This is a genomic window from Rhodanobacter sp. C06 (assembly GCF_002001105.1).
Taxonomy (GTDB): Bacteria; Pseudomonadota; Gammaproteobacteria; order Xanthomonadales; family Rhodanobacteraceae; genus Rhodanobacter_A.
The window spans coordinates 1-56,047 of sequence record NZ_MUNP01000050.1 but is presented as its reverse complement, the minus strand read 5'-3'; the positions used below and the strand labels follow the sequence as shown (position 1 = coordinate 56,047).

At 68.0% G+C, this 56,047-nt stretch carries 55 protein-coding genes (1 of these 55 cut by a window edge); 34 read left to right on the top strand and 21 right to left on the bottom strand.

Going from position 1 to position 56,047, the window contains the following annotated elements:
- From B0E52_RS10965 to B0E52_RS10955, 3 genes are all read left to right on the top strand, one after another.
- On the top strand, positions 1-934 hold the 3' portion of the coding sequence (locus B0E52_RS10965; protein ID WP_168174178.1) for a hypothetical protein. It extends 5 nt beyond the left edge of the window; only the last 934 of its 939 coding nucleotides appear in the window; its start codon lies off the left edge, out of view; it ends in the stop codon at positions 932-934.
- The gene (locus B0E52_RS10960; RefSeq protein ID WP_077483870.1) at positions 931-2,034 is read left to right on the top strand and encodes a hypothetical protein; all 1,104 of its coding nucleotides are present in this window, start codon (positions 931-933) and stop codon (positions 2,032-2,034) included. Before B0E52_RS10965 ends, B0E52_RS10960 begins: the two co-directional genes overlap by 4 nt.
- A 210-nt stretch (positions 2,035-2,244) precedes the next feature.
- Entirely contained in the window at positions 2,245-3,072 is an 828-nt protein-coding gene (locus tag B0E52_RS10955; protein ID WP_139351646.1) for a hypothetical protein, read from the top strand.
- Between the two features lie 250 nt (positions 3,073-3,322).
- On the opposite strand, the gene B0E52_RS10950 is transcribed toward B0E52_RS10955, so the two are convergent.
- Positions 3,323-3,715 (bottom strand): MAPEG family protein, encoded by a 393-nt coding sequence (locus tag B0E52_RS10950; RefSeq protein ID WP_077483868.1) that lies wholly within the window; start codon positions 3,713-3,715, stop codon positions 3,323-3,325.
- A 102-nt stretch (positions 3,716-3,817) separates the two neighbouring features.
- A complete protein-coding gene (locus tag B0E52_RS10945; protein WP_077483867.1) occupies positions 3,818-4,753 on the bottom strand; it encodes an alpha/beta hydrolase in 936 nt (311 codons plus the stop codon).
- Positions 4,754-5,058: 305 nt separating this feature from the next.
- Here B0E52_RS10945 and B0E52_RS10940 point away from each other — a divergent pair, with 305 nt between their 5' ends.
- The 16 genes from B0E52_RS10940 (at position 5,059) to B0E52_RS10865 (ending at position 21,695) form a co-directional block, all read left to right on the top strand.
- Positions 5,059-5,991 (top strand): fatty acid desaturase, encoded by a 933-nt coding sequence (locus B0E52_RS10940; RefSeq protein WP_139351649.1) that lies wholly within the window; start codon positions 5,059-5,061, stop codon positions 5,989-5,991.
- 1 nt (position 5,992) lies between these two features.
- Positions 5,993-7,282 (top strand): FAD-dependent oxidoreductase, encoded by a 1,290-nt coding sequence (locus tag B0E52_RS10935; protein WP_077483865.1) that lies wholly within the window; start codon positions 5,993-5,995, stop codon positions 7,280-7,282.
- Entirely contained in the window at positions 7,279-8,043 is a 765-nt protein-coding gene (locus tag B0E52_RS10930; protein ID WP_077483864.1) for a DUF1365 domain-containing protein, read from the top strand. The genes B0E52_RS10935 and B0E52_RS10930 overlap by 4 nt, the downstream gene beginning before the upstream one ends.
- Positions 8,044-8,051: 8 nt before the next feature.
- Positions 8,052-9,326, top strand: coding sequence for a cyclopropane-fatty-acyl-phospholipid synthase family protein (locus B0E52_RS10925; protein ID WP_077483863.1), 1,275 nt, complete (start codon positions 8,052-8,054; stop codon positions 9,324-9,326).
- Positions 9,323-9,856: a DUF2878 domain-containing protein gene (locus B0E52_RS10920; protein ID WP_077483862.1), complete on the top strand. Its 534-nt coding sequence runs from the start codon at positions 9,323-9,325 to the stop codon at positions 9,854-9,856. The genes B0E52_RS10925 and B0E52_RS10920 overlap by 4 nt, the downstream gene beginning before the upstream one ends.
- Positions 9,853-10,650, top strand: coding sequence for a DUF1295 domain-containing protein (locus B0E52_RS10915; protein WP_077483861.1), 798 nt, complete (start codon positions 9,853-9,855; stop codon positions 10,648-10,650). The genes B0E52_RS10920 and B0E52_RS10915 overlap by 4 nt, the downstream gene beginning before the upstream one ends.
- Positions 10,647-11,726, top strand: a complete 1,080-nt coding sequence (locus B0E52_RS10910) for a class I SAM-dependent methyltransferase (protein WP_077483860.1) — start codon at positions 10,647-10,649, stop codon at positions 11,724-11,726. Before B0E52_RS10915 ends, B0E52_RS10910 begins: the two co-directional genes overlap by 4 nt.
- A gap of 47 nt (positions 11,727-11,773) precedes the next feature.
- Complete coding sequence (locus tag B0E52_RS10905) at positions 11,774-12,292, top strand: lipocalin family protein (protein ID WP_077483922.1); 519 nt, start codon at positions 11,774-11,776, stop codon at positions 12,290-12,292.
- 205 nt (positions 12,293-12,497) lie between these two features.
- The gene (cycA, locus tag B0E52_RS10900; RefSeq protein ID WP_077483859.1) at positions 12,498-13,892 is read left to right on the top strand and encodes a D-serine/D-alanine/glycine transporter; all 1,395 of its coding nucleotides are present in this window, start codon (positions 12,498-12,500) and stop codon (positions 13,890-13,892) included.
- 66 nt (positions 13,893-13,958) lie between these two features.
- On the top strand, positions 13,959-14,885 hold the full coding sequence (locus B0E52_RS10895) for a 2OG-Fe(II) oxygenase (RefSeq protein ID WP_077483858.1): 927 nt from the start codon (positions 13,959-13,961) through the stop codon (positions 14,883-14,885).
- A gap of 60 nt (positions 14,886-14,945) precedes the next feature.
- Positions 14,946-15,878 carry a peptidylprolyl isomerase gene (locus B0E52_RS10890; protein ID WP_077483857.1) on the top strand — a complete coding sequence of 311 codons (933 nt, stop codon included), beginning with the start codon at positions 14,946-14,948 and terminating at the stop codon, positions 15,876-15,878.
- 183 nt (positions 15,879-16,061) lie between these two features.
- Positions 16,062-16,637 (top strand): phospholipid methyltransferase, encoded by a 576-nt coding sequence (locus B0E52_RS10885; protein WP_077483856.1) that lies wholly within the window; start codon positions 16,062-16,064, stop codon positions 16,635-16,637.
- Between the two features lie 253 nt (positions 16,638-16,890).
- A complete protein-coding gene (locus tag B0E52_RS10880) occupies positions 16,891-17,532 on the top strand; it encodes a PadR family transcriptional regulator (protein WP_077483855.1) in 642 nt (213 codons plus the stop codon).
- A gap of 102 nt (positions 17,533-17,634) precedes the next feature.
- Positions 17,635-18,420 (top strand): siderophore-interacting protein, encoded by a 786-nt coding sequence (locus tag B0E52_RS10875; RefSeq protein ID WP_077483854.1) that lies wholly within the window; start codon positions 17,635-17,637, stop codon positions 18,418-18,420.
- 118 nt (positions 18,421-18,538) lie between these two features.
- Positions 18,539-20,659, top strand: a complete 2,121-nt coding sequence (locus tag B0E52_RS10870) for an AsmA family protein (protein ID WP_077483853.1) — start codon at positions 18,539-18,541, stop codon at positions 20,657-20,659.
- 106 nt (positions 20,660-20,765) lie between these two features.
- Complete coding sequence (locus B0E52_RS10865; RefSeq protein ID WP_077483852.1) at positions 20,766-21,695, top strand: DMT family transporter; 930 nt, start codon at positions 20,766-20,768, stop codon at positions 21,693-21,695.
- Positions 21,696-21,840: 145 nt separating this feature from the next.
- Here B0E52_RS10865 and B0E52_RS18705 read toward each other — a convergent pair whose 3' ends face one another.
- The 5 genes from B0E52_RS18705 to B0E52_RS10835 form a co-directional block, all read right to left on the bottom strand.
- Complete coding sequence (locus B0E52_RS18705; RefSeq protein ID WP_077483851.1) at positions 21,841-22,056, bottom strand: GDCCVxC domain-containing (seleno)protein; 216 nt, start codon at positions 22,054-22,056, stop codon at positions 21,841-21,843.
- Complete coding sequence (locus B0E52_RS10855) at positions 22,046-22,645, bottom strand: cytochrome c (RefSeq protein ID WP_343124501.1); 600 nt, start codon at positions 22,643-22,645, stop codon at positions 22,046-22,048. The genes B0E52_RS18705 and B0E52_RS10855 overlap by 11 nt, the downstream gene beginning before the upstream one ends.
- Before the next feature lie 63 nt (positions 22,646-22,708).
- A complete protein-coding gene (locus B0E52_RS18600) occupies positions 22,709-23,905 on the bottom strand; it encodes a copper resistance protein B (protein ID WP_174575558.1) in 1,197 nt (398 codons plus the stop codon).
- Positions 23,902-25,713 (bottom strand): copper resistance system multicopper oxidase, encoded by a 1,812-nt coding sequence (locus tag B0E52_RS10840; RefSeq protein ID WP_077483848.1) that lies wholly within the window; start codon positions 25,711-25,713, stop codon positions 23,902-23,904. The genes B0E52_RS18600 and B0E52_RS10840 overlap by 4 nt, the downstream gene beginning before the upstream one ends.
- A gap of 104 nt (positions 25,714-25,817) precedes the next feature.
- Positions 25,818-26,201 (bottom strand): hypothetical protein, encoded by a 384-nt coding sequence (locus B0E52_RS10835; protein ID WP_139351645.1) that lies wholly within the window; start codon positions 26,199-26,201, stop codon positions 25,818-25,820.
- A 98-nt stretch (positions 26,202-26,299) separates the two neighbouring features.
- Here B0E52_RS10835 and rlmJ point away from each other — a divergent pair, with 98 nt between their 5' ends.
- Together rlmJ and B0E52_RS10825 are read left to right on the top strand one after the other, a co-directional pair.
- A complete protein-coding gene (gene rlmJ, locus B0E52_RS10830) occupies positions 26,300-27,235 on the top strand; it encodes a 23S rRNA (adenine(2030)-N(6))-methyltransferase RlmJ (RefSeq protein ID WP_077483846.1) in 936 nt (311 codons plus the stop codon).
- Positions 27,236-27,480: 245 nt separating this feature from the next.
- Positions 27,481-27,990 carry a Slp family lipoprotein gene (locus B0E52_RS10825; RefSeq protein ID WP_077483845.1) on the top strand — a complete coding sequence of 170 codons (510 nt, stop codon included), beginning with the start codon at positions 27,481-27,483 and terminating at the stop codon, positions 27,988-27,990.
- Between the two features lie 307 nt (positions 27,991-28,297).
- Here the strand turns inward: B0E52_RS10825 and B0E52_RS10820 are convergent, their stop codons facing one another.
- On the bottom strand, positions 28,298-28,963 hold the full coding sequence (locus tag B0E52_RS10820) for a hypothetical protein (protein ID WP_217316679.1): 666 nt from the start codon (positions 28,961-28,963) through the stop codon (positions 28,298-28,300).
- Between the two features lie 106 nt (positions 28,964-29,069).
- Between B0E52_RS10820 and B0E52_RS10815 the strand changes: the two genes are divergently transcribed.
- The 6 genes from B0E52_RS10815 to B0E52_RS10790 all read left to right on the top strand — a co-directional run bounded on the left by B0E52_RS10815 (position 29,070) and on the right by B0E52_RS10790 (position 36,411).
- Positions 29,070-29,498, top strand: a complete 429-nt coding sequence (locus B0E52_RS10815; protein WP_077483844.1) for a helix-turn-helix domain-containing protein — start codon at positions 29,070-29,072, stop codon at positions 29,496-29,498.
- 136 nt (positions 29,499-29,634) lie between these two features.
- Complete coding sequence (gene tsaA / locus B0E52_RS10810; RefSeq protein ID WP_077483843.1) at positions 29,635-30,180, top strand: tRNA (N6-threonylcarbamoyladenosine(37)-N6)-methyltransferase TrmO; 546 nt, start codon at positions 29,635-29,637, stop codon at positions 30,178-30,180.
- A gap of 99 nt (positions 30,181-30,279) precedes the next feature.
- Entirely contained in the window at positions 30,280-30,882 is a 603-nt protein-coding gene (locus B0E52_RS10805; protein ID WP_077483842.1) for a GNAT family N-acetyltransferase, read from the top strand.
- Between the two features lie 150 nt (positions 30,883-31,032).
- Positions 31,033-34,563 (top strand): transcription-repair coupling factor, encoded by a 3,531-nt coding sequence (gene mfd / locus B0E52_RS10800; RefSeq protein ID WP_077483919.1) that lies wholly within the window; start codon positions 31,033-31,035, stop codon positions 34,561-34,563.
- A gap of 297 nt (positions 34,564-34,860) precedes the next feature.
- Positions 34,861-35,466 (top strand): GPR1/FUN34/YaaH family transporter, encoded by a 606-nt coding sequence (locus B0E52_RS10795; protein ID WP_077483841.1) that lies wholly within the window; start codon positions 34,861-34,863, stop codon positions 35,464-35,466.
- Positions 35,467-35,634: 168 nt separating this feature from the next.
- On the top strand, positions 35,635-36,411 hold the full coding sequence (locus B0E52_RS10790; protein WP_077483840.1) for a class I SAM-dependent methyltransferase: 777 nt from the start codon (positions 35,635-35,637) through the stop codon (positions 36,409-36,411).
- 205 nt (positions 36,412-36,616) lie between these two features.
- Here B0E52_RS10790 and B0E52_RS10785 read toward each other — a convergent pair whose 3' ends face one another.
- From B0E52_RS10785 to B0E52_RS10755, 7 genes are all read right to left on the bottom strand, one after another.
- Positions 36,617-38,176, bottom strand: coding sequence for a YdiU family protein (locus B0E52_RS10785; protein WP_077483839.1), 1,560 nt, complete (start codon positions 38,174-38,176; stop codon positions 36,617-36,619).
- A gap of 210 nt (positions 38,177-38,386) precedes the next feature.
- Positions 38,387-39,160, bottom strand: a complete 774-nt coding sequence (locus B0E52_RS10780) for a class I SAM-dependent methyltransferase (protein ID WP_077483838.1) — start codon at positions 39,158-39,160, stop codon at positions 38,387-38,389.
- Positions 39,161-39,542: 382 nt separating this feature from the next.
- Positions 39,543-40,136 (bottom strand): 2'-5' RNA ligase family protein, encoded by a 594-nt coding sequence (locus tag B0E52_RS10775; RefSeq protein ID WP_077483837.1) that lies wholly within the window; start codon positions 40,134-40,136, stop codon positions 39,543-39,545.
- A 420-nt stretch (positions 40,137-40,556) separates the two neighbouring features.
- Complete coding sequence (locus tag B0E52_RS10770; RefSeq protein WP_254426769.1) at positions 40,557-41,405, bottom strand: DUF3014 domain-containing protein; 849 nt, start codon at positions 41,403-41,405, stop codon at positions 40,557-40,559.
- A gap of 68 nt (positions 41,406-41,473) precedes the next feature.
- Positions 41,474-42,235 carry an ABC transporter permease gene (locus B0E52_RS10765; RefSeq protein ID WP_077483835.1) on the bottom strand — a complete coding sequence of 254 codons (762 nt, stop codon included), beginning with the start codon at positions 42,233-42,235 and terminating at the stop codon, positions 41,474-41,476.
- Positions 42,232-43,182 carry an ABC transporter ATP-binding protein gene (locus B0E52_RS10760; protein ID WP_254426768.1) on the bottom strand — a complete coding sequence of 317 codons (951 nt, stop codon included), beginning with the start codon at positions 43,180-43,182 and terminating at the stop codon, positions 42,232-42,234. Before B0E52_RS10760 ends, B0E52_RS10765 begins: the two co-directional genes overlap by 4 nt.
- 77 nt (positions 43,183-43,259) lie before the next feature.
- Positions 43,260-44,477, bottom strand: a complete 1,218-nt coding sequence (locus tag B0E52_RS10755) for a multidrug effflux MFS transporter (RefSeq protein WP_077483833.1) — start codon at positions 44,475-44,477, stop codon at positions 43,260-43,262.
- A gap of 253 nt (positions 44,478-44,730) precedes the next feature.
- On the opposite strand from B0E52_RS10755, the gene B0E52_RS10750 reads away from it, so the two are divergent.
- Positions 44,731-45,195: an SRPBCC family protein gene (locus B0E52_RS10750; protein WP_077483832.1), complete on the top strand. Its 465-nt coding sequence runs from the start codon at positions 44,731-44,733 to the stop codon at positions 45,193-45,195.
- Positions 45,196-45,202: 7 nt separating this feature from the next.
- A complete protein-coding gene (locus tag B0E52_RS10745) occupies positions 45,203-45,532 on the top strand; it encodes a metalloregulator ArsR/SmtB family transcription factor (RefSeq protein WP_077483831.1) in 330 nt (109 codons plus the stop codon).
- Between the two features lie 16 nt (positions 45,533-45,548).
- On the opposite strand, the gene B0E52_RS10740 is transcribed toward B0E52_RS10745, so the two are convergent.
- Complete coding sequence (locus B0E52_RS10740; protein ID WP_077483830.1) at positions 45,549-45,911, bottom strand: YciI family protein; 363 nt, start codon at positions 45,909-45,911, stop codon at positions 45,549-45,551.
- 253 nt (positions 45,912-46,164) lie between these two features.
- Between B0E52_RS10740 and B0E52_RS10735 the strand changes: the two genes are divergently transcribed.
- The 3 genes from B0E52_RS10735 (at position 46,165) to B0E52_RS10725 (ending at position 47,609) form a co-directional block, all read left to right on the top strand.
- Positions 46,165-46,812, top strand: coding sequence for a dihydrofolate reductase family protein (locus B0E52_RS10735; protein ID WP_077483829.1), 648 nt, complete (start codon positions 46,165-46,167; stop codon positions 46,810-46,812).
- A 130-nt stretch (positions 46,813-46,942) separates the two neighbouring features.
- The gene (locus B0E52_RS10730) at positions 46,943-47,371 is read left to right on the top strand and encodes a hypothetical protein (protein WP_077483828.1); all 429 of its coding nucleotides are present in this window, start codon (positions 46,943-46,945) and stop codon (positions 47,369-47,371) included.
- Positions 47,372-47,387: 16 nt separating this feature from the next.
- Positions 47,388-47,609 (top strand): helix-turn-helix transcriptional regulator, encoded by a 222-nt coding sequence (locus tag B0E52_RS10725; RefSeq protein ID WP_343124503.1) that lies wholly within the window; start codon positions 47,388-47,390, stop codon positions 47,607-47,609.
- Between the two features lie 10 nt (positions 47,610-47,619).
- Here the strand turns inward: B0E52_RS10725 and B0E52_RS10720 are convergent, their stop codons facing one another.
- Positions 47,620-49,572 carry a M61 family metallopeptidase gene (locus tag B0E52_RS10720; RefSeq protein ID WP_077483826.1) on the bottom strand — a complete coding sequence of 651 codons (1,953 nt, stop codon included), beginning with the start codon at positions 49,570-49,572 and terminating at the stop codon, positions 47,620-47,622.
- A 129-nt stretch (positions 49,573-49,701) separates the two neighbouring features.
- On the opposite strand from B0E52_RS10720, the gene B0E52_RS10715 reads away from it, so the two are divergent.
- Positions 49,702-50,244 (top strand): DUF924 family protein, encoded by a 543-nt coding sequence (locus tag B0E52_RS10715; RefSeq protein ID WP_077483825.1) that lies wholly within the window; start codon positions 49,702-49,704, stop codon positions 50,242-50,244.
- Positions 50,245-50,340: 96 nt separating this feature from the next.
- Here B0E52_RS10715 and B0E52_RS10710 read toward each other — a convergent pair whose 3' ends face one another.
- The 4 genes from B0E52_RS10710 to B0E52_RS10695 all read right to left on the bottom strand — a co-directional run bounded on the left by B0E52_RS10710 (position 50,341) and on the right by B0E52_RS10695 (position 55,029).
- The gene (locus B0E52_RS10710; protein ID WP_077483824.1) at positions 50,341-52,602 is read right to left on the bottom strand and encodes a thiamine pyrophosphate-dependent enzyme; all 2,262 of its coding nucleotides are present in this window, start codon (positions 52,600-52,602) and stop codon (positions 50,341-50,343) included.
- 47 nt (positions 52,603-52,649) lie between these two features.
- Positions 52,650-53,126 carry a hypothetical protein gene (locus B0E52_RS10705; RefSeq protein ID WP_254426766.1) on the bottom strand — a complete coding sequence of 159 codons (477 nt, stop codon included), beginning with the start codon at positions 53,124-53,126 and terminating at the stop codon, positions 52,650-52,652.
- Complete coding sequence (locus B0E52_RS10700; RefSeq protein ID WP_077483822.1) at positions 53,123-53,665, bottom strand: GNAT family N-acetyltransferase; 543 nt, start codon at positions 53,663-53,665, stop codon at positions 53,123-53,125. The genes B0E52_RS10705 and B0E52_RS10700 overlap by 4 nt, the downstream gene beginning before the upstream one ends.
- 191 nt (positions 53,666-53,856) lie before the next feature.
- Positions 53,857-55,029, bottom strand: coding sequence for an acyl-CoA dehydrogenase family protein (locus tag B0E52_RS10695; RefSeq protein WP_077483821.1), 1,173 nt, complete (start codon positions 55,027-55,029; stop codon positions 53,857-53,859).
- Between the two features lie 125 nt (positions 55,030-55,154).
- Here B0E52_RS10695 and B0E52_RS10690 point away from each other — a divergent pair, with 125 nt between their 5' ends.
- Complete coding sequence (locus B0E52_RS10690; RefSeq protein WP_077483820.1) at positions 55,155-56,030, top strand: DMT family transporter; 876 nt, start codon at positions 55,155-55,157, stop codon at positions 56,028-56,030.
- Positions 56,031-56,047: the final 17 nt, after the last annotated feature.

Sequence of the window (56,047 nt, the reverse complement as noted above, 5' to 3'; positions counted from 1 at the left end):
CGATAAACGACTTGTTCTGTTGTCTGCACTCGGCTTGTGCGCGTGCAATCCGGCACCCAGGGCAAATACACCTTCCACCTCGGCGCCGACGGTGGCGCCTTCGTCCGCCGCATCCGTTGCCGGTACGGCGCCTGCGCCTGCCCAGAGCGAACCCGCGGCGCCAGCCGCATCGGCGCAGGTGCCAGCTGCACCGTCGGCGTCGCCGGAGGTCGCCGCGCTCGCACCGGCGACCGCGACCCCTCCGGCGACGCCATCCGCGCCGGTCGCCCCGGTGTCGCCGCTGCCGCGCATCGCCCGCGTGGCGCATGCCTCGCAACGCAGCGTCGCTGCGCGACCCGAAGCGGACTCGACCTCCGCCGAACTGAGCGGACGAATCGAACTGATCGGCAAGTCCGGGCAGCCCATATCGGCCGGCGACATGGCCAACACCCTGGTCTATTTCGTACCCGCCTCGGGCACTTCCAGGGTCCACGCCGGGACATACACGGTCTATACCGTCAATCGCGACTTCAAGCCGGAGGCCATGGCCATCCCGCTCGGCAGCACGGTCAAGTTCGTGAATCTGGACCAGATCCGCCACAACGTGTTCTCGGTGACGCCCGGGGGCGCCTTCGACCTCGGCTTTCAGACTGCGGGCCAGACCGCCACGCACAGCTTCGATCGTGCCGGCCTGATGCTGATCAGTTGCAACGTGCACCGTTCGATGGAACTGGACTTGCTGGTGGTGCCCAGCCCTTACCGCACTACCGCAAGCGCCGATGGCCATTTCAGCCTGCGCCATCTGCCACCGGGTCCGGGGGCGCTGTATGTGTGGAACCCGCGGGGCGAATTGCTGAGGCGATCAGTGACCGCGCCACTCGGCGACCTGCACGAACGCGTGATCATCAGCAAACCAGCGATCGTCGCGGACATCAATCCGGAGCCTGGCCCGTGAGCGCGGCCTATCGTTCCCTCGCGCTGGGCTTGCTGCTGGTGCTGGCCGGCACCGTGGCCGCGGCCGTCGGCACCATCCATCTGTCCCGCCGGCAAGCCTTGGCCAACGCCCGCCACAACGTCGCCACCGGCGGCAAGCTGCTGGCGACACTGGAGCGGATGGACATGGACAACCTCGCCCTGCGTGCGCAGGCCCTCGCCAACGATTCCGCCTTCGTCGATTACATGGCGCAATCGCTGATCCCCAACCCGCAGCTTGGCGGCGCCATCGACAGCGCATCCATCATCGACCAGCTGAACGAACGCCGCCACGGCTACGACGTGGCCTTGGTGCTCGATCCTGCCGGCAAACCGGCGGGCATTTCGGGCCTGCTTGCGCGCGCGCCCGCCACCATCGCCAGCGATCCGCTGGTACGCAAAGCCATCGCCACTGACCAACCGGTGCAGGGATACTGGCTGGATGACGATCGCCTGCTGCGCGTGGCGATAGCTCCGTTGTTGCGCGGTCGCAGCCTGCAAGGCCTGGTGGTGACTGCTCGGCGCGTCGAAGCCGCTTTTGCGAATGAAGTACACGACACGAGCGGCGTGGATCTCGCCTTGCTGAGCGCGTCCAACCCGACCATCCCACTCGTGTACAGCGGCGCGGTGCCGCCATCGCCGACGGAATTGACCCGCTTGCGTGGAGTCGCGCTGTCGGCCAGCGATGGCCCACGGTCGCTGCCCGGCGCAGGTTCGGCGGTGGCCGATGCGCTCGCCGTACCGGTCTCCAACGGCCGGGCCGTCTGGTTGCTGCTGCCCTCGACCGGTGGCGCGCAGCGCATGGTTCCGCGCGAAGCGATACCGTTGCTGGCGGGCGTGGCTTGCCTGGGCCTGCTGGCCGTGCTCGGCACCGTCTGGCTGTGGTGGCGCACCTGGTTGCCGCTGGAACGCATGTTGTACGCCATCGATCGTGCGGCGGCCGGCGACGATCACGTGACGCTGCGCACGGGTGGCAGCGCCGTGGTGCGCCAGTTGCGCGACCGTCTCAATCGGCTGATCCATCAGAACCGTACTTCGGCGGGAAGGAATGGGCCGACCCTGCCTGCTTCCTGCGACCGGTGACGGCCGCAACGGCTCCCGTGCCGTGGCAGGGCGGCAAACCCTGTCGCGGAAAAGCGGGTTCCTCCGTGCATCCGCCGACCGATGGCCTTCGTACCTGATGCGTACGCCCGAGACTCCCGCATCGGCGATACGGGGCGAGAGGCGTACGCGAGGTATGGATCCCTGTAGGAGGGCACCATGAAACCCACGAAGCGTTCACTCCTGAAGCTCTTGCCGGCGGCCTTGCTTGCGGCGCTGTTTGCCGTCGGCGGCGCCAACGCCCAATCGCTACGACCCAACCAGACCGAGGGGTTTGCGCACGGCAAGCTGGTCAAGTTCACCTACCAGCAGAACTTTGCCTGTGTCGATCAGCCCGGCGATGATCTCGACTACAACGGCGTATTGGCGCAATCGGACCCGGGCGAATTCCAGACACCGATCTGCCAGGCCGGCACCCAGCCCACGATCGATCCGACCGGCGAAAACGCGAAGAGAACGGCCATTCTTTACGTGCTGGTGCCGATGTTCTCGCTGGACAAGGACCAGAACCCCAACGACGCCATCCCGTGCCCGACCGGGGTCAGGGCCGCCACGCTGTGCGGGCCCGCCCTCGGCAAGGTGCTGATCCAGCTGTTCGGAGCGGTGCCGGAGGCCTACAAGATCAAGCCGCTGGTGTTCACCGACTGTCCCGGGCCGGGCTCGATGCCGGGGACCTGCACGATGCACGCCTCCGCGGTCGACCTCGGCAAGGTGCTGGTCGCGCTCGGGAAGCTGCCGGCACCGGCGACGAATGTGTTCCTGCCCACGCCGAACCACAGCCACGTGATCGCCAATGCGCTCGCAAACACGGAAAAGGCGATCTGGTGGGAAGTGGAGCCGGTGCTGGTCACCGACCCGGCCGATTGGCCAGACCAGAGTGGCGGCTTCGGCATCACCTCGGTGGCGAAACTGCGCAAGGCCGAGAGGCAGGGTCAGGCCATCGAGGTGCCTTCCAACTTCTACCTGTTCTTCAGCTCGAAGCCGATGCAAGGCATGCAGGGCATGCGTGATCCGGATTGACCGGAACGCCGCGCTTCGCCTGCATGGAGCGAAGCCGGCCTTACCGCATTGCCATGAGGCAGTGAACAGGGGGTGGCCTGATGCCGGTCTGCGAAAAAGCAGGACAAGTTTCGCGGCGGTAGGCGACGACGCAACGCCACCGCCGCGCTTTTTCGCGAGCAGCAGCATGGAAAAGTTCGCAGGTCATTCCTGCCGCAGGCCGCACATCGCGCAGCCCGGTCCATGGCTCGCCATCCCGTCCTCCGACAAGCTAGCGCAGCAACGCTTCCAGCATCTGCAGGATCCCCCACAGGCTGGCGATCCAGATAGCCGTACGCAGATAGGGAATGCCGAGGACATAGACCGGCAGGTACGCCACGCGTGCCCAGAAATAGATCTGCGCACCGGTCGCGGTTTGCGCGCCGGCTTTGTGCATCGCCACCACCGCCAAGGTGGCGGCGGCGAAGAACGCAAAGGTTTCGAGGAAATTGCGGTTGGCGCGGTCCGCGCGGGCGGCGTACTTGGCTAGCGGGTCCGCCTCGCCGTCGCGGTTGCCCGCATTCCACCGCAAGCCGCGTTGCCAGGTGCCGAAGGCCGCCGCCACCAGTACATACACCAGACCAAGCACGACCGACCAGCCCAGCATTTGCAGCTCAACGCTCATATCGACACCTCCGATGGGTTGGGCACCCGCAAGTGTCCTTGCGCGGCCAGACCGAAACGCACGCAAAGCCCATGAACCAGGTTTCCGGGCGTTTCCACGAATTCACTGCGAAGGCCTTGCGGATACCACCCGGTCGCAGGCGTCAGCTCCCTTCGCCACGCTCCCGGAAACCTCCGAACCCGCTTGATGATCCGCTTCGTGTTCATGAATGAAGCGCAGAGTGGCATCCAGGGCCGTCGAACTGTTGCGTAGCGGATGGGAAAACGACAACAGCAAGCGGACATGGCCCATGCCAGGATAAAGATGCACCTCGACCGGTTCGCCGTGCGCGCGCATTCGGCTCGCCAGCGCACACGCATTCTTCGGCGCCACATAGCGGTCCGTCATCCCCTGCAAAAGCAGCATCGGCGGCTCGTCGCCATCGACAAAGTTGACGGGTTGCGAGCGCGCCTGCGCTTGTGGCGAAGCACCGAACATGCCGACGTAGGCTGGCTCGGTCAGCGGCAGGAAATCATACGGGCCAGCCAACCCGATGAATCCGGCCAGCCGATCGGGACGCAGGCCGACACTTTCCAACCAGTGCCCGTCGGTGGCGAGCAGCGCGGCGATATGCGCCCCCGCCGAATGCCCCATCAGGAACAGCGCTCGCGGATCACCGCCATGGTCGGCGGCATGGGCATGCACCCACGCCACGGCATGGCTCGCATCGGACATGAAACCCGCCATGCGCACCTGCGGATACTTGCGGTAATCGGGAATCGCCACCACCAACCCGTGCCGCGCCAACGCCTCGCCCATCCAGCGGTACCACTGGCGTTCGCCGTCCTGCCAGCTGCCACCATGAAAAAACACCACGACCGGCAGATCGTGCGCGCCGCGCGGCGCATAGATGTCCAATGCCAGATGGAGCTCGGGATCAAACACGATGTCCGGTTGCACGCTGAGCCCGCTGTCACCGGTCGTGGCATTGAGGGCGTGAAACAGGCTCGCCTGGCAGCCGCTCAACAGCAAGGTCTGCAGCAAGGCCAACAGCGTCATCGCGCAACGTCGTAGCGAACGTGCCCCTGCCGAAATGCCCATGAGTCCCGCCTGGCCGAAGAAGACAGGATAGGTACGCGGCAGGCTGCCCACTGGATGCACCGCGATCCGGCTGAACCCGCCGACCGCGGGATGGATTCGGCCGCCACGCCGGGGCCAGCCGTGCCATCGTATGCATCCAAGGCGCCATTTCGTTCGTACCTGTCATTGAATCGTCGACAGGCACCTTAATGACACGCTCGCGCCTCCCGCTGAATCCCTCGTCCCCACCGACCGCCCATCCTGCGGCCGGCGACACCGTCGTCATGCAGTCGCGCCGGCCGCGACTGCTGCGCGAAGTGCGCCACTGGATCGACAGCACCCCCGACGGGGCACTCGACGAGTCCCGTGCCGACCGTATCGACTGGGTCCGCGGCGCACCGTTCGTTGCGTTGCACCTGGCTTGCCTCGGCGTGATCTGGGTGGGAGTGTCTCCCATTGCGTTGGCCGTGGCCGCCGCGCTGTACGCAGTGCGCATGTTCGCGCTGACCGGTTTCTACCATCGCTACTTCTCGCACCGCACCTTCCGCACGTCGCGCACGGTGCAGTTCGTGTTCGCGCTGATCGGCGCCGCCTGCGTGCAGCGCGGCCCGCTGTGGTGGGCGGCGCATCACCGCAACCATCATCGCCACGCCGACACCGTGCTCGATCCGCATTCCCCGGGCGTGCACGGCTTCCTGTGGAGCCACATGGGCTGGTTCCTCACGCCGCGCGCGTTCCGCACCGAGCTGGAACGGGTGCCGGACCTGGCGAAATATCCCGAACTGCGCTGGCTGGACCGCTACGACATCGCCGTGCCGGTGCTGCTGGCGGTGGCTCTGTATCTACTCGGCGTGCTGCTGCATCATGCCGCGCCGCAGCTGCACACCGGCGGCGGGCAAATGCTGGTGTGGGGCTTCTTCGTCTCCACCGTGGTGCTGTTCCACGCCACCGTGACGATCAACTCGCTGGCGCACCGCTACGGCTCGCGTCGCTACGGCACCCGCGATGACAGCCGCAACAACGTTTGGCTGGCCTTGCTCACGTTCGGCGAAGGCTGGCACAACAACCACCACTTCTTTCCCGGCAGCGCACGGCAGGGTTTTCGCTGGTGGGAGGTCGACCTGACCTGGTACGGCCTCAGGCTGATGGCGTTGCTGGGGCTGGTGCAGGACCTGAAACCGGTGCCCGCCTGGGTGCTCGCCAAGGCGGAGCGCTGACATGCGCATCGCCGTGGTCGGATCGGGCATCGCGGGGCTGGCCTCGGCCTGGCTGCTGTCGCGCGGCCACGAGGTGACGCTGTACGAGGCGAACGACTACCTCGGTGGCCACACGCACACGCACGCGATCGAGCTCGCCGGCCGGCAGTACGCGGTGGACACCGGCTTCATCGTGCACAACCCGGTGCATTACCCCTTGCTGACCCAGCTGTTCGACGAGCTGGGCGTGGCCTCGCAGCCCACCACGATGAGCTTCTCGGTGCACAACGCCGCCAGCGGACTGGAATACAACGCCGCCTCGCTGGACAGCTTGTTCTGCCAGCGCCGCAACCTGCTGTCGCCGCGCTTCCTCGGCATGGTGCGCGACCTGTTCCGCTTCTACCGCGAGGCGCCGGCCCTGCTCGACGGGCCGCGCAACGGCCCCGCGCTGGGCGACTGGCTGGCGGAACACCGCTACGGCACCGCCTTCCGCGACGAACACCTGGTGCCGATGGCTTCGGCGCTGTGGTCGGCGCCGCCCGCGCAGATCCTGGCGTTCCCCGCGCGCTACCTGGTGCAGTTCATGGCGAACCACCAGATGCTGCAGGTGGCCGGCCGGCCCGAATGGCGCGTGGTGCGCGGCGGTTCGGCCAGCTACGTGCACGCGTTGCGCCACCGCTGGAATGTGCACGAACGCCTGAACAGCCCGGTGCGTGCGATCCGCCGCGACGGGCTCGGCGCCATCGTGACGAGCGACACCGGCAGCGAGCGCTACGACCAGGTCGTGCTGGCCTGCCACAGCGACCAGGCCCTGGCCCTGCTGGCGGACGCCGGCGAACGCGAACACGCGATCCTCGGCGCGATCCCCTACCAGTCCAACGACGTCGTGCTGCACACCGACGCCACGCTGCTGCCGCGCCGGCGCAAGGCGTGGGCCGCGTGGAACGCCTACCTGCCGCGCGAAGCCGGCGCGCCGTGCACGGTGAGTTATTGCATGAACCTGCTGCAAGGCCTCGACGCGCCCGCGCCGTTCGTGGTCACGCTCAACCGCAGCGAGGCGATAGCCCCGGCCAAGGTGTTGCGGCGCATGCACTACCGCCATCCCGTGTACACGCAGGCCTCGGTGGCCGCGCAGCGGCGCAAGCACGAGATCCAGGGCGTCAACCGCACCTGGTTCGCCGGCGCCTACTGGGGCTGGGGCTTCCACGAGGACGGCATGCGCAGCGCGGTGGAGGTGGCGGCCGCGTTCGACGTGCGCTGGCCGGCATACAAGTCCACCGCCTTGCGGCGCGCCGCCGGAGCGGCCGCATGACCGAGTCGCTGCGCAGCGCGGTGTACGAAGGCGCGGTGTGGCATCGCCGCCGGGCGCCGCATCCGCACGCCTTCTCCTACCGCATGGCGCAGCTTTACCTGGACCTGGACGAGCTGGACCGCGTGTTCGCGGGCCGCTGGCTGTGGTCGAACGGGCGCCGCAACCTCGCCGAGTTCCGCCGCGGCGACTACCTCGGGCCCGCCGAGCTGCCGCTGGCCGAGGCGGTGCGCCAACGCGTGGAGCAGGCCATCGGACGCCGCCCCGGTGGCCCGATCCGCCTGCTCACCCATCTGCGCTATGGCGGCAGTGTCTTCAACCCGGTGAGCTTCTACTACTGCTATGCCGGCGATGGCGAAACGCTGGACTGCATCGTCGCCGAGATCACCAACACGCCGTGGCGCGAGCGCCATGCCTACGTGCTGCCGTGCGAAACCGCGCATGCCCACGGGCGCCTGCTGCGCTGGGACTTCCCGAAGACCTTCCACGTCTCGCCGTTCATGCCGATGGAGCGCCAGTACGAATGGTGCTTCAGCCTGCCGGGCGACGAACTGCAGGTGCAGATGAACGTGCTGCGCGACGGCGAGCGCGAATTCGACGCGCACCTGCGGCTGGAACGCCTGCCGCTCACCGGTGCTTCGTTGGCGCGCGTGCTGTGGCGCTATCCGCTGATGACGACGCAGGTGGTGGGCGCGATCTACTGGAACGCGCTGCGCCTGTGGCTGAAACGCAATCCCTTCCACGACCACCCGCAACTTTCCTGAGGCCTGCCATGAACGCCATCGTCCAACGCGACATCGACACGCCGATCGGCGGCCTCGACCGCTTCCTGCGCGGGCGCCTGCTGCAGCAACTGGCCGGCTTCGGCCACGGCCGGCTGACCTTGCGCGATGCGCTGGGCACAGTGGCGATCGGCACACCGGCCGGGGAAGCGACGGATCTGGCCGTGGAGATCGAGGTGCTCGACCCGGCCTTCTATCGCGCCGTCGCCGCCAACGGCAGCGTGGGCGCCGGCGAGTCCTGGATGGACGGCCAGTGGCACTGCAACGACCTGGTCGGCCTGATCCGCCTGCTGCTGCGCAACCGCGACCTGCTCGACGGCATGGAAACCGGCCTGGCGCGGCTCGGCGGCATGGCGATGCGCGCGGTGCATGCCTGCCGGCGCAATACCCGCCACGGCAGCCGGCGCAACATCGCCGCGCACTACGACCTCGGCAACGATTTCTTCCGGCTGTTCCTGTCGGGCGACCTGATGTACTCCTCGGCGTACTGGTGCGGCGCGGACGACACGCTGGAGGCCGCCTCCACCCGCAAGCTCGACCTGATCTGCCGCAAGCTCGCGCTCAAGCCGGGCGATCGCGTGGTGGAGATCGGCACCGGCTGGGGCGGCTTCGCGCTGCATGCGGCGCGGCACTACGGCTGCCACGTCACCACCACCACGATCTCGCGGGAGCAGCACGCGCTGGCGCGCGAGCGCGTGGCCGCCGCGGGCCTGGGCGAGCGCGTCCACGTGCTGCTGCAGGACTACCGCGACCTGGACGGCCAGTTCGACAAGCTGGTATCGATCGAGATGGTCGAGGCGATCGGCGCCGAATTCCTGGACGCGTATTTCCACCAGCTCGGCCGCCTGCTCAAGCCCGACGGCCTGGCCCTGCTGCAGGCGATCACCATCGAGGACCACCGCTACGCGCAGGCGCTCAAGTCGGTGGACTTCATCAAGCGCCACGTGTTTCCCGGCAGCTTCATTCCCTCGCTCGGCGCGCTGCTGGCGGCCAAGGCCCGCAGCAGCGACCTCGGCCTGATCGCGCAGGAGGATTTCGGCGACTCCTACGCGCGCACGCTGCACGCCTGGCGCGAACGCTTCATGGCGCGGCTGCCGGAGGTGCGCGCGCAAGGTTTCGACGAGCGCTTCATCCGCATGTGGGAGTTCTACCTCGCGTACTGCGAGGGCGGCTTCCGCGAACGCTCGATCGGCGTGTCGCACCTGCTGATGGCGCGCCCACGCTGGCAGCGCAGCAGTACCGCGACCGAGCGCGGCGCGGCATGAATTTCTGGCTCACCCTGATCGCCTACGAAGCGGTGTGGTTCGCCGCCGTGATCGGCGCGGGCCACGGGCACTGGTGGCCGGGCGTGGTCGGCACGCTGGCCTTCGCCGCCTGGCGCTTGGCGGCATCGGCGCATCGCGGCGTGGAACTGCGGCTGGTCGCCATGGCCTTGCTGCTGGGCCTGGTCCTGGAAGGCGTGTGGGTGCGCGCCGGACTGGTGGGCTACGCGTCGCCGTGGCCGCTGGCCGAGGCGCCGGCCTGGCTGATGGCCTTGTGGGTGGCCTTTGCGCTGACCATCGTGCCCTTGTTCGCCTACCTGCACGCACGGCCCGTGCTGGCCGCGCTGTTCGGTGCGATCGGCGGCCCGCTGGCCTACCTCGGTGCCGCGCGCGGCTGGCACGCGGTGCTGCTGCCCACGCCGGCATGGCCGACGCTGCTGGCCTTGGCGGCGGGCTGGGCCATCGCGCTGCCCCTGCTCACCAGCTTGGCGCGGCGCTGGTTGCAAGCCGACTCCGTACGGAGCACGCCATGAACGCGTGGCTGGCCTTGCTGCTGGTATGGGTGCTGGCGGCAACGGTGATGGCACTGGGCTGGCGCTGGCAGCGACGACGCGCCAACACGGGCATCGTCGACGTGCTGTGGGCCGCCGGGCTGGGCGGCGCGGCGGTGCTGCTGGCCTTGCTTGGCTCCGGGGCGCCGGCGCCGCGCGTATCGCTCGCGCTGCTGGGCGGACTGTGGGGCTGGCGGCTGGCGTGGCATTTGTGGCGCCGCGTGCGGCACGAGGCGGAGGACGGCCGTTATCGCGCCTTGCGCGAGCGCTGGCAGGGCGACCAGCGCAAGCTGTTCGCGTTCTTCCAGTTCCAGGCGCTGCTGGTTCCGCTGTTCGCGCTGCCGTTCGTGGTGGTGGCGGCCAACGCGAGGACCGCGCCCGCGTGGCTGGCCCTGGGCGCCGCGACCTGGCTGCTCGGGGTGCTCGGCGAGGCGATCGCCGACGCGCAGCTCGCGCGGTTCCGCGCCGATCCGCGGCATCGCGGCCGCAGCTGCCGCGCCGGGCTGTGGCGCTGTTCGCGCCACCCCAACTACTTCTTCGAATGGCTGCACTGGTTCGCCTACGTGGCGCTCGCGGCCGGTTCACCGTTGGCGTGGCTGGCGTGGAGCGGACCGCTGCTGATGTACCTGTTCCTGCGCTACATCAGCGGCATTCCGTTCACCGAGGCACAAGCGCTGCGCACGCGCGGCGAGGATTACCGCGCCTACCAGCGCAGCACGCCAATGCTGTTTCCGTGGTTTCCCAAGCGTTCCCGCGACCCGAGGATGGAAGAATGACTACCGTTGCCCTGGACACCGTCGAACTTTCCGCGGGCCGCGCCGCACCCGGCGTGCTCGGCCTGGCCGAGCGCGGCCTGTTGCCCGATGCGTTGCTGCGCCTCGGCATCCGCCGGATGTGCGCCGCGCGCCTGCGCGCGGAACAGGCCGGCGGTCTCGCCGCGCAGGCCGCGCGCCAGTCGCGGCTGATCGACCTGCTTCGGCACAGCCCGGTGGCGATCGAGACGGCGGCCGCGAATGCGCAGCACTACGAACTGCCACCGGCGTTCTTCGAACATTGCCTCGGTCCGCGCCTGAAGTATTCGGGCTGCTACTACCCGCGCGGCGACGAGACGCTGGCCGAGGCGGAAGACGCGATGCTGGCGCTGTACGGCGAGCGCGCGGAGCTGGCCGACGGCCAGCGCATCCTCGAACTCGGCTGTGGCTGGGGTTCACTCACGCTCTGGATGGCCTCGCGCTATCCGAACGCGCGCATCACCGCGGTCTCCAACTCACACGGCCAGCGCCGCCACATCGAGGCGCAATGCCGGTTGCGCGGCCTGGGCAACGTGTCGGTGATGACCCAGGACGTGAACACGCTGGCGATGGCGGCGAGCCAGTTCGACCGCTGCGTGTCGATCGAGATGTTCGAGCACATGCGCAACTACCAGGTGCTGATGCAGCGCATCGCCGGCTGGCTGGCGCCCGAAGGCAAGCTGTTCGTGCACATCTTCGCGCACCGCACCCTGGCGTATCCGTTCGAGACCGCGGGCGCGGACAACTGGATGGGCCGCCACTTCTTCACCGGCGGCCTGATGCCGGCGGCGGACACCTTGCTGCACTTCCAGCAGGCACTGCAGATCGAGCAGCGCTGGCTGATCGACGGCACGCATTACCAAAAGAGCGCGAACCACTGGCTGCAGCGACAGGACGGCCAGCGCGACGCCGTGATGGCGGTGCTCAAGGAAGCTTACGGCGAACACGCCGCGCTGTGGTTCCAGCGCTGGCGCATGTTCTGGATGTCCTGCGCCGAATTGTTCGGCTACGCCGATGGCCAGGAGTGGATGGTGGCGCACTACCGCTTCGCGCGCCCGTGATTCCCGCCGACCGCAACCGCCCGGAAGTTTCCGCGGCGCGCACCTGCATGCGATATGCGTTGATCGCGGCGTTGCTGCTCGGCGCCGGTGCGGCCTGCGCCGGCGAGCTGCCGCCGATCAAGCCGGTGACGAAGGTGGATCTGCCGCGCTTCATGGGCCCGTGGTATTTGATCGCCACCATTCCCACCGTGTTCGAGAAGCATGCGTTCAACGCGGTGGAGACGTACACGCTGCAACCGGACGGGAACGTCCGCACCACCTTCCGCTTCAACAACGGCGCCATCGACGGCCCGGTCAAGCACATCCAATCGACCGGCTACGTGCATGCCGGCAGCGGCAACGCCGTGTGGGGCGTGAAACTGTTCTGGGGCTTCAAGGCGCAATACATCGTGGCCTGGCTGAAACCGGATTACAGCGAAATGATCGTGGCCCGCGACAAGCGCGATTACACATGGGTGTTCGCGCGCACGCCGAGTGTGTCGCCGGCCGACTACGCGTCACTGGTTGGGCGGGTCAAGGCGCTCGGCTACGACGTGTCGAAGCTGTACAAGGTGCCGCATCAGTAGCCCCTGGCCGGGCCGAACCCGTGACACGGGTGCATGGCGTCGACGATCCGCACGGACGTTGGCGTGAGTCGGCGACGGCTGGGACAGCGGGGCGGACGCGTGGAAACGGCAGACGCCAATCCGCGGCCGTACGTGACTTTGTGTCCTTCCCAAGAGTCGGGTGTTTCTTCTATCGTGGCGGCCCGTCCACGACCTCGGCGCCCGCATGACCGTCTCCTCGGAGCAACCGGATCACCTGAGGCGCAGCCTCTCCAACCGCCACTTGCAATTGATCGCGCTGGGCGGCGCCATCGGCACCGGCCTGTTCATGGGCTCGGGCAAGACGATCAGCCTGGCCGGGCCGTCGATCCTCTTGGTGTACCTCATCATCGGCGTGATGCTGTTCTTCGTGATGCGCGCGATGGGCGAGCTGCTGCTGTCGAACCTGGAATACAAGTCGTTCATCGACTTCTCCACCGACCTGCTGGGGCCGTGGGCCGGCTTCTTCTGCGGCTGGACGTACTGGTTCTGCTGGATCGTCACCGCGATCGCCGAGGTGATCGCGATCGCCGCCTACGTGCAGTTCTGGCTGCCGCACCTCGCACCGTGGATACCGGCGCTGCTGTGCGTGCTGCTGCTGCTCAGCCTGAACCTGGCGACGGTGCGGATGTTCGGCGAGCTGGAGTTCTGGTTCGCGCTGATCAAGATCGTGGCGATCATCGCGCTGGTCGTGGTCGGCTTCGCGCTGGTGGCGTGGGGCTTTCACTCGCCGGCGGGGAACAAGGCTTCGCTGGCCAACCTGTGGAACGACGGCGGCTTCTTCCCGCACGGGTTGAGCGGTTTCTTCGCCGGCTTCCAGATCGCGGTGTTCGCCTTCGTCGGCATCGAGCTGGTCGGCACCACCGCGGCCGAAACGACCGACCCGCGGCGCAACCTGCCGAAGGCGATCAACTCGATCCCGGTGCGCATCATCATTTTCTACGTGCTGGCGCTGGCGGCGATCATGGCGGTGACACCGTGGCGACTGGTCGAGGCGGACAAGAGCCCGTTCGTGGAGCTGTTCGTGCTCGCCGGCATCCCCGCCGCGGCCAGCCTGATCAATTTCGTGGTGCTGACCTCGGCCACGTCTTCGGCCAACAGCGGCATCTTCTCCACCAGCCGCATGCTGTACGGCCTGGCCGGCGAGAACCACGCGCCGAAGGCGTTCGCGCGCCTGTCCAAGGCGGCGGTGCCCTCGCTGGGCCTGCTGTTCTCCTGCTTCTGCCTGCTGCTGGGCGCGGCGCTGATCTACCTGGTGCCCAACCTGATGACCGCGTTCACCCTGGTCACCACGCTGTCCGCCGTGCTGTTCATGTTCGTGTGGTCGCTGATCCTGTGCGCGTACATGGCCTACCGTCGCAAACGCCCGCAGCAGCACGCGGACTCGGCGTACAAGATGCCGGGCGGCGTGTTCATGTGCTGGGTCTGCCTGGCGTTCTTCGCGTTCGTGCTGGTGCTGCTGTGCCTGCAGTCCGACACCCGCGCCGCCCTGCTGGCCAGCCCGGTGTGGTTCGTGCTGCTGGGGATCGGCTATGCGTGGAAGCGCCGGCGCGCCGGCAAGCCCACGCTCGACGGGAAGTGAGCGCGCGCCACGAAGCGTGGTCGCAAGCCAAGTAGAATGGCGGGTCATTGGCCGCCGGGAAGACGCATGCAGGGCTCAACGGAACTGTCGATCATCCATCCACGCGTGCTGGAATGCGCCGAGGCCAGCCGTAACGAATTCGTCGCGGCGGCGCCATTCCCCCACGTGGTGATCGACGATTTCCTCGCGCCGGATTTCGCCGCGGCGCTGCTGGATGACTTTCCCGCCTTCGAGCGCGGCAACGCGGTGGGCGACGACGGCAAGCCCGGCGGCAAGTCCACGCTGGCGAAGATCCGCCAGCTGGGCCCGGTCTGGCAGCGGCTCGACGACGCGATCCAGAGCCCCGAATTCCTCGAAGCCGTGGGCAAGCTCACCGGCATCGAAGGGCTGATCTACGACCCGTGGTATCTCGGCGGCGGTACCCACGAGAACCGCGACGGGATGAGCCTGGACCCGCACGTGGATTTCAACTACCACCCCAGCGAACGCTGGCACCGGCGGCTCAACCTCATCGTCTACCTCAACCCGCAGTGGGAGGAGTCGTGGGGCGGCTGCCTGGAACTGTTCCGCGACCCGCACGCCGATGCGCGCCCCGCGCGTTCGGTGGCGCCGGCGTTCAACCGCTGCGTGATCTTCGAGACCTCCGAGCGCTCCTGGCACGCGTTCAACCGGATCGAGCTGCCACCGGAACATGCCGCACTCACGCGCCGCTCCATCGCGCTGTACTTCTACACCAAGGATCGCCCCGTCGCGGAAACGGCGCCGCGGCACACCACCTACTACGTGAGCCGCCAGTTGCCGCCGCACCTGGACGAAGGCAGCACGCTGTCGCGCGGCGACGTGGCCGAGATCCGGCAGCTGATCGAGCAGCGCGACGCGCACATCCGCCTGCTCTACGCCGAGAACACCGCGCTGCGCCAGGCCCAGGATGCCGGCCTCACCGGCCACCTGCTGTACCTGGCCAAGCGCGCCTTCGTGCGCTTCCGCAAATAGCGCACACGCGAGCCGGCTCCTGCTACCGTGCCGCGACACCAGCCATCCGGGGAGACCAGCATGCGCCATCACCTTGCCGCCGCCGTCGCACTGGCGCTCGCCTTCGCGGCTATGCCGACCTTCGCCGCGCAGGACAAGCCCACGCCCAGCGCGAAGGACATCCTGGCGGCCTCGAAGCCTTCCGAATGGCGCACGCCCGACCCGGCCAACCTGCTCTACATGCAGCTGCCCGCCGGCCGCGTGGTGATCGAGCTGGCGCCGGACTTCACCCCGCTGCACGCGGCGAACATCCGCACCCTGGTGCGCCAGGGCTACTTCGACGGCCTCGCCATCGTGCGCGTGCAGGACAACTTCGTCACCCAATGGGACGACCCGAACGGCGACGACGGCGGCGACAAGGCGAAGATGCATCCGCTGGGAAAGGCCAAGGCCACTTTGCCGCCGGAATTCACCCGTCCGATCGATGCCAAGCAGCCGTGGACGCCGCTGCCCGACGGCGACGTCTACGCGCCGCAGGTCGGCTTCTCCGGGGGCTTCCCGGTGGCGCGCGATCCGGCCAGCGGCAAGGAGTGGCTGGTGCAGTGCTACGGCATGGTCGGCGTGGCGCGCGACGTGGCTCCCGACAGCGGCAACGGCAGCGCGTTGTACGCCGTGATCGGACAGGCGCCGCGCCGGCTGGACCACAACCTGGCCGTGGCTGGCCGCGTACTGCAAGGCATGCAGTACCTGTCGGCGCTGCCTCGCGGTACCGGGCCGATGGGCTTCTACGAAAAGGCCGGCGAACGCACGGCTATCCTGTCGGTGAAGCTCGCCGCCGACCTGCCGCCCGCGCAGCGCGAAAACATCCAGGTGCTGCACACCGGCAGCCCCACCTTCAGCGCGCTGATCGACGCCGCCCGCCATGGCCACAACGCGTTCTATCCAACGCCGGTGGGCAAGCTGGGCATCTGCGATATCCACGCGCCGGTGCGGGTGGACGGGAAGTCGCTGTGACATGGCGTGCCGTCGCGAACATCGGCCCCGCCGAGCCATTCCCGCGAAAATTCCGGCGCGTGGCGGCGGCAAGCCGGTGACACCGCGAGCGTGACGACGGACACGGCGGCATAACCGTATCCGAACATCCGGTTTGGCCGTTCCGGTTATGGTGACCGCCATGCGCCGAGCGGCCCGCCATCGATGCCCCTGAACGACAACCTGCATCTGCTGCGCGCCTGGTTGCGTGATCCACGCAGCGTCGGTGCGCTGGCGCCGTCCGGCCCTGCGCTGGCGCGGCTGATGACCGCCCACGTCGACCAGGCACACGGCCCGGTGATCGAGCTCGGGCCCGGTACCGGCGTGTTCACCCGGGCCCTGCTGGAACGCGGCCTGCCCGGACACCGGCTGGTGCTGGTGGAGACCGACGCCGTGCTGGCCGGCGCACTGGCGCAGCGCTATCCGCACGCGCGCGTGCTGCGCATGGATGCCGCCGGGCTGGGCCACGCATCGTCGCTGTTCGGTGACGAGCGCGCCAGCGCGGTGATCAGCGGCCTGCCGCTGCTGTCGATCCCGGCCGACAAGGTCGCCGCCATCGTCGAGGGTGTGTTCGAGCGCCAACTGCAACCCGACGGCGCGCTCTACCAGTTCACCTACGGCCTGCGCTGTCCGGTGCCGCGCGCGTTGCGGCAGCGGCTGGGCCTCGTGGCCGAACGCATCGGCGGCGCCTGGCTCAACCTGCCGCCGGCCTGGGTCTGGCGCATCCGCCGCCGAGGCTGAAGCCTGCGTAGGAGCGCACCCCGTGCGCGAAGGGCGAGGAGTGAGTGAAGAGAACCGCGTAGATAGGGAAAGCCAAGGCCGCGCTCCATCCCGCTCCTCTCTCGCTTCTCACTCCTCTTAACTCACTCCTTCCGTCCCACCCGTCGCGCACAGGGTGCGCTCCTGCACGAGCGGCGCGTTGCATGCTCTTGCAAAAGATATATCTACGATATATCGTGAATACACCTACGATATATCGGAGTTAGTCGTGCGCATGCATTCGCTGTTCCATCATTTCAGGCACCACCATCACCACGGCTTCCACGCTTTCGACATGGAGGGCGGCGAGCACGGCTGCCATGCCGGCCGCCACGGGCCGTTCGACGAGCCGCGCGGCGGCGCCGACTTCAGCGGCTGGGGCGGGCTGCGCGGCGGCGGTCGACACGGCGGCGGCCGCATGTTCGGCCACGGCGACCTCAAGTTGCTGCTGCTGGCGTTGATCGAGCAGCAGCCGCGTCACGGCTACGAGCTGATCCGCATGATCGAGGAGATGTTCCACGGCCAGTACACGCCCAGCCCCGGCGCGATCTACCCCACCTTGTCCATGCTCGAAGACATGGGCTACGCGCAGGTGGAGAGCGAAGCGGGCAACCGCAAGCTGTACGCGATCACCGCCGAGGGCCGCGCCTTCCTTCACGAAAACCGCGCCGCGGTGGACGCCGCGACCGCGCGCACCGAGCACAGCGCGAAGCTGGCGGCGAAGATGGCCGCGCCGATGCGCGTACGCAAGGCCATGCATGCGCTGAAGCACGCCCTGCTGATGCGCACGAGCTGGGACAAGGCCGAAGCCGAACGCGTGGCCGCGGTCCTTGAACGCGCCGCCAGCGAGATCGCCACCGGCCGTCCTCAGGACTGAACCACGCCGTGCCGCCGCGCCCCACGGCGGCACTCCCCCACGGCGGCGCTCCCTCACGCGCCAGCCGTCGCCACGCGCCCGCTCACCACGAGGTATCCCGTGATGGCACCCCACATCCACCGGCGCCTGCGCCACGACGTCGTGCTGCGCAGGCTAGCCGTGCTGCGCGTCGAGCCGCTCTCCCCGCACATGCGGCGGGTGACGTTCGGCGGCCCCGAGCTGCGCGGCTTCCACAGCGCCGCGCCGGACGACCATGTGAAGCTGTTCTTCCCCAACCGCGACGGCGAGCTGGTGCTGCCCGCGCTCGGCCCGAACGGTGCGGAGTTTCCCGCCGGCCGCGAGCCTTCGTCGATGCGCGACTACACCCCGCGCCGCCACGACGCTGCGCGCGGCGAGTTGGTGATCGACTTCGTGCTGCACGGCGACGGCCCCGCGTCGAACTGGGCCATGCAGGCCGCACCGGGCCAACGCCTCGGTGCCGGCGGCCCGCGCGGCTCCCACGTGATCGCTGGCGACTTCGATCGCTACGTGCTGATGGGCGACGAGACCGCCCTGCCCGCGATCGGCCGCTGGCTGGAGGAGCTGCCCGCCGGCGCGCGCGCCACCGCGTTGGTCGAGACTCCCGAAGCCGCCGACCGCCAGGCGTTGTCCTCACGCGGCGAAGTCGAAATCCGCTGGCTCGCACGCGACGGCGCCGAACACGGCGAACTGCTGGAACGTGCACTGCACGAACTGCCCGCCATCGCGGGCGACACGTTCTACTGGATCGCCGCCGAATCGCGTCGCGCCCGCGCCATGCGCCAATGGCTGGACCAACGCGGCGTGCCGAAGGACTGGATCAAGGCCACCGGCTACTGGCAGGCAATGGAAGACGAAGAGACGGATTGATCGCCCGATGAACGCGCGGTAAGCGAAACCGCGTCGTCACCACGAAACCTTGCCATGCCATCGGTTATTCCCGGATGCATCGCCATCATCGGCCGCACGTTGGCCGCGGGAGACGGGCATGAGGCGCAGGCACAAGCTGCTGGCATGGATCATCGGCGTACCGGTGACGCTGGTCATCGTGCTGGTCACGGCGCTGGTGGTGACACTGTCCCTGTACGACTGGAACAAGCTGAAACCGACCATCGATGCGCATGCCAGCGCGGCGATCGGCCGACCGTTCGCGATCAACGGCAACCTCGCCGTGACATGGCAGCGCGACCCGCAATCGCACGGCCTGGCCGCCTGGGTGCCGTGGCCGCAGGTCGTGGCGCAGGACATTGCGGTCGCGAACCCCGCATGGGCGAAGCAGCCGCAATTCGCGCATCTGGATGCGCTGCGCTTCCGCCTGGCGCCGCTGGATCTGCTCCGGCATCGCGTGCGCATTCCCGTGCTGCAGCTGGTGAATCCGCGCGTGGACCTGGAGCGCGATGCGCAGGGCCGCGCCAACTGGACGTTCGCGCTGCCGCAGGACGACACGCCTTCCGCGTGGACGGTGGATCTCGGCGCGATCGGCTTCGACGCCGGCGGGATCACGCTGGACGATGCCTCCGGCCGCGTGCAAATCGACGCCCGCGTCGAGCCGCTGAAGCAGGCGATTCCCTATGACCAGATCGTGGCGCAGGCCAGCGCCGATGCGCGCACGCAGGCCGAACGCAGCGCCGGCCGCGGCGCGGGCAAGTCGCTGGGCGGCGACACGGCGGGCAACGAGCCCGGCGGCGCAGCCGCGCGACAGGCCGCCTACCAGTTCGCCTGGACCGCGCACGGCAGCTTCCAGGGCGCGCCGCTGGAAGGCAGCGGCAAGACCGGCGCCGTGCTGGCCCTGCAGCAGGCCGACCAGCCGTTCCCGGTGCAGGCGCGGCTGCGCATCGGCGACACCCACATCGGCCTGGTCGGCACGCTGACCGACCCGCTGCAGCTGGGCGCGCTGGACCTGCGCCTGTGGCTGGCCGGTTCCAGCATGGCGAAGCTTTACCCCATCCTCGGCGTGGCGCTGCCCGACACCCCGCCCTACGCCACCCGCGGCCGGCTCACCGCCACGCTGGGCCGCCACGGCAGCCGTTTCGGCTACCACGATTTCCGTGGCCGCGTGGGCGGCAGCGACCTCGCCGGCGACCTCGACTACGTCACCGGCGGCGCGCGTCCGAAACTCAGCGGCAAGCTGCAGGCCACCCGGTTGCGCTTTGCCGACCTCGCGCCGTTGATCGGCGGCGGCGGTTCCAGCACCACCACGCCGGCACCCGCCGCCGCGAATCGCGTGCTGCCCACGCAGGCCTTCCGCACCGACCGCTGGCAGGCGATGGATGCCGACGTGACGTTCGCCGCCGCGCGCATCGAGCACGGCCCGTCGCTGCCGCTCGAAGCGCTGTCCACCCACCTGGCGATGAACGACGGCACGCTGGCGCTGGACCCGCTGCGCTTCGACATCGCCGGCGGCCATGTGGACGGTGCCTTGCACCTCGACGGCAAGTCCGTGCCGATGCACGGGACGCTGCAGCTGCGCATGCGCCACCTGAAACTCAAGCAGCTGTTCCCGGACTTCGCGCCGATGCACACCAGCCTCGGCGAGATCAACGGCGACGCGGTGCTGGACGCGCGCGGCAACTCCGTCGCCGCCCTGCTCGGCAGCAGCAGCGGCGAGCTGAAACTGCTGATGAACGACGGCGCGATCAGCCGCAACCTGCTGGAGACCGCCGGCCTCAACGTGGGCAACATCGTGCTGGGCAAGCTGTTCGGGGACCGCACGGTGAAGATCAACTGCGCCGCCGCCGACCTTGCCGCCCAGGAGGGCTTGTTCCGTACCCGGCTGTTCGTGTTCGACACCCAGGACGCATTGATCGATGTCGATGGCACGGTGAATTTCGCCGACGAAAAGCTGGATCTGGACGTGACCCCGCATACCAAGGGCCTGCGCATCTTCTCGCTGCGCTCACCACTGTACGTCAGGGGCACGTTGAAGAACCCCGACGTCGGCGTGCAGAAGGGCCCGCTGCTGCTGCGTGCCAGCGGTGCAGTTGCGCTGGGCGTGGTCGCCGCACCCGCGGCTGCGCTGCTGGCGCTGGTCGCGCCCAGCCACGACACCGGCGATGCCAACACCTGCACCACGGTGCTGCAGCAGATGCGCGCGCCGGCCCGGCGCTGAGTTTTTTGCGATCGTCCTGATCGCGCAAGTCAAATGGGTGGCCATCCCTGGCCGCACTCTTCACGGGCACGACGTAGAATGCTGCGTCCCCCTTCGGCGCCGCCCCATGCAAGCCACCCACCGCGCCCGCCTGCAGATCCACTTCTGCGTCCTGCTGTGGGGCTTCACCGCGATCCTCGGCAAGCTGATCTCCCTGCCCGCGCTGCCGCTGGTGTGGTGGCGCATGCTGCTGGTGACGCTGGCGCTGCTGCTGATGCCGCGGGTATGGCGCGGGCTGCACGCGATGCCGGCACGGCTGCGCTGGGCCTACGCCGGCATCGGCGTGCTGGTGTCGCTGCACTGGCTCACGTTCTACGCCGCGATCAAGCTCGCCAACGCATCGGTGGGCGCGACCTGCATCGCGCTGGGGCCGGTGTTCCTGGCCTTCGTCGAGCCGTGGATCGCGAAGCGCCGCTTCGACCCGCGCGAGCTGCTGATCGGCGTGGCGGTGGTGCCGGGCGTGGCGATGGTGGTGGGCGGCGTGCCGACGGACATGCGCCTCGGCATCGCGGTGGGCGTGCTGTCCGCGCTGTTCGTGGCGCTGTTCGGCTCGCTCAACAAGCGCCTGGTGGAACACGGCGACCCGCTCACCGTCACCTGCATCGAGCTGGGCACCGGCACCATCTTCCTCACCTTGCTGGCGCCGCTGCTGCCGCATACGGGGTCGGCCTTCTTGCCGCCGGACGCGCACGACAGCGTGCTGCTGCTGGCACTGGCCTTCGGCTGCACCTTGTTGCCGTTCACACTGGCACTGGTGGCGCTGCGCCACATGAGCGCGTTCGGTACCCAGATGGTGACCAACCTGGAACCGGTCTACGCGATCGTGCTGGCGATGCTGCTGCTCGGCGAGCAGCGCCAGCTGGACGGCTGGTTCTACGCCGGCGTGGCGGTGATCCTGGCCGCGGTGTTCACGCATCCGCTGCTGCATCGCGTGCGGCGCGGGCCGCGGCAGACCGAGCTGCTCGGCACGACCGAGAGTCACAACATGGTCGACTGACGCCGGGGCACCGGCGCGACATGTTCGCGCCGATGCCCTTCCAGCACCTGCAGCATCACCCGGCTACTGGCGATCCGCGAGGAACTCGTCCATGCCACCATCGAAGTGACACTTGCCGCAGCTCTGGCGCCGAGCTGTCCGCGCGCTAACCGCAGCAGGACTTCTGCAACTGCACAGGCGGGCACGGCACGCTGCCTTGGGAGCAGAACACGCAGCAGTCGCCCGCCCTGGGCCGCAGCAGTACGCCGCAGCCGGCGCACTCGTGGAAGTAGATGCAGGCATCGGTCGGCATCGTTTCAACCGACCGATGACCGCAATGCGGACAGGTCAGCGTGCTCTGCAGGATCGGCTCAAGGCTCATGTTGCGAATGTCCGGCATCGCCAGCAGTGGCTGGCTCGGGATGATGGCCGGACATGTCCATCCCCCGCATGTGCGTCGCATCGTGCGCATGCGTGGCGCCGTGGTCATCGTCCATGTCCTCGTCAGGCGGCGCCTTCGCCACGATGGCCTTGTATTCGGCAGGCGACATGCCGGGCAGCTTCTGGAGGAAGGCCACCATGCTCCAGATGGTGGAATCGTCGTGGCCGGCCATACCCCAGGCGGGCATCGCGCTCATCTTGATGCCGTGCTTGATGACCCAGAACGCCTCCTTCGGATCGACGTGCACCCTGGAGAGATTGGGCGGCTGCGGGTACATGCCGGCCCGCAGCTCGGTGTCGTCGACGCCCGGCGAAAGGTGGCAGCCGGTGCACATCGCCGCGTACTGGCCGGCGCCTTTCAGGATCAACTGCGGATCGTCGAGATTCGGCACGGTCAGATCCTCCGAGCGCAGGTGGATCGAACGGTCGCGCAAGGTTTGCAGGACCGCGAACACCGGTCTGGTGTGGTGATCGTCCGCGCCGATGTTGTAAAGGCCGGACCAGGCGAACGCAGCGGCGCCGACGACCAATACGCCCAGCGTGACGGCGACCGTGATGAGGTGTGCAGCGTGCTTTTTCATGGGCAATCCCCTTCAGAACCAGATGCGGACGCCGGCCACGAGCTGCCGGTCGAGTACGGGTTGGTGATCCTGCCGCGCGTAGTCGGCCGTGGTGCCGATGCGGCGGATCCAGTTCACGCCGATGTAGGGTGCGAACTGGCGGTGGAACTCGTAGCGCAGGCGCAGCCCGAACTGCACGTCGGACACGCCGCTGCCGATGCGGCGCTGCGGATCGTCCTTGCCATACAGGTTGACCTCGGCCTCGGGTTGCAGGATCAGCCGCTGGGTGAACAGCAGTTCGTAATCGGCCCGCAGGCGCGCGGCGGTGCGGCTGTTGGCGCCGACATAGCCGGTGGCTTCCAGCTCGAACCAGTACGGCGCCAGGCCTTGCACGCCGAACGCGGCCCACGTCCGCCTCGGGCCTGCGCCGAAGTCCTGGCGCACGCCGAGCTGGCTGTCCCAGAACGCGGCGACCGCGTGACTCCAGAACGCCTCCACATCGCCGTCCTCCAGCCTGCCGCCGCCGCGCTCGCCTTCCGTGCGAACCCACAGCTTGTTGGTGTCGCTGCCGTACCAGCCCTGGGCTTCCCAACTCTGGCCGTTCGCGTCGCGACCGTGGAAGGCCTCCAGCTGGTCGATCAGCAACATGCCCAGCGGCTTGGCGTCATGCCGTTCCATGGCCGCCATGCCGCCGTAGCCCACGCCATCGGAGTAGTCCGGGCTGCGCGCATCCGGCGGCGCGCGGCCGCCTTGCATCGGACCCATCGTCATGCCGGGCGTCGACTGCATCCCCGGCATGCCGCCATGCATGGCGTGGGCCGCTTCATCGTGCTGCATCCCGGGCATGGCCGAATGATCCATGCCTTGCATGCTGCCTGATGTGTCGCCTGCCGCGGTGGGCGCCGGCGTCAGGCCCGACATCGCACCGTGCTCCATGCCGGGCAAGGCACCCATGTCATGGCTGGGTGCCGCCGGTTTTGCCGTCGAAGATTTCTTGCCGGCTTGCTTGCCGGGTGTCTTCACCGGCTTCGGCGTCGTGGCCGACATCGCCATGCCGGGCATGCTGCCGTGATCCACGCCGGGCATGGCGCCCACGTCCACCGTCGAGGTGCTGCTCGACGACGCGGGAGCCGTTTGCGCCGGAGCGGTCGGGGGCAAGGCCAGCAGCAAGGCCGTCAACCACACCGGGCGACACCCGGCGCGTGAAGTGCGGCGGCGATTCGTCGTCATGACACCACCACCTCGCGCATCATCCCCGCCTCCATGTGGTAGAGCATGTGGCAGTGGTAGGCCCAGCGCCCGAGATTGTCCGCGCTCACGCCGTAGGCGATGCGCTGCGCGGGCTGCACGTTGATGGTGTGCTTGCGCACCTGGAACTGGCCGCCCGGGTTCTCCAGTTCGCTCCACATGCCGTGCAGGTGGATCGGGTGGTTCATCATGGTGTCGTTGACCAGCACGATGCGCAACCGCTCGCCGCTGCGGAAGTGGACCGGCTTGGCGTCGGAGTACTTCACGCCGTCGAACGACCACATGTAGCGCTCCATGTTGCCGGTGAGGTGCAGCTCGATCTCGCGGCCCGGTTCGCGCGGGTCGATGGAACCGCCGATCGTGTGCAGGTCGGCATAGGTGAGCACGCGGCGACCGTTGTCGCGCAGGCCGGTGCCGGGGTCGTCGAGGTTGGTGCGCGGCATGTCCACGTGCATGTCCACGCCGGGGTTGCGGTATTCGGTGCGGGCGTGATGCACCATGCTCCCCTCTCCCTCCGGACGCGGGGAAGGGGCAGGATGCCCCTGCTTTGAGGAGCGAGGAAGAGGGGTTGGGGGTGAGGGTTCGGAGGAATCGGCGACGCCACGCTTCGCCCGTACCCTCTCCCCAAGGGAGAAGGGAGAAGATCCCATCGCGCCCATCATGTCCACCATCGCCAGCGGCATGCGCGGATCCATCGCCGGCACCGCTGCCTGCATGCCGGGCCGTGGCGCCAGCGTGCCGCACGCATAACCCGTGCGGTCGATAGCCTGGGCGAAGATCGCGAACGCCCGATCCTCCTGCGGCTCGACGATCACGTCGTAGGTCTCCGCCACCGCGATGCGGAATTCATCCACCGGCACCGGTTCGACATCCTGGCCATCGGCGCTGACCACGGTCATCTTCAGGCCCGGAATGCGCACGTCGAAGATCGTCATCGACGACCCGTTGATGAAGCGCAGCCGGAGCTTCTCGCCAGGCTTGAACAGGCCGGTCCAGTTGCCGGCCGGGACGGCGCCGTTCATCAGATACGTGTAGGCGTCACCGGAAACGTCGCTGAGATCGCCGGGATTCATGCGCATCTCGTTCCACATCCTGCGCTCGGCCAGCGCGCGTCGCAGCCCCTGCTCGCGCACGTCGCGGAAGAATTCGGGTGCGGTGAGCTGCGCGTAGTTGTAGTAATCGCTCTGCCGTTTCAGCGTGGCGTAGATGTGCCCGGGGTTCTGGTCGCTCCAGTCGTTGAGCATCACCACGTAATCCCGCGCGGTCGGGTGCCGCCCCGGGCCGGCCGGCTCGATCACCAGCGGGCCGTACAGCCCGGTCTGCTCCTGCCAACCCGAATGCGAGTGGTACCAGTAAGTACCGCTCTGACGCACCGGGAAACGGTAAGTGAAGGTTTCGCCCGGTGCGATGCCAGGGAAGCTGATGCCGGGCACGCCATCCTCCTGGAACGGCAGGATGATGCCGTGCCAGTGGATCGACGTGGGCACGCGCAACCGATTGGTGACGCGCAGGGTGACCGTGGTGCCTTGCTTCCAGCGCAGGATCGGACCGGGAACACTGCCATTGACGGTGGTGGCAAGGCGCGGCCGGCCGGTGTAGTTCACCGGGGTCTCGTCGATGTCGAGCGCAAAGTCGGTGCCGCTCAACACGCGCAGCTGGCCCGGGCTGCCCGACGCCCAGGCGTTCGACGAACGCAGCAGGCCAAGGCCGGCAACCGCGCCCCCCAGCACGATGCCCTGAACGAAACGACGGCGCGACAGATCGGTCGCGGTGGGAACAAACGGTTTCATGGAATCCCTCGGAATACATCGGCATTGCGCGGGGCCATGCCGAGCGCGGCATGGTTCGCGCGCACCGGCAGAGCGGCAGGCGCGCGCAGCACAAGTCGGGAGAGTCAGGTCGCCGGTGGTCGCAGCGGCGGCGAGGCCGTCGGCGACGGTGCGTGTCGCGGCAGCGGACGCTCAGGCACGACGGCCATCGCCATCGCGCCCGGCATGGCGGCGAACACCGGCAGCAACAGGCCGCCGCTCATCGCCGCGCAATGGCAACCCGGGGAGAGCTGACCGCCGCAACAACCGGCATGACCATCGTCACACGCGGTGTGAGGCATCGGCGCCTTCCCGGTGTGCGTGCCGACCAGCGCATGCGCGACATGGACGGACGAGCCTGCCGCCGTCGCCATCGGCATCGCGGCGTTGACCACCAGCAGCAGCCACGCCAGCGCAGCCATCACTCGCAGACGGCGTGAACGGGCAAGCTGGCACAGCGAAAACGGCATGCCGCGAGCCTATCGACTGCCTGCCGGCACCTCAACTCTGGAGCAGGCTCCGACACGGCTGCCGGAGGTTTCCGTGGCGCGGCCTCTATACTCGCGCCATGAACTACCGCCATGCCTACCACGCGGGCAATTTCGCCGACGTCCTCAAGCACGCCGTGCTGCTGGCGCTGATCGATGCGCTCAAGCTCAAGCCCGCGCCGTTCTGCGTGGTCGACACCCACGCCGGCAGCGGCTGCTACGCGCTGGACGGCGCCGAGGCCGGCAAGACCGGCGAGTACAAGGACGGCATCGCCCGCCTGCTCTATCCCGACCTGTATGCCGACACCCGCACCGCCGCCGCGCTGCCGCACCTGCTGCGTCGCTGGCTGGAGGGCATCCTCGCCGTGCCCGGCAACGAGGAGACCCTCAAGGTCTACCCCGGTTCGCCGCTGCAGGCCGCGCTCGCCATGCGCGACATCGACAGCGCGCAGCTGTGCGAACTGCATCCGGAGGAAGCCGCGCGGCTGCGCGAGCTGTTCCACCGCGACGCGCGCATGCACGTGCACGAACGCAACGGCTACGAGGCACTGAAGGCGCTGCTGCCGCCGCAGGAGAAGCGCGGCCTGGTGCTGATCGACCCGCCCTACGAGGCGCAGGAGGCCGAATACCGGCTGATCGAGCAAGCCCTCAAGGAAGCGCTGGTGCGCTGGCCCACCGGCATCTATGCGATCTGGTATCCGATCAAGCGGCGCAGCCAGGTGCAACCCTTCCTGCGCTGGCTCGGCCACTGCGGCGCCAAGCGCGTGCTGCGCGCGGAACTGCTGGTGCACGGCGACGACTCGCCGCTGCGCCTGAACGGCTCCGGCATGGTCATCGTCAACGCGCCCTGGCAACTCGACGAAACCCTGCGCGAACCGCTGCGCGCGCTGGCCCGCCTGCTCGCACAGGAACGCCCCGCCGAGTGGAAACTGGACTGGTTGGTGGCCGAATCCGCCGCCACGCCCGCGAAACCCGGCAGGCCCACGCGGCTATCGCCCACGCCGCGCCGCCGCTGACGCACGGCATCGACGATGCCCGCTCGTGTTGTGCGCAAACCCGGTTCGTATTGAGCGTAGCGGAACGGAGTTCCGCGAAGTCGAAACACACCAGCCCGGCAGCAACGCCTCCTTCGACTTCCTAGCTCCCCAAAGCGCGGACATCCATTTCCACTCCCCGCGTCGCGCCTGCGGCGCTACGCTCAGAGCGAACGGAATTGAGGTAGCCTCCGACAAAACCTCGGCCCTTCGCCCCGGAGTCCGCCATGCGCCACGCCGCCACCGCCACACGCATCATTCTGCCCGCTTTGCTGCTCGGCCTCGCCGCCTGCGCCCCTGCGCCGATCTACAAGACTGCGCCCGGCACCCTCGCCGCCACCCCAACGCAAGTGGCACAGACGCCCGAGCAGTACGCCCGCGGCCAGGTGATCTGGGGCGGCCGCGTGGTGGCCGTGAACAACCTGCCCGACCACAGCGAGATCGAGATCCTCGCCTACCCGCTGGATTCCTCGCAGCGGCCGAAATTCGGCGCCGGCGGCAACGGCCGCTTCATTGCCCTGCTACCCGGCTACGCCGAACCGATGAACTACCCCAACGGTGCACCGATCACCGTCGACGGCCGGCTCGCCGGCAGCCGCGCCGGCAAGGTCGGCGAGGCCGACTACGTGTTCCCGCTGGTGCAGACCGCACAGTCGCACGTGTGGACCGCCGAGGAGATGCGCAGCGGACATCCGAACATCAATTTCGGCGTGGGGCTGGGCGTGGGCATCCGCTGAGCCTCGGCTCGGCACCCAAACTGCGCGACGGTGACGAAATGACCACCGGGTTCGCGACAGGCGATCCCGGTAGTGTTGCAGCAAAGCCTCGTGTCACGGCGACACCACTTCGCAACCCTTCCGTGCGGCAACCACCACACGTCAACGAAATCACGGATCGGGTCGGCACGTCAGTGGGCAGTGCCTGATGTGTCCCGCATCGGTCTCGTCGTACTCACTGCACACGCGTGCTGCGACGAGGCAACACTGGCACGAGTGACTCGGCGCGCTGCCGCCATTGGCGACAGCGCACTGTCCTCCACGGCTTCTACGCTCCTCGGCTGCGCACGATTCGCCGACTCTGCATGAGTGCGGCAACGTGCAACATGAGGAACAGCGGCACGAGAAATACCGGGATCAACAGCAGCGGCAGCGTGGCCATCGGCGCGGTCGTGATCTCCCCGGCAGCGCCCGTGGACAGCGTGGCGCTCAAGGTTCCAAGGGCAATGGCCAGGGCGAGATCGAGCATGCCCAGCACATTCCAGCGGACGAATGCAGGGCTGGCGGCGAAATCGGGACGACGCACGAGGGCGAGGATCATCCACGGGGCCGCGAAACCGACGGCCATGTCGCCGAGGCCTGCCGGCAGGGCGAACATGGCCGGCAGCACGTTGTGCGCATACAGGGACAGGAAACCCAGCCCCCCCCAACGCCACGCCTGCATGCCCGCGATCAGACGCAGATCGAGCGAGAGTACGAAATCGCGGAACGACGACGAGAGCCGCAGCCACGCAAAAAACAGCAACAGGGGCGACGCGAATCCGATGGCAACCGCAACAGGCGGCTGCCCGGGGCGCCCGACGAAGGCGCCGGATGCACCGAGCGACACGACGAGCACGAGCCATGCGGTCAGAACCAGGATGATGCCCGGACGAATACCGCCGGCCCCCGTGGGCTGCGACTCGGCCGGACGCGGAAGAACTGTGGCAGACATGGTGACCTCCTCTATAGACTTGCATTTTGCAAGTGTGTGGCGACGCTAGCGCCATTGCTTGCATAATGCAAGTCACTAGTCATGCGGCAACGGAGTACGGGTTGAAATGAGCACCACCAAGCCTTTTGCGCGTTCGGCCTGCGCGGTCGCCAACTCACTCGACGTCGTGGGCGACAAATGGTCACTGCTCGTGGTGCGCGACCTGCTGTACGGCAAGAGCACGTACGGCGAGCTCGCGAACTCGCCGGAACATATTCCGACCAACATCCTCGCGGAGCGCCTCAAGCGTCTGGAAACTGCCGGAATCATCGTCGGCACGCCCTACCAGGAGCGCCCGGTGCGCTACGCCTACACGCTTACCCCCAAGGGCAAGGCCCTGGGCGACGTGCTGCTCGCGTTTGTACGCTGGGGCAAGCAGCACATACCGGAAACGGTGGTGATGGAGCCAGGCAAGTCAGGCGGCAAGACTGCAGCCTCGACGGCAACTCCGCGGCGCACGCGCGCGAAGCAGGCCAAGCCAGACAGCCGTCCGTGACAGGCGCCGGCGACGCGCCCGCTCCCGACTACCAGCCCGGCGTGCATCGAGTGGCCAGCCGCCGGAACCCGGCAACCATCGTGCCCACTACAATGACGGCCATCCCCCGTCCTGGCTCGAATATCCGGCCTCGCCGATGTCGCACACAGCCGCGCCTTTCACTGCCCACCCCATCGCCCATGTGCGCTCGCCCTATGCGCGGCGCATCGACGCGCCGCATCAGTCCACCGTGGTGACGGGCACCGAGAGTGGTGCCGAGGCTGAGGCGCGCATCGAGTTCGTGGAGGGTTTGCCGGCCGAGGCGTTTGCCGACCTCGCGGGTTTCGAGCGGATCTGGCTGCTGTTCGTGTTCCATCGCAGCGAGGGCTGGAAGCCGCTGGTGCGGCCGCCGCGCGGCGGCGGCAAGCGCGGCGTGCTGGCCACGCGTTCGCCGCACCGGCCCAATGCGATCGGGCTGTCCGCCGTGGAACTAGTCGCAGTGGAGGAACGCGCATTGCGTGTGCGCGGGGTGGATCTGCTGGACGGCACGCCGATCCTGGACATCAAGCCCTACGTGCCTTACGCCGATGCCTTTCCCGCCGCGCGCGCGGGTTGGATCGACGCGATCGACGCGACGCAGGGTCGGCATTCCGCGCCCGGTCCGAAGCGGCCACGACGGCCGGCCAAGGTCGATCCGGGCTGAACAGCAGGTTTGCGCGACTGCGGCAAAGCGGCGCAAAGGCTTGCATCCAGACAGGGTTCGTCTCATGCTGCAATGCACACAATACGCAGAAGTATTGAAATGATCTCCGCCACCCTGCGCTTGACCATCCCGCATCCGCCGCTGCCCCCGCGCAGCCGTGATCGCTACGCCCCCACCTTGGCCGTGCACACCGCCCACGGCGAGCGCATGCGCACGCGCGACGGTCGCGAACTGTGGTTGCGCGACATCGAGCCGGGGGACGTGGCAGCGCTGCGGCGCTGCTTCACCCGGCTGCCGCCGGAGGACATCCGTCGCCGCTTCCTGCACGCGATGTCCGAGCTGCCCGTGCCGATGGCGCAGCGCCTGTGCAACATCGACCCTGCCCGTGAAACGGCGCTGGTGCTGGTGGACGAAGCGGTGCGTCCCGCCGAGATCCGCGGCGTGGGTCGCATCTACGTGGACGAGGCCGCCGACAGCGCCGAATTCTCGGTGATCGTCGAGCGCGACTGGAGCCGCATCGGCCTCGGCGCGTTGCTGATGCAGCGGCTGGTGGACGACTGCCGCCGCCGGGGCCTCGCCGAGATCTGGGGCTACGTGCTGCTGGAGAACCGGCCGATGCTGGAGTTGTGCCGGGAGCTGGGCTTCGCCCAGCACCTGATGCACGACGAACCGGGCACGGCGCAGATCACGCTGAAACTGTAGATCGGGCTTCAGCCCGACACGCCACGCCATACCCGTCGGGACGAATCCCGACCCACGGGCATCGCGGGGATGGGACCAAGGCGCATCGCGCTACACTTGGCCGCTTTCCCGGCGCAGTTCGACGCTCGCGCCCCCAGCGCCGACGTGTCCATGCCCGCTCCGATCCCGCATCCCCCGCTTCCCTCCAGCCCGAAACAGCGCCGCTACTGGACGCCGCCGCACGGCTCCGCGCGCGCCCTGCTGCTGGCCGAGGCGGCACGTTCCCACGATGGCCTGCTGGTGGCGGTGACGCGCGACACGCAGCGCGCCTCGGCGCTGGAGGACGAGTTGCGCCTGTTCGCCGGCGAGCTGCCGGTGCTGCATTTCCCCGACTGGGAAACCCTGCCCTACGACGCGTTCAGTCCGCATCCGGAAATCGTCTCGCAGCGCATCGCCACGCTGTACCGCCTGCCCGGCGTGAAGCGCGGCGTGCTGGTGGTGCCGGTGGCCACGCTGATGCAGCGCATCGCGCCGCGCTCGCACATCACCGGCTCGGGGCTGATGGTGGCGAAGGGGCAGAAGTTCGATCTCGCCACCGAGCAACGCCGACTGGAAGCGACCGGCTATCGCAACGTGCCGCAGGTGGCCGAGCCGGGCGACTTCGCGGTGCGCGGCGCGCTGATCGACATCTACCCGATGGGTGCGGATCAGCCCTACCGCATCGAGCTGTTCGACGACGAGGTGGACTCGATCCGCAGCTTCGACCCGGAGACGCAGCGCTCGCAGCAGCCGGTGGAGAAGATGGAACTGCTGCCCGCGCGCGAGTTTCCGCTCACCGAGGACGCCGCCAAGGGCTTCCGCAATGCGCTGCGGGAGCGCTTCCCCATCGACGTGCGCCGCTGCCCGCTGTACCAGGACATGAAGGAAGGCGTGACGCCGGGCGGCATCGAGTACTACCTGCCATTATTCTTCGAACAAACCGCCACGTTATTCGACTACCTCGCCGACAACGCCTTGTTCGTGCTGGGCGAAGGCGCGGGCGAGTCCAGCGAGGCGTTCTGGACGCAGACCGCCGAACGCTACGACCAGCGCGCCCACGACATCGAGCGCCCGGTGCTGCCGCCGGCCGAGCTGTACCTGTCGCCCGAGCAATTGCGCGAACAGCTCAACAAGCGCCTGCGCGTGGAAGTGGTGGAGCCGGGCCATGCACACGCGGTGGATGCCGGAACGCAGCCGGCGCCCGAGCTGCCGCTCAACCGCAAGGGCGAGGAGCCGGGCACCTCGCTCAGGCATTTCCTCGAAAACTATCGGGGCCGCGTGCTGGTCGCCGCCGATTCGGCGGGGCGGCGCGAGGCGCTGCTGGAGATGCTGGCGGGAGCGGGCTTGAAGCCGACGCCAGTGGCGGGTTGGCAAGCTTTCCTCACCGGCGCATCTGCAGCTGCAGGAGCGGCTTCGGCCGCGACCGATGAAGCACGAATCGCGGCTGAAGCCGCTCCTGCAACGGCAAGGGCAGCGCGCTTCGCCATCACCATCGCTCCGCTGGAGCAGGGCTTTGCGCTGACCAGCCCCGCGCTCACCGTGCTCACCGAGCGCGAGCTGTTCGGCGAGCGCGTGCGCAGCGAACGGCGCCGGCGTCGCGGCGCGGCGCGCGATCCCGATGCGATCATCCGCGACCTCACCGAACTGTCGATCGGCTCGCCCATCGTGCATGTGGACCACGGCGTGGGCCGCTACCAGGGCCTGCTGTCGATGGAGCTGGGCGGCATGGAGGGCGAGTTCCTGGTCATCGAGTACGCCAAGGGCGACAAGCTCTACGTGCCGGTGGCGCAGCTTGGCCTGGTCAGCCGCTATTCCGGCACCGCGCCGGAACTCGCGCCGCTGCACTCGCTGGGCGGCGACGCCTGGGAACGCGCGCGCAGGAAGGCCGCCGAGAAGGTGCGCGACGTCGCTGCCGAACTGCTGGCGATCTATGCCCAGCGCGAGGCGCGCGGCGGCGAGTCGCTCTCCATTGATCGCCAGCTGGTGGAGGAATTCGGCGCCAGCTTCCCATTCGAGGAAACGCCCGACCAGGAACAAGCCATCGACGCCGTGCTGCGCGATCTCGCCGCGCCGCGCGCGATGGATCGCGTGATCTGCGGCGACGTGGGCTTCGGCAAGACCGAAGTCGCCCTGCGCGCCGCCTTCGCCGCCGCCACTGCGGGCAAGCAGGTGGCCGTGCTGGTGCCGACCACCTTGCTCGCCCAGCAGCACTACCGCAACTTCGCCGACCGCTTCGCCGACTGGCCGGTGAAGGTGGACGTGCTCTCGCGCTTCAAGTCGACGAAGGAAGTGAGCGAGGCGCTGAAGCGGCTCGCCGACGGCCAGATCGACGTGATCGTGGGCACGCACAAGCTGCTGCAACCGGACATCAAGTTCAAGAACCTGGGCCTGGTGGTGGTGGACGAGGAACAGCGCTTCGGCGTGCGCCAGAAGGAGCAGCTGAAGAAGCTGCGCGCGGAAGTCGACCTGCTCACCATGACCGCCACGCCGATCCCGCGCACGCTGAACATGGCGATGAGCGGGTTGCGCGATCTCTCGCTGATCACCACGCCGCCCGCGCACCGCATGGCCGTGCGCACCTTCATCTCGGTGTGGGACCCTGCGACGATCCGCGAGGCGTTCCAGCGCGAGCTGGCGCGCGGCGGCCAGGTGTATTTCCTGCACAACGAGGTGGAGAGCATCGAGCGCAGCGCGCGCGAACTGGAGGAGCTGATCCCCGAAGCGCGCATCGGCATCGCCCACGGCCAGATGCCCGAGCGCGAGCTGGAGCGCGTGATGGCGGATTTCCATCGCCAGCGCTTCAACGTGCTGGTGTGCACCACGATCATCGAAACCGGCATCGACATCCCCACGGCCAACACCATCGTCATCAACCGCGCCGATCGTTTCGGCCTCGCGCAGCTGCACCAGCTGCGCGGCCGCGTGGGCCGCTCGCACCATCGCGCCTACGCGTATCTCGTCGTGCCCGATCGCAAGGCAATCACCGCCGACGCGGAGAAGCGGCTGGAAGCCTTGGCCTCGCTGGAGGAACTCGGCGCCGGCTTCACCCTCGCCACCCACGATCTGGAAATCCGCGGCGCCGGCGAGCTGCTGGGCGACGAGCAGTCCGGCCAGATCCAGGAGATCGGCTTCGGCCTCTACACCGAGCTGCTGGATCGCGCCGTGCGCGCGCTGAAGAGCGGCAAGGTGCCCGACTTCGATCTGTCGAGTGAGCACGAGACAGAGGTGGAATTGCACCTTCCCGCGCTGATCCCCGACGATTACCTGCCCGACGTGCATGCACGCCTCACGCTGTACAAGCGCATCGCCAGCGCGCGCAGCGAGGATCATCTGCGCGACCTGCAGGTGGAGATGATCGACCGCTTCGGCTTGCTGCCCGAGCCCACGAAGACCCTGTTCGCGCTGTCCAGCCTCAAGTTGATGGCCACGCCGCTGGGCATCCGCAAGCTGGACTTCGGAGCCAACGGCGGCCGCATCCTGTTCCGCGACAAACCCGAGGTCGACCCGCTGGCGATCATCAAGCTGATCCAGAGCCTGCCACGCGTGTACAAGCTGGATGGCCAGGACAAGCTGCGCATCACGCTCGACTTACCCGGTGCTGCAGAACGCATCCGCAGCGCGCAGGAAGTGCTGGTGCTGCTGGGCGCGCGCCGGCCAGCCTGAATCACTAGCCGATCGGCCGACTTCGGGAAAGGTGACTAAATCTCACGCCCGGAAACCCGGGATCGCGGGAATCATTTCTCGTTTCCATTGTCCAAGTGAATTGCCTACCGACAGGCGATCCGCAGCCGGCAACTGCGGAACACACCGTTGGCGCCAGCCGTTCCCCCTGGCGCCTGCAGGCATCCCGATCCGGGATGCCGTGCGAACCATGGAGGGTTTGCGAGCCGCATCCAGCGACGCGGCTCGCGGCTCCAGTCCAGGGCGACTGCTCTCTTTCACTCACGAAAGGAGTTCGCCATGACTGACAAAACTGCCAATGCTTCGACTTTGGGTTACGCCGGCTTCGCGCTCACGCTGTGGATGGTGAGCATGCTCAATGCCGGTTGGTTCGGTGCCGCGCCGGCGCACATGGACATGCTGCTGGCCTTCACCTTCGGCGGCGCCGTGATGGCGCTGGCCGGCCTGATGGAGTTCTTCCGCGGGCGCACGATCGAAATGCTGACGTTCCTCGGCTTCAGCGCGTTCTGGTGGACCTGGGCGATGCACGCCCACGCCAGCAGCAGCGACATGATGCGCGACAACGCCGGCGGCTACATGGGCTGGTATTTCCTGGTCTGGGCGGTGTTCGCGTTCTGGATCTGGCTGGGCTCGATGCGCGCCGGCACCATGCGCAACCTGTTCATGCTGGGTCTGTGGCTGAGCCTGCTGGCGCTGGCCATCGCCGACTGGAGCGGTTCGAATGGCTTCACCATGCTGGGCGGCTACCTCGGCCTGATCACCGCGCTGATCGGCGGCTACATCTCCGCCGCGGAAACGGTCAACGCCGGCGCCGGCCATACCGTGCTTGCGCTGGGTGATCATCACGACAGCCACGACGCACACGGCACGGTCGCGCACGCCTGACCGACACACCCGAAAACATGTCTTGAATCCCTGCCGCCCGCCGCTCGCGCGACGGGCGGCTTCTTGCGAACCGCACGTCGCCGCATGTCATCGGCGTGACAGCTGTCACTGGATCGCCGTACCTGCGCGCCGGGAAGATGGCCGGGTCGGGCACACGGAGCACGCGCCATGCAGGGCAACACCCACGAGATCGGACGCCGCCACGCCGACGCCAAACCGCGGTTCGGCATCGACGCGCCCACGCTGGTGCTGGGTTTCGCCGTCGGCGGGCCGGCATTGTTGCTGGCGGCGATGGTGTTGACCCATGGTTTTCCGCTGGCGGCGTCCAGCGACGCGGCACGCTCGCTGCTCGGGGCCATGACGCTCACCGGCCTGATAATGTGCCTGGAAGCCATCGCGATGACGTTGAGCAGCCGGGTCGGCAAGCGCCTGCTGCTGCGCCGGATGGTTTCCTCGCTGAACCTGCGCGGCGACGAGCAAGCCCTGGAAGTGGGCTGCGGCCGCGGCATGCTGTTGCTCGAAGTCGCCCACAACCTGCCCCAAGGCCGCGCCACCGGCATCGACCTGTGGAGCACCCGCGACCAGAGCGGCAACGCCGCCGCGGCCACCCGGCGCAACGCCGAACTCGCCGACGTCGCGGACCGCGTGCGCATCAATACCGGCGACATGCGCCACCTGCCCTACGCCGACGCCAGTTTCGATGCCGTCGTCGCCAGCCTCGCCATCCACAATCTGCCTACGCAAACCGACCGCGAGCAGGCCGTGCGCGAGATCGCCCGCGTGCTGAAACCCGGCGGCCGCGTGGCCTTGCTCGATTTCCGTTGCACCGCCGCCTATGCACGCACGCTGCGCGCCGAAGGGCTGACCGACGCGCGTCGCCACGGCCCCAGTTTCCTGATGTTCCCGTGGGTATGGATCGTGCGCGCCAGCAAGGCGCCGGGCTGACCGGCTCCCACAACATCAGCCATGCAACCCATAAAGCCTTGGTCCCACCGGTCGGAATTCATCGCGACCGGGCTTGCGGGCGATGGGGCGTCGGGATGAATCCCGACCTGCGACAGGGCGACCTACGGGAGCACGCTCGCGCGCAACGAAGCGTGTGGCCGTTCGCAGCCAAGGCTGCTCCACAAGAAAGCCGCGCAACAATGGCTCAGGAGCTGCAAGACAGCATGGAGCAGCCCGGCTGGTGTCGCGCCCACTCGGGGCGCTTCTGCGCATACGCTTCGCGGCCGGCCTGCTCGTCGTATGGATGGCGCAGCACGTCCAGCAGTTCATGGATGCCATCGCAGTCGCCCTGCTCCGCGCGTTCGATCGCCTGCTGGGCGAGGTAGTTGCGCAACACGTAGCGCGGGTTGGCAATGCGCATGCGGGCGCGACGTTCCGTGGTGGACAGCGAGTCATCGGCAAGGCGCGCCGCGTAACGCGCCAGCCAGTCCGCGAACGCCGGTTCGTGCGCGCGCCGCTTCGCCTCGTCGTAGAACGCCTCGTGCAGCGGTTCCAGCGCGGGATGCTGCGGATCGACGTCGATCAGGCCGCGGAACCACAACGTCATGTCCACCTCGGCCTCGTGCAGCAGGGCCTGCAGCGACTGCATCAGCTCAACGTCCTCGTCGCGGCAGGCAGCCAGGCCGAGCTTGGCGGCCGTGTTGGCACGATCCGATTCGGTATAGACCGCAGCGTAGCGATCCAGCCCGGCCTGCAGCGGCGCGATGTCGCCGAACAGCGGAGCCAATGCCGCGGCGAGGCGCGACAGATTCCACCACGCCACGTCCGGTTGCTGGCCGTAGCGGTAGCGACGGCGATGCGCGTCGGTGGTGTTCGGCGTCCAGTCCGGATCGTAGTCGTCGATCCAGCCGTAGGGGCCGTAGTCCAGGGTGAGGCCGAGGATGGACATGTTGTCGGTATTCATCACCCCGTGCACGAAGCCCACCCGCATCCACTCGGCCATCAGGCGCGCGGTGCGCACGCAGACCTCGCCGAACCAGTCGCCGTACAGGGTTTCGCCCTGCCCGTTGAGCCGGGGAAAATCGCGACGGATCGTGAAGTCCGCCAGCTGCCGCAGCAGCGCCGTGTCGCCGCGCGACGCGGGCAATTCGAAGCTGCCGAAACGGATGAAGGACGCCGCCGCGCGGCAGACGATGGCGCCCGGTTCCGCGCGCGGATGGCCGTCGTAGAGCAGGTCGCGCACCACGGCCTCGCCGGTGCCGACCAGGCACAGCGCACGCGTGCTGGGGATGCCGAGGTGACGCATCGCCTCGCTGCACAGGAACTCTCGGATCGAGGAGCGCAACACTGCACGGCCATCGGCGCCGCGCGAGTACGGCGTGGGGCCGGCGCCCTTCAGCTGCAGTTCCCAGCGTTCACCGTTCGATGCGATCGCTTCGCCCAGCGAGATCGCACGACCGTCGCCCAACTGGCCCGCCCACACGCCGAACTGGTGGCCGCCGTAGTTCGCCGCCCAGGGCTGCATGCCGGGCAGCAGCGCGTTGCCGCCGAAGACCTGGGCGAGGTGGTCGCTGGCAAGTTCGTCTGCGTCGAAACCCAGCGTCGCCGCCATCTCGGCCGAATGGGCGAGCAGGCGTGGAGCAGCCACTGGCGTGGGCACGACTCGCGAGTAACAGGCGCCCGTTACTTCGCGCGGACCGGGCGCGTCGGAAGGGTCGCCAGGAAGTTCGCGGATGAAAGAGTTGTCGAAGCGCAGCGTGTGCATGCTGCGATGGTAGCTCGCGGCATATGCGAGGTTGCAGAGCCTGTTCCCTGGGTGTCCGGAATGTGCAGTCCTGCACTTTCCAGACTCGCCCAACACAGCCCGACCACAGGCCGGTCTGGGCTCCGCCGTCCAATCACGGACATGATTGGACGCGTGCGGGCCATCCGTGGCCCGCGGGCTGCCTCGACGTTCGAGGCACCCGGCAGCCGGTTACTTCGGCTTGCGGAAGCGGTAGATGAACTGGTCGGTGTGGCCGCGTATCGATTTGTCGAACACCTTGTTGGTGTGCGGGTCGGCCGGGTTGCGCAGCGCGTGGCTTTCGCCGTCGAACACGAAGCCGGCAGCCTCCACTTCCTTCCTCACCACCGCGGGATCGATACGATGCAAGGTGTCGGTGTCGGCCAGGCCGGAACCCGCCGGCGCCACGTGGTCGATCACCACGAACACGCCGCCGGGCTTCAGCGCGTCAAAGACCTGCTTGTCGAACTTCGCCATGTCCACCGGACCCATGAACGGGTCGTGGTAGTCGTGGTAGTTCTGCGCAGTGAACACCAGGTCGGCCTTGGCCGGCACGCTGAACTGGGCCGCAGGCTGCTTCAGCAGGCTGACGTTCTCGTAGTGCGGCGTGGTGATCAGCTGCTGCCAGTTCGCGTAGTCCTTGGCCGAATACTTCGCCATCTCGTCCGGCCACACGGTGTAGACGTGCCCCTTGAGGCCCACGATGGCGCTGAACACCCGCGTCCAGTAGCCGCTGGCAGGCACCAGCTCGACCACGGTGTCGCCCGGTTTCACCTGGGCGAACGTCATCACCGCAGCGATCTGGCGGCGCGCATCGTCATGGTGGTCGGCGGCGCGCGCGGGGTCGTTGATCGCGGCGGTGACATAGGCAGGCACCTCCTGTCTGCCGAACGGCACGGCAGCCATGGCCGGCACGGCAGTGGAGAGGGAGAGCGCAAGCAACGCGGCAAGAACAGTCGGACGCATGACGAACTCCGATTTCAGCGAGGGGAAGGCGCATTGTGCGCCCGATCGGCATACGGCGCGGCCATGACTTGTGGCGCAGAGCCTGCTCACGGCCTCCACATGGCCCGCGGCGGAAGCGGTTTGCGCGCAGGCCAAGGAAGAACGAGGAAGTGGACGTCCGTCCACGACCGAGTGATGACGCAGGGATGCGGGCAAACAGAACCGGCCCCGAAGTTGATGGGTGCAGGGGTTGCCTTGCCATGGCCACCATGCGGCAGCGCGCGGCTTGACCCCTGCTTTCGCAGGGGCAGGCTCTGCCAGCCACGCAGGCGCTGCGCCACGCACTACCACCTGGCGGCCATGGCAAGGCAACGCGGGCTATGTGGAGGCCGTGAACAGGCTCTTAGTCCCGCAAGGGCCAGCTCGCCAGCGTGCGGTAATCGTGCTGTCCGACCACGCTCTGGATCAGCGCGACCCCGCTCACCCGCCAATGCACGGGTTCGACCTCCGCCTCCGGCAGCAACTCGCGGCCGTAGGCCAGCGTGACGTGCGGCACGAAGCGGTTCTCCAGCCGCAGTCCCGGCACCGTGCGCAACAAGGCTTCGCGCCAGCGCGCCCACAAGGCCTGCAAGGGCTCGGACGACGCGCTGCCGCACAGCACCCGCGGCAGACGGCGCCCGTGGAAGCTGCGCACGCGGTCCAACGTCCAGTCGAAGGCCGGGCCCTGCAGCAGGCCGGCGATGTGCTCCGTCGCCGCGACGAGGTCGGGTCGCGGCGACGGATGATCGCCCAGGAAGTGCACCGTGGCGTGGTAGCGCAGCGGATCGATCCAGCCGGAGGACGGCCCCTGCTCCGCGCGCAGCGTGGCCGCCCTTTGCGCGAACTGGGTGCGCACAGGTTCGTCCGGCAACAGCGCCAGAAACAGGCGGTGGACGACCGTGGCGGGAGCGTGCTCGCCGCCGAACAAGTCATGCTGCGATGCGTGCGGGTGATTCATGGGGTGCTCGTCGCCGGGGATGCCGATTCTGTCTGCCTGCAGCGCACTTTCCACAGCTTGCGCTCATCCACAAGGCCGGTGCCGGCTCATGCACCGCAGCATGCCATGGTGCCCACAGTCGGCGACCGGCAATTGTGCAGGTCACGTGAATACGATTAAAGTGCTCCCGACGGTCGCACAGGGGCGACCGAGGGGTGAAGCATGCACATGCCGCTGACCCGCTCCGCAGTGGAACGCGGAGCATTGAGGGTCGCAGGGATGCTCGCCGGAAAGACTCCCGTGGTACCGACACCGCAGCGTCCGCCCGTGACGGCGCCCACGCTGGTGTCATGGCGTTCTGAAACACACTCGCGCCGCGCCGACGAGGATGCGCGGCGCGCGCAGTCGTGCGAGGTCGACTGAGTTCGACGGAGCGGCTCGTCAATGCACCGGTGCGGTCGACGGCGGCCGTGCCGTCAGCAGGTCGCGGATCGTGTGCAGCTTCGCCTTGAGTTCGGCCTCGTTCGCCGGCCCCAGCCGCAGCATCAGCTTCTGCCCCACCGACAGCGATTCCAGCGCGGGATCGACGTAGACGTAGCGCCCCTTCTCCAGCTGCAGCGCGGGCGGCTGCGCCGGCGTGGGCGCGGCGAGCATGTCGTCGATCGCCACGATCAGCCGGTCGTTGAAATAACTCTTGGGGTAACCCAGCTCGCGCCAGGCCTGCTGGAACAGCGGATAGCTGTGCACGTACCACGCCACCAGCGCCTGCGGGTCGGCGTGCTGCACGATGGCCATGTAGGGCGCGTAGCGCGCGGCGTTGCGCGCGTCGGTGGTGAGGATGCCCTGGGTCTCGCCGGTCCGGAACGCACCACGTGGCGTGCTCAGCGGCAGGATGAAGCTGCTGCCCAGTTCGTGCCGCGGCAATGCGTCGACGGTGGCCACGATGTGGTTCACGACGGATTGCGGCAATAGCAGGTCCTTCAGTCCGTCGCCGCCCAGCGCGACCAGCGCCGAACGCACGCTGGCGTCGCTGTCGCCCAGCGCGGGCAGCGGTGCGGTGGAAGCGGGCGCCGGTACGGCAGCCTGCGCGATCGGGTGCTGGATGCCGGCCGCCGGGGTTGGCGCCGTCGTGCTCGCGGCAGTGGCCGCAGTAGATGCCGATGCCGGCCCGGCGCCCGCATTCGGCTGCGTGGCACGCCATGCCACCCAGGCACCCGCCACGACGATGACCGCCACCACGATCACCGCCGGTACCCAGCCGCTGCTGCCCGATTTGCGCCGGTATGTCACCATTCACCTCCGAGCCATCGTCGCGATCCGGATTCGACTCGCGCGCGGCCGAATCGTTCCGTGCCGCCTCAGACCTTCAACTTGTAGCCGGTACGGAAGATCCACCATACCGCGGCCAGGCACAGTGCGAGGAAGGCCAGCGTGGCTGCGAGGCTGATGCCCACGCTGACGTCGGCCAGATCGAAGAAGCTCCAGCGGAAACCCGAGATCAGGTACACCACCGGATTGAACAGCGTCACCTTCTGCCAGAACGGCGGCAGCATGTGGATGGAGTAGAAACTGCCGCCGAGGAAGGTCAGCGGCGTGATCACCATCAGCGGCACCACCTGCAGCTTCTCGAAGTTGTCCGCCCAGATGCCGATAATGAAGCCGAGCAGGCTGAAGGTGATCGTGGTGAGCAGCAGGAAGGCGATCATCACCAGCGGATGCGCGATCGAGTAGTCCACGAAGACGCGCGCCGTGGCCAGAATGATGAGCCCCACGATGACCGCCTTGGTGGCGGCCGCGCCCACATAGCCAAGCACGATCTCCAGGAACGACAGCGGCGCGGAGTGCACCTCGTAGATGGTGCCCACGAACTTCGGAAAGTAGATGCCGAAGGAGGCGTTGGAGACGCTCTGCATCAGCAGCGACAGCATCACCAGGCCGGGGATGATGAAAGCCGCGTAGCTGACCCCTTCCACGCTGGTGATGCGCGAGCCGATCGCCGAGCCGAACACCACGAAATAGAGCGAGGTGGAGACCACCGGCGAGGCGATGCTCTGCATCAGTGTGCGCCCGGTGCGGGCCATTTCGAAACGGTAGATCGCGCGGATGCCGTACCAGTTCATGCGCCCTCCTTCAGCAACTGCAAAAAGATCTGCTCCAGCGTGTCCTGCCGCGTGCTCAGGTCGCGGAAGCGGACGCCGGCCGCGGCGAGGTCGGCCAGCAGCGCGGTGATGCCGGTGCGCTCGCCTTGCGTGTCGTAGTTGTAGACCAGCTCGTTGCCGCCCGCGGCCAGTTCCAGCCGGTGCGGCGCCAGCGCATCGGGCACCACGTCCAGCGGATCATGCAATTGCAGGCGCAGCTGCTTGCGGCCGAGCTTGTGCATCAGCGCGGCCTTCTCTTCCACCACGATCAGCTCGCCCTTGTTGATCACGCCGACGCGGTCGGCCATCTCCTCGGCCTCCTCGATGTAGTGCGTGGTGAGCACGATGGTGACGCCGCTCTCGCGCAGCCGCCGCACCATCGCCCACATGTCGCGGCGCAACTCCACGTCCACGCCCGCGGTGGGCTCGTCGAGGAACAGCAACCGCGGCTCGTGCGACAGCGCCTTGGCGATCATCACGCGACGCTTCATGCCGCCGGAGAGCATCAGCATCTTGTTGTCGCGCTTGTCCCACAGCGACAGTTCCTTCAGCAGCCGCTCGATGTAGGCGTCGTCCGGCGCCTTGCCGAACAGGCCGCGGCTGAAACGCACCGTGTTCCACACCGTCTCGAACGCGTCGGTCTTCAGCTCCTGCGGCACCAGGCCGACCAGCGAGCGGCTGGCCCGCCAGTCGCGCACGATGTCGTGGCCATCCACCTCGATGCTGCCGGCGCCGAGGTTGACGATGCCGCAGATGATGCTGATCAGCGTGGTCTTGCCCGCGCCGTTCGGGCCGAGCAGCGCGAAGATCTCGCCGCGGCGGATCGCGAGGTCGATGTCCTTCAACGCCTGGAAGCCGCCCGGATACACCTTGTCCAGCCCGCGCACGACGAGGATGTCGTCGCTCGCCATCTGTGCCACTGCATTCATGCGTACCTCCGCGTTCAACAGGTGAAAGTTTCAGCTGTTTCTTCAGCTCGTCATTCCGGCCTGCGCCGGAATGACAGTCACGCCTGCTCCACCGCCACGCCATCCATGGTGGGCTCGTCGTCCCGGCGCAGCGTAACCCGCGCCAGCAGGAACGCGACCACCGAACAGCCGGCGATGCCACCCACCATCGGCAAGGCGCTGCCGTCGAGGAAACGCCCCACCACCGCGATCACCGCCGCGCCAGTCACGAACTGCAGCGTGCCCATCAGCGCCGAGGCGGTCCCCGCGATCGGGCCGTGCCGGTCCAGCGCCAGCACCGCGGTGGTCGGGATCACCAGGCCGAGGAACCCGTAGCCCACGAACAGCAGCGCCATCAGCAGGTCGAGCCGGTCCATGCCCGCGGCGACCAGGCCGAACAACGCCAGCATCGTCGCGGCGTAGCCCGTCACCGCGCTGCGCACCACCCGACGCAGGCCGTAACGCTCGCCCAGCCGGCCGGTGAACTGCGCCGCGCCAATGAAGGACACTGCATTCACCGAGAACGCCAGGCTGTACTGCGTCGGCGTGAGCCCGTAGTGCTCGATCAGCACGAAGGAGGAGTTGGCGAGGTAGGTGAAGAAGCTGGAAATGCCGAAGGCGCCGATGAACACCAGCCCCAGGAAGTGGCGATCGCGCAGCAGCGTGCGGTAGGAAACCAGCGCCGAGCGCAGGCTGCTTTCCACCCGCTGCGCCCTGGTGCGCGTCTCCTTCAGCACGAACACCGCCAGCGCGAGACCCAGCACCGCCGCAGCCGCCACCACCCAGAAGATGCCGCGCCAGCTCGCCAGGCGGATCACCAGGCTGCCGGTCAGCGGCGCCAGGATCGGCGACACGCTGAACACCAGCATCAGCAGAGCCATCAGCCGCGCCGCCTCGGTGCCGGTGTGCATGTCGCGCACGATCGCGCGCGGGATCACCATGCCGGCGCAGGCACCCAGCCCCTGCACGAAACGGCAGGCGATCAGGCTGTGGATGTCCGGCGCCAGCGCGCAACCGATGCTGGCCACGGCGAAGAGGCACAGGCCGAAATAGATCGGTGGCTTGCGCCCCAGCATGTCCGACACCGGTCCATAGATCACCTGGCCCGCCGCGATCGCCGCGAAGAACGCCATCAGGCTCATCTGCGCCGCGTCCACGTCGGTGTGCAGACCGCGCTGGATGCCGGGCAGCGCGGGCAGGTACATGTCGATGGCGAACGGGCCGACGGCCGACAGCAGGCCAAGCACCAGCGCCGTACCGAACAGGCGGGACGTCATGGCAGAACCTCGATGGAGATGCGGGAACCGGAGCCGAAAGCGCCCCGTGGACAAGGCGCCTCAATGTGGCGCGGTCGGGATCGGCAATACTAAACCTATTGGTTCTGAAATCAACCCGTCCCGCGCAAAACATTCCTGACCTCCGCGCACGAACCCGCCGTCGCCCAATCACGCAACCGGAAAGTTGCATTTCATCATGCCCGGCGTAACATGCAACCGGACAGTTGCCCAATCCCACAGCGGAGACCACTCCATGAATAGCGGCAGCAGCGACCGCATCGAGCGGCAGATCCTCCTCGCGGCCCCGCGTGGCAAGGTCTGGCGTGCCTTGATCGACGCCGAATCCTTCGGCGACTGGTTCGGCGTGAACCTCAAGGGTCAGTGCTTCGTCGCCGGCGAAACTGCCCGCGGCCACATCACCTACCCCGGCTACGAACACCTGGTGTGCGAGATGCAGATCGAACGGATCGAACCCGAGCACCTGTTCGCGTATCGCTGGCACCCCTACGCGGTCGACCCCTCGGCGGACTATTCGCGGGAACCGACCACGTTGGTGGAATTCGCGCTGGAAGAGCATGCCGACGGCATCCTGCTGCGCCTCGTCGAATCCGGTTTCGAGCGCATCCCGCTGGCGCGCCGTGCCGAAGCCTTCCGCATGAACAGCGGCGGCTGGGACGAGCAGATGCAGAACATCCGCAACTACCTGGCCCGGCCCTGAGCGCGCCATGCCGAAGCAACCTGCCTGGCAGAAGAGCGCACCGGTGTTCGCCGCACTCGGCGATCCGACGCGGCTGCGCCTGCTCGCCGCACTGTGCGCCGGCGGCGCACTGTCGATCGCGCAGCTCACCGCCGGCACCGCGATCACCCGCCAGGCCGTCACCAAGCACCTGCAGGTGCTGGCGGATGCCGGACTGGTGCGCGACGACTGGCAGGGACGCGAGCGGCTCTGGGAACTGGAACCGTCGCGGCTGGCCGAGGCGCGCCGCGCGCTGGACGCGATCGCGGCGCAGTGGGACCAGGCACTGGCGCGCCTGAAGCGCCTCGTCGAGAGCTGACGCGGCGCAGGATCGCTCACGCCGCTTCGCTGCAGTCCTCCATCAGCTGGCGCACTTCGCACTCGATCTCCCACTCGTCGCCGTGCACGTCCAGGAAGCGGCGGGTGAGCGCCAGCGCCTCGTCCATCGAGGCGGCCTGCAGCATCGCGTAGCCGCCGATCACCTCCTTCGCCTCGGTGAACGGGCCGTCGATCACCGTCTGCCGGCCCCGCGACAAACGCACGCGCTTGCCCTCGACCGTGGGCCGCAGGCCGGCGGTATCCAGCAGCGAACCAGCCGCCGTCATCTCGGCCATCAATTTGCCCATGTCCTCCATCAGCTGTGCGCTGGGCTGCTGGCCGGCGCGCTCGTTGATCCGAATCATCGAAAGGAATCGCATCGTGTCTCTCCCGTGAGTGGCGACGCCGCGTGGAATGCGGCATTCGGCTGGACGACGAACGGTGCAGCGACAGATCGACAAACGGGGCGCGTCGGAAAGCCGGAGCGCGTCGGAGTCGCGCCCCATCGCGCCAACCCGGCATCGCGGGCCGGCGTCCTGGCGGCCCACCCTCGCGCGCCATGAGTCCGCTGCTTTGCATACGGGAAGCCGCGCGCGGTACAAGATGCGCTGGACATCGACCAAGGGCACCCCCATGAGCAAGGTTCGCGTCGCCGGTTTCTCGCTGTCGCTCGACGGTTTCGGCGCAGGCGTCGAGCAGAGCCTGGACGATCCGCTGGGCAAACGCGGCAAGGAGCTGTTCCAGTGGTACTTCGGCACCCGCACGTTCCACGCGATGACCGGCCAGCCCGGCGGCAAGGAGGACGTGGACGACGCCTGGGCGGTGCGCGCCATGGCTGGCTTCGGCGCCTTCATCCTTGGCCGCAACATGTTCGGCCCGCAGCGCGGACCGTGGCCGGACGATGGCTGGAAAGGCTGGTGGGGCGAGGACCCGCCTTACCACGCGCCTACCTTCGTGCTCACCCATCACCCGCGTGAACCGATCCCGATGGCGGGCGGCACCACCTTCCATTTCGTCACCGAAGGCATCGAGGCGGCACTGGCGCAGGCGCGTGCTGCGGCCGGCGACAAGGACGTGAAGATCGGTGGCGGCGTGAGCACGGTGCGCCAGTACCTGCAGGCGGGCCTGGTGGACGAGCTGCATTTCGCGATCTCCCCGGTGGTGCTGGGTCGGGGCGAGGCCTTGTTCGCGGGGCTGGACCTGCCGGCGCTGGGCTTCCGCGTGGTCGAGCACGTGGCCACGCCCGCGGCCACCCATGTGACGCTTGCCCGTCACGTCTGAGCTTGAGCCGATCACAAACCGCGCGCACCGGCCGACGACCTTCAGCCGCAGCGGAAAGGTTATTTATCTTGACATGATGTAAAAAATATTGAACATTACGTTCAACACAGCGAACTCAAGGGGAAGCATCATGTCGTCGCTGGAAAAACGCGCCTGGCTGACCTTGTGGAGCCAGTGCCCGCCTTACCTCGTCTATTTCCTGATCCAGGCCGTCTGGCCGAACTGGCTGACCACGTTCCAGCAGCGCATCGCCTGCCTCGCCGTCGTCGCCGGCGTGCACGCCATCGCTTACGTGGCCGGCCTGCTGTGGATGAAGCGGCGGGAGCGCGGCGAGCCGCTGCTGCTGGACGAGCGCGACCGCGCCATCGACGCACGCGCCACCCGCACCGCCTACTTCGTGATGCTGACCGGCATGATCGTGGTCGGCGTGGTGATGCCCTTCAGCGACAGCGGCTGGAAGCTCACCAACACCGCGCTGTTCGCGATCGTGCTGGCCGAGACGGTGCGCTACGCGCTGATCGTGGCGGGCTACCGCGGGACGCCGCGCCTTGCCCACTGAGTCGCTCACCAACGAAGTGCGCCTGCTGCGCTTCCTCGCGCAGGACATGACCCAGGCCGAACTGGGCCGGCGCGTGGGCCTCACGCGCCAGACCATCGCCGCGATCGAACAGTGCCGCTACTCGCCCTCGCTGGAAGTGGCGTTCCAGATTGCCGACGTGTTCGGCAAGCGGCTGGACGAGGTGTTCCACTGGAACCCCGCTGGCGTCGAGACCGCGAAGCGCGTCTCGACGCCGTGAGAGCGCGGCCCTACTTCCGCGCCGCGATGATCTGGTCGAGGTAGTCCGGCGTGCCGGAGATGCGCTCCAGGTGCGGGTACTGCAGGCCGCCGTGGTAGTCCACCGGCACGGTCTGCAGGTTGCCCTGATATTTCAGCAGCAGTTGGATCGGTGCGTTGCCCGCCTTGGCGGCGATGATCGCCTCCTTCAGCGCATCGCTGGTATACGCCTGCCCGTTCACCGCCACCACCGTCGCGCCGGTGCTGACGCCGGCCTTGAAGGCGGGGCCGTTCCAGCGCACGTCGTTGATCTCGCCGCCCTTGGTGAGCGTGAGGCCGATCGACCAGGCGAAGTTGAAGATGTGGCGCGAGGACTCCGGCCGGCTGTTGTACTGCTTCTCGTAGGCGCTGGGCGTATCGGTGTAGACCAGCTTCCAGCCGGAGGCAGCCAAACCGCTCAGCAGCGGCGGATTCAGGGCGTCGACGCGGGCGCGCAGGAAGCTGGACCAGTCGTACTTTTCCACGCCGTTCAAGGCCGCCACCACGTCGTCGAAGGTATAGGTCCTGGTGACGTAGCTGCCGTTGTCCAAGCCGAAGAAGGCCTTGGCGAAATCGTCCAGCGACTGCTTGCCGTGGCTGAGTTCGCGCAGCTTGGCGTCCACCGCCAGCCACATCATCTGGCCGCCGCTGTAGTAGTCCTCGCTCATCTGCCAGCTGCGGTAGGGCAGCGCCGAGCGGTGCGCGGCGGTGGCGTCGTTGGTGGTGTCCTCCAGCGTGCGCCACCGGAAACCGGGGCGGTTGCGTTCGTAGTTCGCCGCCGTCATCGCCAGCGCGTCGCGGAACTGCTGCGGCGTCCACAAGCCGGCGCGCGCGGTGAGCACGAAGCCCCAGTACTGGGTCTGGCCCTCGTACACCCACAGCAGGGAGTCGCCCATCGGCACGTTGAAGTTCGGCGTCCACAGATCCGCCGGGCGGCGGAACTTACCGTTCCACGAGTGCACGTACTCGTGCGCCAGGAGGTCGCGGTTCGGCGCGTTGCCGGCCCAGGCGGTGAAGTAGTCCGCGCCCATGCCGTCCTCGCTGGACTGGTGGTGCTCCAGGCCGTTGCCGGCCAACTCGTCCGAAAGCGAGAACAGGAAGTCGTAGTGGTCGTAGTGGTGCGAGCCGAACAGCTTCAGCGCCTGCGTCACCAGGGCGCGGTGCTCCTTCAGCTGATCCGGCGTCATCTCAAGATACTTCGGCGCGTCGGCCACGATATCCAGATGCACCGGCGCCTTGCCGCCGGGATTCAGGTCCACGCGCTTGAAGTACTGGCCCGCGTACATCGGCGAATCGACCAGGGTGTTGTACGTGACCGGCTTGAACGTGGTGCTGGCGCCCGACTGCGACGACGCCTCCAGCGCGCTGCCGAACTGCCAGCCCTGCGGCAAGGTCACGCTGGGCACGACGCGGATGTCGCGGGTATAGTGCCCGGCCGGATACAGCGACACCTTGTCCCATTCCAGCATCAGCATGCGGTCGGTCATCTCGTAGCCGCCGCGGCGCGGCGAGAGGTACTGGAAGTCCGCATCGAGGCTGGTCGCGCCCGCGGGCACGTCGAGGTGGAAGGCGTAGACGTCGTACTTGTCGCGCGTCCACGCCACCGGCTTGCCGTTCGCGCTGAGCTTCAGGCCTGCCAGCATCGCCACGGGGCCGCTGGGCGAGTGGTTGCCCGGGATCCATTCCGGATACAGCAGGGTCAGCTTGCCGGCTTCGACCGGGATCGTCTCGTGCACGCGGAAGATGCCCTGCCGCGTATCGCTGGCGTCGACATGCACCGCGATCGTGCCGGGATACGGCGTGTCCTGCGGCGCCGGCACCTGCGCGCTGCGCGAGACCTGGGCGTAGGCGGAACCGCCGGCCAACGCCAGCGACACGGCCAAGGCGAGGCGCGCCACGACATGGCTACGGACTGGTTGCGGACGCGCGAACGTGGCGATGGGCATGGCGGCACCTGTGGTCGGGTCGAGGAATTTCTTCAACTTAGCACCTGGTGCGCGCCGCGCGAGGGTGACGACTGGCACAGGCCGGCGCTGTGCGACCATGTCCTGCTTCCATCCAGCAAGGCATTCGCGATGACCGAACCTGTCCAACCTCATGAACTCGTCCGCTTCTGGCACGAAGCCGGTCCCGACAAGTGGTTCGACAAGAACGAGGCGTTCGATCACGAGTTCACCACGCGCTTTCTCGACGCCCACATGGCCGCCGCACGGCGCGAGCTGGATCACTGGCAGCGCGAGGCCGACAGCGCGCTGGCGCTGCTGATCCTGCTCGACCAGTTCCCGCGCAACGCCTTCCGCGGCACGGCGCACATGTTCGCCACCGATGCGCTGGCGCTGTCGTTCGCGCGCGAAGCCGTGGCGCGCGGCCACGACTGCGCCGTCGATCCGGCGCTGCGCGTGTTCTTCTACCTGCCGTTCGAACACAGCGAGGCGCTGGCCGACCAGGATCGCGCGATGGGGCTGTGCGAGGATCTGGACGGCTACGCGAAATACGCCCATATCCACCGCGAGGTGGTCGCCCGCTTCGGCCGCTTCCCGCACCGCAATGCCGTGTTGGGTCGGGAGACCACGGCCGAGGAGCAGGCGTTCCTCGACGAAGGCGGCTTTGCCGGTTGAGCGAGATTTCGGTAGGAGCGCACCCTGTGCGCGAATGCTTTTGCTCCGATCAGCGCCAGGGCATTCGCGCACAGGGTGCGTTCCTGCAGCGAAGCGTCAGGCGAGCTTGCGCGCCGCGGCCACCACGTCCGCCTCGCCGGGCAGCACGAGGAACGCCGCGCCCGCCAGCGGGGTGAAGGTGTCGGCGCCGACCACGCGCTCCAGCGGCGTGGCGCCGAGACCCGCCTCGACGATGGCAGTGATCACGCCCTCGCCCACGCCGGCGCTCTTGCGGCCTTCGTCCAGCACGATGATGCGCTTGGCGCTCTTCGCCTGCGCCGCGATGAAGGCATCGTTGAGCGGCGCCAGCCAGCGCAGGTCGACCACGCGCACCTTCCACTTCAATTCCTTCTCGATCGTGCGCGCGGCGCGCAGCGCCATCGGCACGCCGTTGCCGAAGGTGAACACCACCAGATCCTTCGCCTTGTCGTCGTAGACGCGGCCTTCGCCCAAGAGCATCGCCTCGCCCGGCGCGGGATAGGCGAACTGCCACGCACCGTCGCCGGCTTCGTACAGGTCCTTGGCCATGTACAGCGCGATGGGTTCGAGGAAGGCGCAGACGCGGCCGTCCACCTTGGCCAGTGCGGCGAGCGTGCGCAGCATCATCGCAGCGTCGTCGCCGCGCGAGGGGCAACCCACGACGAGGCCGGGAATATCGCGCAGCGCGGTGATCGAATTGTCGTTGTGGAAGTGGCCACCGAAGCCGCGCTGGTAGCCCAGCGAAGCGACGCGCATCACCAGCGGGTTGCGGTACTGGTCGTTGGAGAAGAACTGCAGGCTGGCCGCCTCGCCGCGGATCTGGTCGCCGGCGTTGTGGAAATAGGCGAGATACTGGATCTCGGGAATCGGCAGCATGCCCATGTTGGCGTAACCCTGGGCGAGGCCCAGGATGACCGTCTCGTCCAGCAAGGTGTTGAACACGCGCGTGTTCTTGAACGCCTTGTGCAGGCCCTTGGTGACCGTATACACGCCGCCCTTCTGCGCCACGTCCTCGCCGAACAGCAGCGACTCGGGGTACTTGGCCATGATGTCGTGCAGCGCCTGGCCGATCTGGATGGCCAGATGCCGCGGCGGCTGGTTTTCCGGCAGTTTTTCCGCACTACCGAAGGCCTTGAGGCGCGCGTCCGCATAATCGCTGCGCTCGGCCTCGGCCTTCACTTTCGCGGGGGTATACGGCGCCAGCGGCTTCATCACCTCGGCCAGCGTGGTGATGCGCGGGCGGCGATCCGCGTCTTCGGCGGCGGCGAAGCAACGCTTGCGCGTCGCTTCATAGAGCGCCAGCAGCGCGTCCTTCGAATACAGCCCCGACTCCAGCGCGATTGCCGCCGAGCGCAGCAACGGATCGGTGGCTTCCAGCGCCACCAGTTCCTCGATGCTGCGCCACTCGATCTCGAAATCGGTGCCGGCATGACCCATCAGGCGGGTGGTGCGCAGGTGCAGGAACGTCGGCCGGCGCGTGCCGCGGCAATGCTCCACCGCACGCTGCACCTGGGCGTAGCCTTCGGCGAGGTCGAGGCCGTCGGCGTAGAAATAATCGAGGTTGGAGCGCGACTGGAAGTTGCTGGCGACCCAGCCGGTCGGCGTCTTCACCGAGATGCCGATGCCGTTGTCCTCGCACACGAACAGTACCGGTGCGGGCAGCTTCTGGTAAGCCGTCCACGCCGCCGCGTTGAACGCGGTCTGCGCGGTGGCGTGGTTGCTGGACGCATCGCCGAACGAGCAGATCGCGATGGAATCCTCCGGCACCGGCAGCGTGTGGCCGATGCGCCGCGCGTGGTCGATGGCGATGGCGGTGCCCAGCGCCTTGGGCAGGTGCGAGGCGATGGTCGAGGTCTGCGGCAGCACCCACAGCGGCTTGCTGCCCCACACCTTGTGGCGACCGCCCGAAGCCGGATCTTCCGCGCTGGCGGCGAAGGACAGCGCCGAATCCATCACCGGGTCCATGCCCGGCAGCTTGCGGAAACGCTCGGCCATGAAGCCGCCTGAGCGGTAGTGCAGGAACGCCGGATCGGTATGGCGCGTGAGCCGCGCCACCATCGCGTTGCCTTCGTGGCCCGAGGAACCGATCGTGTAGAACACCTTGTTCTGCACGCGCAGCACGCGCGCCATCAGGTCGAGGTGGCGCGAGATCAGCTGCGATTCCAGCAGATCGCGAAAATCCCGCGCATCCAGCGCGCTGCCCGGCAGCACCGGCGCATCGTCGCGCGGCGCGGCGCGCACCTCGCCCCGCCACTCGCCGACGAACTCGGTGAAGTTCTGGTCGACGATCTCGGCGCGGTTGAAGCCCTTGTGGCGGGCGGCGATGGGGGTGGCGGACATGGTGGGGTGTTTCCGTAGCGGGAAGCCGCGGTGCGGCGAAAGGAGGATTATCGATCGGGCGAGTGCACGGCCGCCAGCAAGGCGGCGCGCTGCAGATCCTTGGGCCGGGCGAAACCCTGCAGGATGCGCACCTGTTCGGCCGGCGCGGGAATCGGCACCGCGATGCCGTCGCAGTCCACCAGCACTGTCTCGCGCACCTGTACCGGCCGCCAGCCCTGCAGACCATTCAGTTCCAGCCCACCCATCAGTTCCAGCGGCAGACCGGGAAAACGGAAGCGCGCGAAGCGCGAGCGGAAGCGATCCGCGCCGGTGGCGGGCAGGTACGCGGCATCGCGCCGGTCGTGCCACAGCGCGATCAGCGCCTCGGCATCGCGCACGCTGGTCAGCACGTCGAGATCGGCAACGCTGACCTCGGCGCCGGCCAGCGCGGCAGCGGCGCTGCCGATCACCGTCCACGGGTCGCGGCAATGGCGCTCAAGATCCGGTGCGGCCGCTGCCAGCGCTTCGCGCAACGCCGGGTTCATGCGCGACGGCGCTGCCATTGCTCGCGTGTCTGGCCCCAGATCTCGATGGGCGCATCCTCGAACGGCGCGGGCAGCTTGCCGGGGCCGCGCAGGGTCGAACCCAAACGCTGCGCCAATTTCTGGGAGGCGTGGTTGCCGGGGTCGATGGAATGGATCATCTCGCTCCAGCCCAGATGGGCGAAGGCCCAGTCGGCGGCCGCCACGGTTCCTTCGTAGGCATAGCCCTTGCCCCAGGCCATGCGCGCCAGGCCCCAGCCGATCTCGGTACCGGGCCAGCCTTCCGGCCGCCAGGGGCCGAGCCGCCCAATCCACTGGCCGCTGGCCTTCTCTATCACCGAGAACATGGAGAAACCCTGGATCACCCAAGCGCCGGCCGAAGCCAGGAAACCGCGCCAGGCCACGGCGCGCGCCTGCGCACCACCGATAAAGCGGGCACCTTCGGCATCGGCCATCTTCTCTGCATACGCGTCGAAGTCCTCGATGCGCGGCGGGCGCAGGATCAGGCGTTCGGTTTCGATGCAGATGTCTTGCCAGCTCATCGTTCACTTCCGGCGTGACGGTTCGAGCCCTCTCCCCCCGAACCTGTTCGGGGAGAGGGTTGGGTGAGGGGGAAAGCTTTCATGCAAGACCGCCCCCCTCACCCCAACCCTCTCCCCCAATGGCTACGCCGTTGGGGGAGAGGGAGTCAACGGAGCTGCCCCCTGCTCCACTCTTCAATCGAGGAAGGCAGTCAGAACGCGTTGATGCCGGTCAGCTCACGCCCAACCACCAGCTCGTGCACCGTCTCGGTGCCCTCGTAGGTGATCACCGATTCCAGGTTCAGCGCGTGGCGGATCGCACCGTGTTCGGTGGTGATGCCGGCGCCGCCGAGGATGTCGCGGCACTGGCGCGCGATGTCGATCGCCATGCGGCAGTTGTTCCACTTCGCCAGCGAGACCTGGGTGGGCTGCATCTTGCCGGCGTCCTTCAGACGACCCAGCTGCAGCGAGAGCAGCTGCGCGGTGGTGATGCGGCGAGCCATGTCGGCGAGCTTGAGCTGAATCGCCTGGTTCGAAGCCAGGGGGCGGCCGAACAGCACGCGCTCCGCGGTGTAGTCGATGACTTCCTTGAGGCAGGCCTGCGCGGCGCCGATCGGGCCCCAGGTGATGCCGTAACGGGCCTGGGTGAGGCAGCCCAGCGGGCCCTTGAGGCCCTTCACGTTCGGCAGGCGGTTCGCATCGGGCACGCGCACGTTGTCGAGGAACAGCGCGCTGGTGACCGAGGCGCGCAGGCTCATCTTCTTGTGGATCTGCTGGGCGGTGAAGCCCTTGGTATCCGTGGGCACGATGAAGCCCTGGATGCCGTCGTCGGTCTGCGCCCACACCACGGCGACCTGCGCGAGGTTGCCGTTGGTGATCCACATCTTGGCGCCGTTGATGACCCAGTCGCCGCCATCCTTCTTCGCGTGGGTCTTCATGTTGGCCGGGTCGGAGCCGCCGTGCGGCTCGGTGAGGCCGAAGCAGCCGATGATCTCGCCCGCCGCCATCTGCGGCAGGTATTCCATGCGCTGCTCTTCGCTGCCGTAGGCGTAGATCGGATACATCACCAGCGAGCTCTGCACCGAGGCGAAGCTGCGCAGGCCCGAGTCGCCGCGCTCCAGCTCCTGGCAGATCAGGCCGTAACTGACGCCGCTCATGCCCGCGCAACCGTACTTCTCCGGAATCGTGGCGCCGAGCAGGCCGAGGCTGGCGATCTCGGGGATCAGCTCGCTCGGGAAGCGCGCCTGGTCGAAGCAGTCGCCGATGATCGGCAGCACCTTCTCGTCGACGAAGCGACCGACGGTGTCCTGCACCATGCGCTCCTCGTCGGAAAGCAGCGAGCGGACGTCGTACAGGTCGAGCGGATTCAGGCGGGCGGCAGCCATGGGCGTTCCATTGACGGACAGGAAACCCCGGATTCTACCCGGCGCGCCCCATGCCGGTCATGGCCGGGCGCAGCAGGCGCGTCGTGCGATCATGCGAACCCGTCCCCTCCCGCCACGGAAAACCCATGCTCAAGGGTGTGCTGCTGGGCTTCGCCAGCTTCGCGGCCTTCGCCATCAGCGACGCCTTCGTGAAGGCCTTGCACGGCAGCGTGCCGCCGTACGAATCGGTATGCATCGGCGCCGCGCTGGGCCTGGTCGCCCTGCCTTTCCTCATGGACAAGGGCGACCGCTGGCACGAGGTGTTCGCCGCGCGCCGCCCGAAGCTGTGGTGGGTACGCGCGCTGGCCGGCGCGGTGGGCAACATCGCCTCGGTCACCGCGTTCACCCTGTTGCCGATGGCCGAGGTGTTCTCGATGATCTTCCTCATGCCGATCTTCGTGACCATCCTCTCGGTGCTGCTGCTGAAGGAGCACGTGGGCTGGCGTCGCTGGACCGCGGTGTTCGTGGGCTTCGCCGGCGTACTGGTGGTGCTGCGCCCCGGTTTCCGCCACCTGGGGTTGGGCCACTTCGCCGCGATCGCCTGCGGCATCGCCGCGGCGGGTTCGGTGGTGGCGCTGCGCATGGCCGGCGCCGAGGAAAAACGCATCAGCCTATATGGCGCCGGCATCATCGGCCCGCTGGTGGCCGGCGGCGTGCTGATGCTGCCGCACTTCATGTGGCCGAACCTGGCGCAATGGGGCCTGCTCGCCGGCTACGGCCTGCTCGCGGGGCTGGCCAGCGTGCTCTTGATGTACGCCACCCGGCTCGCCCACGCCAACCGCGTGGCTCCCACCCAGTACAGCCAGATGCTGTGGGCGATCGCCTTCGGCTACTGGCTGTTCGGCGACAAGCTCGACTGGCCGATGGGGGTCGGCATCGTGCTGATCCTCGGCGCTGGACTGTTCACCCTGGTGCGCGAGGAGCGGGTCACCTCGTGGTGGAAGCGCACCAAACTCGTTTGATACCCCCGCATCCCTCC

Bases quoted from the DNA above. Each gene is read 5' to 3' on its own strand.
- B0E52_RS10950 (WP_077483868.1), bottom strand. From the start codon at position 3,715: ATGAGCGTTGAGCTGCAAATGCTGGGCTGGTCGGTCGTGCTTGGTCTG.
- B0E52_RS10945 (WP_077483867.1), bottom strand. From the start codon at position 4,753: ATGACGCTGTTGGCCTTGCTGCAGACCTTGCTGTTGAGCGGCTGCCAG.
- B0E52_RS10940 (WP_139351649.1), top strand. From the start codon at position 5,059: ATGCAGTCGCGCCGGCCGCGACTGCTGCGCGAAGTGCGCCACTGGATC.
- B0E52_RS10935 (WP_077483865.1), top strand. From the start codon at position 5,993: ATGCGCATCGCCGTGGTCGGATCGGGCATCGCGGGGCTGGCCTCGGCC.
- B0E52_RS10930 (WP_077483864.1), top strand. From the start codon at position 7,279: ATGACCGAGTCGCTGCGCAGCGCGGTGTACGAAGGCGCGGTGTGGCAT.
- B0E52_RS10925 (WP_077483863.1), top strand. From the start codon at position 8,052: ATGAACGCCATCGTCCAACGCGACATCGACACGCCGATCGGCGGCCTC.
- B0E52_RS10920 (WP_077483862.1), top strand. From the start codon at position 9,323: ATGAATTTCTGGCTCACCCTGATCGCCTACGAAGCGGTGTGGTTCGCC.
- B0E52_RS10915 (WP_077483861.1), top strand. From the start codon at position 9,853: ATGAACGCGTGGCTGGCCTTGCTGCTGGTATGGGTGCTGGCGGCAACG.
- B0E52_RS10910 (WP_077483860.1), top strand. From the start codon at position 10,647: ATGACTACCGTTGCCCTGGACACCGTCGAACTTTCCGCGGGCCGCGCC.
- B0E52_RS10905 (WP_077483922.1), top strand. From the start codon at position 11,774: ATGCGATATGCGTTGATCGCGGCGTTGCTGCTCGGCGCCGGTGCGGCC.
- cycA (WP_077483859.1), top strand. From the start codon at position 12,498: ATGACCGTCTCCTCGGAGCAACCGGATCACCTGAGGCGCAGCCTCTCC.
- B0E52_RS10895 (WP_077483858.1), top strand. From the start codon at position 13,959: ATGCAGGGCTCAACGGAACTGTCGATCATCCATCCACGCGTGCTGGAA.
- B0E52_RS10890 (WP_077483857.1), top strand. From the start codon at position 14,946: ATGCGCCATCACCTTGCCGCCGCCGTCGCACTGGCGCTCGCCTTCGCG.
- B0E52_RS10885 (WP_077483856.1), top strand. From the start codon at position 16,062: ATGCCCCTGAACGACAACCTGCATCTGCTGCGCGCCTGGTTGCGTGAT.
- B0E52_RS10880 (WP_077483855.1), top strand. From the start codon at position 16,891: ATGCATTCGCTGTTCCATCATTTCAGGCACCACCATCACCACGGCTTC.
- B0E52_RS10875 (WP_077483854.1), top strand. From the start codon at position 17,635: ATGGCACCCCACATCCACCGGCGCCTGCGCCACGACGTCGTGCTGCGC.
- B0E52_RS10870 (WP_077483853.1), top strand. From the start codon at position 18,539: ATGAGGCGCAGGCACAAGCTGCTGGCATGGATCATCGGCGTACCGGTG.
- B0E52_RS10865 (WP_077483852.1), top strand. From the start codon at position 20,766: ATGCAAGCCACCCACCGCGCCCGCCTGCAGATCCACTTCTGCGTCCTG.
- B0E52_RS18705 (WP_077483851.1), bottom strand. From the start codon at position 22,056: ATGAGCCTTGAGCCGATCCTGCAGAGCACGCTGACCTGTCCGCATTGC.
- B0E52_RS18600 (WP_174575558.1), bottom strand. From the start codon at position 23,905: ATGACGACGAATCGCCGCCGCACTTCACGCGCCGGGTGTCGCCCGGTG.
- B0E52_RS10840 (WP_077483848.1), bottom strand. From the start codon at position 25,713: ATGAAACCGTTTGTTCCCACCGCGACCGATCTGTCGCGCCGTCGTTTC.
- B0E52_RS10835 (WP_139351645.1), bottom strand. From the start codon at position 26,201: ATGCCGTTTTCGCTGTGCCAGCTTGCCCGTTCACGCCGTCTGCGAGTG.
- rlmJ (WP_077483846.1), top strand. From the start codon at position 26,300: ATGAACTACCGCCATGCCTACCACGCGGGCAATTTCGCCGACGTCCTC.
- B0E52_RS10825 (WP_077483845.1), top strand. From the start codon at position 27,481: ATGCGCCACGCCGCCACCGCCACACGCATCATTCTGCCCGCTTTGCTG.
- B0E52_RS10820 (WP_217316679.1), bottom strand. From the start codon at position 28,963: ATGTCTGCCACAGTTCTTCCGCGTCCGGCCGAGTCGCAGCCCACGGGG.
- B0E52_RS10815 (WP_077483844.1), top strand. From the start codon at position 29,070: ATGAGCACCACCAAGCCTTTTGCGCGTTCGGCCTGCGCGGTCGCCAAC.
- tsaA (WP_077483843.1), top strand. From the start codon at position 29,635: ATGTCGCACACAGCCGCGCCTTTCACTGCCCACCCCATCGCCCATGTG.
- B0E52_RS10805 (WP_077483842.1), top strand. From the start codon at position 30,280: ATGATCTCCGCCACCCTGCGCTTGACCATCCCGCATCCGCCGCTGCCC.
- mfd (WP_077483919.1), top strand. From the start codon at position 31,033: ATGCCCGCTCCGATCCCGCATCCCCCGCTTCCCTCCAGCCCGAAACAG.
- B0E52_RS10795 (WP_077483841.1), top strand. From the start codon at position 34,861: ATGACTGACAAAACTGCCAATGCTTCGACTTTGGGTTACGCCGGCTTC.
- B0E52_RS10790 (WP_077483840.1), top strand. From the start codon at position 35,635: ATGCAGGGCAACACCCACGAGATCGGACGCCGCCACGCCGACGCCAAA.
- B0E52_RS10785 (WP_077483839.1), bottom strand. From the start codon at position 38,176: ATGCACACGCTGCGCTTCGACAACTCTTTCATCCGCGAACTTCCTGGC.
- B0E52_RS10780 (WP_077483838.1), bottom strand. From the start codon at position 39,160: ATGCGTCCGACTGTTCTTGCCGCGTTGCTTGCGCTCTCCCTCTCCACT.
- B0E52_RS10775 (WP_077483837.1), bottom strand. From the start codon at position 40,136: ATGAATCACCCGCACGCATCGCAGCATGACTTGTTCGGCGGCGAGCAC.
- B0E52_RS10765 (WP_077483835.1), bottom strand. From the start codon at position 42,235: ATGAACTGGTACGGCATCCGCGCGATCTACCGTTTCGAAATGGCCCGC.
- B0E52_RS10760 (WP_254426768.1), bottom strand. From the start codon at position 43,182: ATGAATGCAGTGGCACAGATGGCGAGCGACGACATCCTCGTCGTGCGC.
- B0E52_RS10755 (WP_077483833.1), bottom strand. From the start codon at position 44,477: ATGACGTCCCGCCTGTTCGGTACGGCGCTGGTGCTTGGCCTGCTGTCG.
- B0E52_RS10750 (WP_077483832.1), top strand. From the start codon at position 44,731: ATGAATAGCGGCAGCAGCGACCGCATCGAGCGGCAGATCCTCCTCGCG.
- B0E52_RS10745 (WP_077483831.1), top strand. From the start codon at position 45,203: ATGCCGAAGCAACCTGCCTGGCAGAAGAGCGCACCGGTGTTCGCCGCA.
- B0E52_RS10740 (WP_077483830.1), bottom strand. From the start codon at position 45,911: ATGCGATTCCTTTCGATGATTCGGATCAACGAGCGCGCCGGCCAGCAG.
- B0E52_RS10735 (WP_077483829.1), top strand. From the start codon at position 46,165: ATGAGCAAGGTTCGCGTCGCCGGTTTCTCGCTGTCGCTCGACGGTTTC.
- B0E52_RS10730 (WP_077483828.1), top strand. From the start codon at position 46,943: ATGTCGTCGCTGGAAAAACGCGCCTGGCTGACCTTGTGGAGCCAGTGC.
- B0E52_RS10720 (WP_077483826.1), bottom strand. From the start codon at position 49,572: ATGCCCATCGCCACGTTCGCGCGTCCGCAACCAGTCCGTAGCCATGTC.
- B0E52_RS10715 (WP_077483825.1), top strand. From the start codon at position 49,702: ATGACCGAACCTGTCCAACCTCATGAACTCGTCCGCTTCTGGCACGAA.
- B0E52_RS10710 (WP_077483824.1), bottom strand. From the start codon at position 52,602: ATGTCCGCCACCCCCATCGCCGCCCGCCACAAGGGCTTCAACCGCGCC.
- B0E52_RS10705 (WP_254426766.1), bottom strand. From the start codon at position 53,126: ATGAACCCGGCGTTGCGCGAAGCGCTGGCAGCGGCCGCACCGGATCTT.
- B0E52_RS10700 (WP_077483822.1), bottom strand. From the start codon at position 53,665: ATGAGCTGGCAAGACATCTGCATCGAAACCGAACGCCTGATCCTGCGC.
- B0E52_RS10695 (WP_077483821.1), bottom strand. From the start codon at position 55,029: ATGGCTGCCGCCCGCCTGAATCCGCTCGACCTGTACGACGTCCGCTCG.
- B0E52_RS10690 (WP_077483820.1), top strand. From the start codon at position 55,155: ATGCTCAAGGGTGTGCTGCTGGGCTTCGCCAGCTTCGCGGCCTTCGCC.